Source organism: Cohnella sp. GCM10012308 (assembly GCF_042649185.1).
In the GTDB taxonomy this organism is placed as follows: Bacteria; Bacillota; Bacilli; order Paenibacillales; family Paenibacillaceae; genus Cohnella.
In genome coordinates this window covers 1-57671 of sequence record NZ_JBHRYU010000044.1, presented here as the reverse complement: position 1 = coordinate 57671, position 57671 = coordinate 1, and the positions used below count along the sequence as shown (strand labels likewise).

Annotated in this window: 34 protein-coding genes (1 of these 34 running past the window's edge); 28 read left to right on the top strand and 6 right to left on the bottom strand. The window is 59.8% G+C overall.

All coding sequences use genetic code 11. The features are described 5' to 3' along the window. The 5 genes from ACFOTD_RS31170 to ACFOTD_RS31150 form a co-directional block, all read left to right on the top strand. Positions 1–349, top strand: the 3' end of a protein-coding gene (locus tag ACFOTD_RS31170) for an ABC transporter permease (protein ID WP_378123853.1). 554 nt of this gene lie to the left of the window's left edge; the window shows 349 of its 903 coding nt (coding positions 555–903); its start codon lies off the left edge, out of view; its stop codon occupies positions 347–349. An 11-nt stretch (positions 350–360) separates the two neighbouring features. After that, positions 361–1269, top strand: a complete 909-nt coding sequence (locus tag ACFOTD_RS31165) for a carbohydrate ABC transporter permease (protein WP_378123852.1) — start codon at positions 361–363, stop codon at positions 1267–1269. Positions 1270–1345: 76 nt separating this feature from the next. After that, complete coding sequence (locus ACFOTD_RS31160) at positions 1346–2953, top strand: ABC transporter substrate-binding protein (protein WP_378123851.1); 1608 nt, start codon at positions 1346–1348, stop codon at positions 2951–2953. A gap of 98 nt (positions 2954–3051) precedes the next feature. Next, the gene (locus ACFOTD_RS31155) at positions 3052–8835 is read left to right on the top strand and encodes a stalk domain-containing protein (protein ID WP_378123850.1); all 5784 of its coding nucleotides are present in this window, start codon (positions 3052–3054) and stop codon (positions 8833–8835) included. A 96-nt stretch (positions 8836–8931) separates the two neighbouring features. Continuing rightward, positions 8932–11643 carry a beta-mannosidase gene (locus ACFOTD_RS31150; RefSeq protein ID WP_378123849.1) on the top strand — a complete coding sequence of 904 codons (2712 nt, stop codon included), beginning with the start codon at positions 8932–8934 and terminating at the stop codon, positions 11641–11643. Between the two features lie 451 nt (positions 11644–12094). Here ACFOTD_RS31150 and ACFOTD_RS31145 read toward each other — a convergent pair whose 3' ends face one another. From ACFOTD_RS31145 to ACFOTD_RS31130, 4 genes are read right to left on the bottom strand one after another with little or no spacing between them, the layout of a single operon-like run. Beyond that, complete coding sequence (locus ACFOTD_RS31145) at positions 12095–13297, bottom strand: acyltransferase (protein ID WP_378123847.1); 1203 nt, start codon at positions 13295–13297, stop codon at positions 12095–12097. Beyond that, positions 13287–14159, bottom strand: coding sequence for a D-alanyl-D-alanine carboxypeptidase family protein (locus ACFOTD_RS31140; protein ID WP_378123846.1), 873 nt, complete (start codon positions 14157–14159; stop codon positions 13287–13289). Before ACFOTD_RS31140 ends, ACFOTD_RS31145 begins: the two co-directional genes overlap by 11 nt. Further along, a complete protein-coding gene (gene alr / locus ACFOTD_RS31135) occupies positions 14108–15283 on the bottom strand; it encodes an alanine racemase (protein WP_378123845.1) in 1176 nt (391 codons plus the stop codon). Before alr ends, ACFOTD_RS31140 begins: the two co-directional genes overlap by 52 nt. Next, entirely contained in the window at positions 15277–16365 is a 1089-nt protein-coding gene (locus ACFOTD_RS31130) for a D-alanine--D-alanine ligase family protein (protein WP_378123844.1), read from the bottom strand. Before ACFOTD_RS31130 ends, alr begins: the two co-directional genes overlap by 7 nt. A gap of 260 nt (positions 16366–16625) precedes the next feature. On the opposite strand from ACFOTD_RS31130, the gene ACFOTD_RS31125 reads away from it, so the two are divergent. The 11 genes from ACFOTD_RS31125 to ACFOTD_RS31075 all read left to right on the top strand — a co-directional run bounded on the left by ACFOTD_RS31125 (position 16626) and on the right by ACFOTD_RS31075 (position 29699). Beyond that, a complete protein-coding gene (locus tag ACFOTD_RS31125; protein ID WP_378123843.1) occupies positions 16626–17789 on the top strand; it encodes an iron-containing alcohol dehydrogenase in 1164 nt (387 codons plus the stop codon). 11 nt (positions 17790–17800) lie between these two features. Next, on the top strand, positions 17801–18640 hold the full coding sequence (gene hisJ / locus ACFOTD_RS31120) for a histidinol-phosphatase HisJ (protein WP_378123841.1): 840 nt from the start codon (positions 17801–17803) through the stop codon (positions 18638–18640). A gap of 569 nt (positions 18641–19209) precedes the next feature. Next, entirely contained in the window at positions 19210–19512 is a 303-nt protein-coding gene (locus tag ACFOTD_RS31115; protein ID WP_378123840.1) for a cupredoxin domain-containing protein, read from the top strand. A gap of 55 nt (positions 19513–19567) precedes the next feature. After that, positions 19568–20518 (top strand): DNA-binding transcriptional repressor DeoR, encoded by a 951-nt coding sequence (locus ACFOTD_RS31110; protein WP_378123839.1) that lies wholly within the window; start codon positions 19568–19570, stop codon positions 20516–20518. A gap of 20 nt (positions 20519–20538) precedes the next feature. Continuing rightward, positions 20539–21249, top strand: a complete 711-nt coding sequence (gene deoC / locus ACFOTD_RS31105; protein WP_378123838.1) for a deoxyribose-phosphate aldolase — start codon at positions 20539–20541, stop codon at positions 21247–21249. A gap of 204 nt (positions 21250–21453) precedes the next feature. Continuing rightward, positions 21454–22485 (top strand): Rpn family recombination-promoting nuclease/putative transposase, encoded by a 1032-nt coding sequence (locus tag ACFOTD_RS31100; RefSeq protein ID WP_378123837.1) that lies wholly within the window; start codon positions 21454–21456, stop codon positions 22483–22485. A 529-nt stretch (positions 22486–23014) separates the two neighbouring features. Next, positions 23015–24811 carry a sensor histidine kinase gene (locus tag ACFOTD_RS31095; RefSeq protein ID WP_378123835.1) on the top strand — a complete coding sequence of 599 codons (1797 nt, stop codon included), beginning with the start codon at positions 23015–23017 and terminating at the stop codon, positions 24809–24811. Positions 24812–24824: 13 nt separating this feature from the next. Then, entirely contained in the window at positions 24825–26141 is a 1317-nt protein-coding gene (locus tag ACFOTD_RS31090; RefSeq protein WP_378123834.1) for a response regulator, read from the top strand. Positions 26142–26234: 93 nt separating this feature from the next. Continuing rightward, positions 26235–27158, top strand: a complete 924-nt coding sequence (locus ACFOTD_RS31085) for a carbohydrate ABC transporter permease (protein WP_378123833.1) — start codon at positions 26235–26237, stop codon at positions 27156–27158. Further along, entirely contained in the window at positions 27155–28024 is an 870-nt protein-coding gene (locus ACFOTD_RS31080; RefSeq protein WP_378123831.1) for a carbohydrate ABC transporter permease, read from the top strand. The genes ACFOTD_RS31085 and ACFOTD_RS31080 overlap by 4 nt, the downstream gene beginning before the upstream one ends. Positions 28025–28235: 211 nt before the next feature. Next, entirely contained in the window at positions 28236–29699 is a 1464-nt protein-coding gene (locus ACFOTD_RS31075) for an ABC transporter substrate-binding protein (protein ID WP_378123830.1), read from the top strand. 762 nt (positions 29700–30461) lie between these two features. Here ACFOTD_RS31075 and ACFOTD_RS31070 read toward each other — a convergent pair. Then, positions 30462–31151: a hypothetical protein gene (locus ACFOTD_RS31070; protein ID WP_378123829.1), complete on the bottom strand. Its 690-nt coding sequence runs from the start codon at positions 31149–31151 to the stop codon at positions 30462–30464. A 681-nt stretch (positions 31152–31832) separates the two neighbouring features. Between ACFOTD_RS31070 and ACFOTD_RS31065 the strand changes: the two genes are divergently transcribed. From ACFOTD_RS31065 to ACFOTD_RS31030, 8 genes are all read left to right on the top strand, one after another. After that, on the top strand, positions 31833–34286 hold the full coding sequence (locus tag ACFOTD_RS31065; RefSeq protein WP_378123828.1) for a glycoside hydrolase family 31 protein: 2454 nt from the start codon (positions 31833–31835) through the stop codon (positions 34284–34286). Between the two features lie 413 nt (positions 34287–34699). Beyond that, positions 34700–35383, top strand: coding sequence for a GntR family transcriptional regulator (locus ACFOTD_RS31060; protein WP_378123827.1), 684 nt, complete (start codon positions 34700–34702; stop codon positions 35381–35383). 298 nt (positions 35384–35681) lie between these two features. Next, positions 35682–36071 (top strand): RidA family protein, encoded by a 390-nt coding sequence (locus tag ACFOTD_RS31055; protein ID WP_378123826.1) that lies wholly within the window; start codon positions 35682–35684, stop codon positions 36069–36071. Continuing rightward, positions 36047–36811 carry an MBL fold metallo-hydrolase gene (locus ACFOTD_RS31050; RefSeq protein WP_378123825.1) on the top strand — a complete coding sequence of 255 codons (765 nt, stop codon included), beginning with the start codon at positions 36047–36049 and terminating at the stop codon, positions 36809–36811. The genes ACFOTD_RS31055 and ACFOTD_RS31050 overlap by 25 nt, the downstream gene beginning before the upstream one ends. 19 nt (positions 36812–36830) lie before the next feature. After that, complete coding sequence (locus ACFOTD_RS31045) at positions 36831–37853, top strand: Gfo/Idh/MocA family protein (RefSeq protein ID WP_378123824.1); 1023 nt, start codon at positions 36831–36833, stop codon at positions 37851–37853. Positions 37854–37877: 24 nt separating this feature from the next. Beyond that, a complete protein-coding gene (locus tag ACFOTD_RS31040; RefSeq protein ID WP_378123823.1) occupies positions 37878–38753 on the top strand; it encodes a fumarylacetoacetate hydrolase family protein in 876 nt (291 codons plus the stop codon). A gap of 7 nt (positions 38754–38760) precedes the next feature. Then, a complete protein-coding gene (locus tag ACFOTD_RS31035; protein WP_378123822.1) occupies positions 38761–41463 on the top strand; it encodes a beta-N-acetylhexosaminidase family protein in 2703 nt (900 codons plus the stop codon). A 151-nt stretch (positions 41464–41614) separates the two neighbouring features. Then, on the top strand, positions 41615–43090 hold the full coding sequence (locus ACFOTD_RS31030; RefSeq protein ID WP_378123821.1) for a stalk domain-containing protein: 1476 nt from the start codon (positions 41615–41617) through the stop codon (positions 43088–43090). A 72-nt stretch (positions 43091–43162) separates the two neighbouring features. Here the strand turns inward: ACFOTD_RS31030 and ACFOTD_RS31025 are convergent, their stop codons facing one another. Further along, complete coding sequence (locus tag ACFOTD_RS31025; RefSeq protein ID WP_378123820.1) at positions 43163–44407, bottom strand: TraB/GumN family protein; 1245 nt, start codon at positions 44405–44407, stop codon at positions 43163–43165. A gap of 259 nt (positions 44408–44666) precedes the next feature. On the opposite strand from ACFOTD_RS31025, the gene ypfJ reads away from it, so the two are divergent. From ypfJ to ACFOTD_RS31005, 4 genes are all read left to right on the top strand, one after another. Further along, entirely contained in the window at positions 44667–45497 is an 831-nt protein-coding gene (gene ypfJ / locus ACFOTD_RS31020) for a KPN_02809 family neutral zinc metallopeptidase (protein ID WP_378123819.1), read from the top strand. A 730-nt stretch (positions 45498–46227) separates the two neighbouring features. Further along, entirely contained in the window at positions 46228–52983 is a 6756-nt protein-coding gene (locus ACFOTD_RS31015; RefSeq protein ID WP_378123817.1) for an S-layer homology domain-containing protein, read from the top strand. Between the two features lie 213 nt (positions 52984–53196). Further along, on the top strand, positions 53197–56994 hold the full coding sequence (locus ACFOTD_RS31010; protein WP_378123816.1) for a glycosyltransferase family 39 protein: 3798 nt from the start codon (positions 53197–53199) through the stop codon (positions 56992–56994). Positions 56995–57010: 16 nt separating this feature from the next. Next, positions 57011–57253, top strand: a complete 243-nt coding sequence (locus ACFOTD_RS31005; RefSeq protein ID WP_378123815.1) for a cysteine-rich CWC family protein — start codon at positions 57011–57013, stop codon at positions 57251–57253. The last annotated feature ends 418 nt before the right edge of the window (positions 57254–57671 follow it).

Genomic DNA, 57671 nt, shown 5'->3' with positions numbered 1-57671 from the left:
TTCGGAGTATTACGACGCGGCCAAAATCGACGGGGCGAGCAAGTTCCGGCAGGCGATCTCGATCTCGGTGCCGATGATCAAGCCGATCGTCATCATGATGGTTATCCTGCAAATCGGCAGCATCTGCTACAGCGACTTCGGGCTGTTCTACAACGTGACGCTCAATTCGTCCCTGCTCTACAAGACGACGGATGTCATCGATACATTCGTTTACCGGTCGCTGATCGACATGGGCGACATCGGGATGGCATCGGCAGCGGGCTTTTTCCAATCGATCGTCGGCTTCTGCCTCGTGCTCACGACCAATTACATCGTCAAAAAAATCAATCCGGAAAATTCTCTTTTTTAAGGAGTGCAGCCATGAACGGTTCCGTAACGGCCCTCAAGCGGAGTCAACCGACCGCCGGGAAAATGTTTATTCATCTCGTCTTTATCCTGTTGTGCGTGGCCAGCCTGTTTCCGTTCCTCGTCATCATCGGCACGTCGTTTCAGAGCGAGAACGACATCGTCAAGTTCGGTTATTCCGTCATTCCGAAAAACTTCACGTTTGACGCTTACCGGGTCATCCTGCACGAGCCCAAGGTGCTGTTCCAATCTTATTTCGTCACGATCGCGACGACCGTCATCGGCTCGATCGTCGGGATGTGGGTCACGACGACGTACGCCTACGCCATCTCGCGCAAGGACTACCGCTTTCGGTCGTTTCTCGCCTTCTTTATCTTTTTTACGATGCTGTTCCACGGCGGAATGGTGCCTTCGTACATTTTGATGGTCAAGTGGCTGGGACTGAAGAACAACATTCTCGCGCTCATCTTGCCCTATCTGATCAGCGGCTGGTTCGTGCTGTTGATGAAAGGCTTCCTCCAGACCATACCGGAGGCGGTCATCGAATCGGCGAAAATCGACGGCGCCGGCGAGCTGCGCATCTTCGCGCAGATCGTCATCCCGATATCCAAGCCGGCCTTGGCGACACTGGGCTTGTTCTTCGCCCTCCAATATTGGAACGACTGGTGGCTGACGCTGCTCTACGTCGAGCATGACAACCTGATGAAGCTGCAATATTTGCTCATTCGCGTACTGAAAAACATGGAGTATTTGAACTCGGCGGAAGCCATTCAATACGGGCTGGTCAAACCGGGCATGCTCGTGCCCTCCTTAAGCGCCAGAATGGCGATGTGCATTTTGGCCGCCGGGCCGATGTTGCTCGTATTTCCGCTCTTTCAGAAATATTTCGTGCAGGGCTTGACGGTAGGCTCGGTCAAAGGGTGATAATTACAGCCGTAGGAAAGAAGATGCTGCGGCTGCTGATTATAAATGATAGGCATAGACAAGGGAGGCAATCCGAGTGAGTCCGACAATGGGGAAGAAGGCAAGATGGCTTGGAACGGGTACGTCCGCCATGCTGGCGGCGGCCATGATCGTAAGCGGTTGCAGCAGTTCGAAGGAAGAGGGCTCTTCGAGTCCGTCCGCAAGCTCCGGCGCCAGTGAGAGCGCGAGTCCCAGCGCCAGTCCGAGCGCCAGCGCGCCAGCTTCGCAGCCGGCGGACACCGGAGGCGATACCAAGGACTTCGTCAAGCTCAGCTGGTACATGCCGAAGCCGATCGACAATATGAAGGATCAAGCCGACGTCGAAGCGGAAGCGAACAAGGTCATCAAGGAGAAGCTGAACGCCGAGCTTCATCTTAATCTGATCGACAATGCGGGCTGGGAAGATAAGATGAAGCTGATCTCCGCGGCGGGCGAGCCTTACGACATCGTATTTTCCACGTTTTCCTCCAATCGCATCAGCGACAATGTCCAAAAGGGCGCTTTCCTGCCCCTGGATGAGCTGCTGCAAAAGTACGGCCAAAACATCCTGGCGAAGGTCGACCCCCGCGCATGGAAAGCAGTGACCTACAAAGGGAAGATCATGGCCATTCCCGCGCAGACGCCGTATGCGCCAGCCGGCGCGCACGTTTTCAAGAAGGATATGGTGGAGAAGTACAAATTCGACTACAAGAGCGTCAAGAGCATCAAGGACCTGGAGCCGTTCCTGGTCGAGATCAAGAAAAACGAGCCGAACATGATTCCGCTCCTGGCCACGGCCAACGGTACCGCGGCGGGCGTCAGCTTGTACGATTATACGACGATCACGCCCGGCATCTCCTATAGCGAGAAGGACGGGAAGATCGTCAAGATCTTGGACGTGCCTGAGAACAAGGAGAACTACAAGACGATCAACGATTTCTACAAAAAGGGTTATATCGCCAAGGATGCGGCCATCAAGACGGACTATCTGGCTGAAGCCAAGTCGGGCAAGTACGCAGTCATGCGCGATTCTGGCGGTTACACGGAGGACGGCTCGAAGTCGACGGCGACGTACGGCTTCCCGACGGTGGAGACGCTGGCCGGCTATCCGACGATCTCGACCAACTCGATGACGTCTGCCGCGACGGCGATCAGCGCCACCTCCAAGAACCCTGAGCGGGCTATGATGCTGCTCAACGAGATCTGGGGCGACAAGTACTTGCTGAATACGCTGGCCTACGGCGTCGAGGGCAAAAACTATACGGTCAAGTCCGGCACCGTGAAGGACGACAATCCAACGATCGAAGCGACCACGGGCGCGGAACAGACTTGGGCGATCTGGCACAACTGGCTTGGGCCGCTGTGGGATCAATGGGATTCGAACTGGAACTCCACCGCCGCGCTCCAGGCGATGAAGCAGAACAACGACAACGGCAAGGCGTCGGGCATCCTCGGCTTCATCTTCAACTCGGAGCCCGTCAAGACGGAGATCGCCCAGGTGAGCGCCATCCAGAAGGAATCCAATCCGATCCTGACGACCGGCTCGATGCCTGACTTCGAGAAGTATTATACCGATCTGCAGCAGCGTCTGAACGAGGCGGGCATGGACAAGATCATGGCCGAGGCGCAAAAGCAATTCGATGCATGGAAGGCGGAAAACAGCTAAACGGAACGGTTCGGCAAGGCGGCCCTGCTTCGAGCAAGTCGGGCCGCCTTTTTTATAAGCGCCTGCTTCTAATCGAATGCAAAGGGGAATCGATGTTGATGAATCCATGGAGAAACGGATGGATGGCTTTCAGCGCGACACTGTTTGTATGCGTTTTCTTATTTGCGGCTGCACCTCGTTCCGCTTCGGCGAATAGCGCGCCGGAAGGGGCCGCTTATCTGGTGGACGAGGATTTTGCGTTTCTGTCCAACCTGGTGCCGGGGGAGAGCCAGCCGTCCGGCTGGGACGTCCGCGCCGCGGGCGGCGCGCTGACGAGCATCTATAACAACACGTTAAAAATCAGCGATGCCAGTACCAAGCTCCCCGTATCGATGAGCCGCAAGTTCCCGGCCCAGAGCGAAGGGACGCTGACGATGGAATTTCGATTCAAGCCGTTTAGCGTCATGGGCGGCTTGCATTGGCAGCTGCTCGGCGACGATACGCCCGGCGTGAGCATCGCGACCAGCGCCAGCGGGAGCAATCTCGTGCTGGAGACGTCGGGAGGCGCTGCGGTAACCTTGCAGGCGTATTCGGCCAATGTCGAATATGGGATCAAGGTCATTGCGAATCTGTCCACGCAAAAGGCGGATGTCTACGTCAACGGCATCCTGCGGGCGAATGCCCAAAATTTCGCGAACACGGTGTCCGCGCTGAACCGTTTCCAGCTGACGACGGGCGTCGCTTCTACAGGCGACTTCTACTTTACGCCGCTTCATATTTATAAAGGCTATGCCGTCAACGAAAGGCTGCTGTCGGTCATGCCGGCATCGGGCAATCTGCCCCAGGATTGGACGGCCGCCCTTAACGGAGGCACGATCCAGGTCGCCGAGATGCTCAGCGCCCCGAAGCCGGACATCAACAGTCTGAAGATCGACGCGTCCGCCTCGACCGGCAGCATGTCGCTGGCGAAGAGCTTCGCCGCCATCTCGGGCGATCTGACCGCGGAATACAAGATTTTTATCCCGGTAAAGACCGACGGTCTCACGGCCGAATTGAGAAGCGGCAGTACGACGGCGCTCAAGCTGTTCACCGCAGGCGGGAAGCTGGTTTATGAAGACACGGCCGGACAGCCCGTAGAGATTTACAAAGACTACAAGGCTAACCTATGGTATCGCCTTAAAGTGGTCCTGAAGCCGGGCGCGCACAAGGCCGACCTCTACGTCAACGGCAAGCTGCAAAAAGCGAACGTCGATATCGCTTCCGGGATCGCTTCCGTCGACGGCATCCGGTTCTCCACCTCCGCCGCGAACAAAGGACTGATGTGGCTCGACGATATCCTCGTCTATGCGAATACGCCGGAGCCTGCGGATTATGTGCCCGCGCCCGCGTCGACAGTCCTGAGCACAAGCAGCCCGCTCGTCGGCGTGCAGAGCTGCCCCATGTGGCGGGAAGGGCATCATCTGGGCTGGGACGTGATCAATCCGTTCCCGGACCGCACGCCGTATCTGGGCTTCTATGACGAAGGCAATCCGGAGACGGCGGACTGGGAGATCAAGTGGATGCTCGAGCACGGCATCGACTTCCAGATGTCCTGCTGGTTCAGGCCGATCGGGGGAGAGGGCGCGCCGATCAAGGACTCCTACCTGTCCGATGCGCTGGACGACGGCTACTTTAATGCCAAGTACAGCAATCTGGCGCACTTTGCCATCATGTGGGAGAACCTTAACTCGGCAGCGAAGGATATCGCCGATTTCCGCGACAATCTGGTTCCCTACTGGATCGAATATTACTTTAAGGACCCCCGGTACTTGAAGGTTGACGAAAAACCGGTGTTCACCATCTACAACTACGATCAATTCGTCAAGCTGGCAGGCGGCACCAAAGAGCTGGCAAAGGATTTGATGGATGATCTGCGGGACGCGGCGCGCGATGCCGGCGTCGGCGAGCTAACCATCCTGAACGTGTATAACGGCACGAGCGCTCAGGATCTGCAAAACCGCAAGGACGCGGGTTTCGACGGCGTCTACGCCTATTCGTGGGGCTCCTTCGGCGGGCATCCCGAATTTCAGAAGCTCAAGCTGACGCTGGAAAACAACGCCGGCGTGATGGACGTCATTCCGGGCCTCAGCATGGGCAGAGACGATACCGCCTGGGGGCTGAGCTCCGGGTATTATGCGACCCCGGCCGAATTCAAGTCGCTGGCGCAGTGGACAAAGGACACCTATATTCCGTCGCTGTCGGCGGGCAATCTGGGCAAGAAGCTCGTCATGCTGGACAACTGGAACGAATACGGGGAGGGCCATTTCATCATGCCGGCAGGGCTCGCGGGCTTCGGCTACGTGGATGCGATCCGCGATGTTTTCTCGGGCGTCAGCACCCATACGGATGCCGTGCCGACCGCAACGCAGAAGGCGCGGATCAACGTCCTGTATCCGGAAGGGCGCGTCGTGCAGAACCGCACCTTGACGCCTCCGGCGATATCGAGCAATTCGGTCGCCTCGTGGGAGTTCAACACGCCGGGCGACAGCGAGGGCTGGAGCGTGCTGAAGCAGATCGACGCGGTGAGCGTCGCGGGCGGCACCTTCACCGGCACCACGAATAACACCGACCCGGGCATCATCTCGGCGGACCATCTGGGGATTAAGGCGGAGGACGCGCCTTATCTCAAGATCCGGATGAAGAACAGCGCCAACGATATCGACGGCCGCGTATTTTTCACGACGGAGCTGGACGGCGACTGGAACGAGACGAAGGCGATGGGCTTCTACGTAATCCCGCAAGATGACGGGTACACGGATTATTACGTGGAAATGTGGCGGAACAAGAGCTGGACCGGCAATATCCGGCAGATCCGGATCGATCCGATCTCGGCAATCGGCACGATCAGCATCGACTACATCCGGGCGGTCGCCGACGATTCGACGGCCATCAAGCTGTACATCGACGGCAAACGGAAAAACTTCAGCCAGCCGGCGCTCGTGCAGGACGGCGTCGTCATGGTGCCGATCAAGGACATCTGGCTGCAGCTCGGCGTCCGGTCCGAGTGGGACGCGGCGAATCAGAAGTTCATCGCCGTCAAGGGCGGCAGCGTCTACGAATTAACGGTCGGCAGTACGACGGCGCTCAAGGACAATCAGTCCATCACGCTCGAACATGCGCCGGTGAAGCTGGCAAACGGGACGGTACTCGCGCCGCTCTCGTACCTCAAGCAAGCCTTCGGGGCGACCTTGAAGTGGGACGCGGCCGCGCAGAAAATCCAGATCTATCCGGCAGGCGTCGTCTGGGACTTTGAATTCGGAGACGGTTGGACGGCGAACGGGAGCATCGCCGGCGAGCAGGCGCTGGGCGGCCGATTCAGCGGTACGTCCCTCGGCGTATCCGGCGGTGTAGAGCCTGCGGTCGAATCGCCGGATCAGTTGGGGCTGGACGCGTCCACGATCAAGCGGGTCCGCGTGCAGCTCGGCAACCAGACGACCGGCTCACAGGCGAAGCTCTATTATACGACGGATGCCGATCCCGTATGGAATGCGGCCAAGTCGTTCTCGACCTATATCCTGCCAAGCGATTCGACCCTCCGCGAGTACGTGTTCGATACGACTTCCGCGGCCGCCTGGACAGGGACGATCAAGCAAATCCGGGTCGTGCCTACGCTGTCGGCCGGCAGCTTCAGCATCGATTCCGTGCAGCTGGATACGGCAACCTCGCTGCCGACGCTGGGCGCCAATCTGGTCGCGGATCCCGGCATGGAAGGCAGCACGATCCAGGCACGCGTGCAGAACGGCGCGCTGGGACTGGACGTCACGCAATCCCACAGCGGCCATCAGTCGCTCAAGGTCGTCAAGGACGGCCGTTACGGCAGCGCGTCCTTCCCGATCGCCGTCACGCAAGGCCAGGAATACCATTATTCGGTCTGGGCGAAGCTCGCGAAGGCGCCGACGCTCGCCGAGCAGCTGCGGCTTTGCTTGCAATATACGGTTGACGGCAATGTCAAACAGATGATCATTTACACCAGTGCCGGGCTCTCCGCGGATCAATGGACGCAGCTGCAGGGCAACTACACGATCGCGGAGACCAGTCCCATTTCCAATGTGCTGCTTTACTTTTATACGGAGATCGACGGCACCAATCACGACTACTATCTCGACGATGTCGAAGCTAGGCTCGTGACGTACTCATCCAGTCCGGCATGGACCTATGCGACGGGACTGAGTATCAACCCGACCATGACGATGAACATGGGCGAGACGAAGACGCTCGTACCGACGTTCCAGCCCTCGAGCAGCGTCAATAACCAAGCGCTGATCTGGAACTCCGACAATCCGGACGTGGCCGTCGTGGACATCAGCGGCACGGTGTTCGCGAAGAAGACGGGAATCGCGAATATTACGGCCAAGGCCATCGACGGCGGATTCACGGCGACGACGGCGGTGACGGTGGCGCTCGGTTCCGGGCAGCCCGCCGGCGCGGTGCTGGGAAGCAATCTCATTCTCAACCCCGACATGGAGGGAGCCGCGATTCCTTCGGGTTATTACGGCTCCAGCGCCAGCGTGGCCTTGACGACATCGGAGCATCGCCTGGGGACGCAGTCTTTGCAGGTGACGAAGCTGAACGACAACAGATTCGCGTCGTTCTTCATGCCAACATCGATCGAACAGGGGAAGACGTATTATTATTCGGCCTGGGCCAAACTGGCAACCGCACCCGCGCAGCCGGCGCTGTTCAGGATCTGCCTGCAATACAAGCTGGACGGTGTCGTTAAGCAGAGATATATATTCACCAGCGCGCCGCTGCTCAGAGCAGGCTGGACACAGGCATCGGGCTTCTACAAAATCGAGGAGACGGGAGTCGTAACGGATGTCCGGGTGTACCTGTATACGGAACAAAGCGGTCCGGTGCAAACCTTCTACGTCGACGATATAGAGGTTCGTCCGGTCATAGCAGACAGTACCCCGCCGGTCACGACGGCAGCGCTGAATCCATCGGCGCCGGACGGTCCCGGCGGCGCATATAACGGCCCGGTTACGCTGACGTTGACAGCTGCGGACAGCGTGTCCAGCGTCGCGCAGACCGTATACAGCGTCGATAACGGAACGACTTGGACCCCGTACACGGCGCCGCTGGCGTTCGGCAAACAGGGCTCGTATACGATTCTTTACAAATCGACCGACCTGGCGGGCAATGCCGAGACGCAGCAGAGCGTAAGCTTCAGCCTGGCCGCCACGGTGACCACGGTCTCCTTGCAGGATAGCGCGGGACAGCCGCTCGTCGGCGGCATCGTCAAATATTACGACGGCAGCTGGAAGGACCTGGGGACGACGGACGCCTCGGGGCAGGCGACGAAGGCGCTGCCGGAGCGGAGCTATATTTTCTCCGTGACCTATCTGGGCACGACCAAGCAGCTGACGCAAAATACGGCAACGGGTCCCGCGTCCGTCGTCTTCCAGACGTTAAAGGCGAAAGTTCAGCTGAAGGACAGCCAGGGCAATCCGCTGAACGGCGCCGTCGCGAAGGTGTATGCCGGAGGCAGCTGGCAGTCGATCGGTACGACTGCAGGCGGCGAAGCGACGAAGGAGCTGCTGCCGGGCTCGTATACGTTCGGCATTACCTATGACGGCGTGTACAAGGAAAAGAGCCAGAACGTCGGCGACGATCCGGCCGTGGTATTCCAGACGGCGAGCGTCCTCATCCAACTGAAGGATGCCGGCGGCAACCCGGTGAACGGCGGCACGGCCAAGGTGTATGCGGGCGGCAGCTGGCGGACGATCGGCAGCACGGCGGGCGGCGAGATCCGCGTGGAACTGCTGCCTGGCTCGTATACGTTCGGCATGACGTACGGGACGGCGCTCGCGAACATCGTGAAGGACATCGGGACGGATCCGACCGTCGTGTTCCAAATGCCTTAATCGTATAAGAACGCAAGAGGATGCTCCCGCCGGACCCTGGCCATGCTTCTCGGTCCGCGTCGGAGAGCATCCTCTTTTTAGAGAGGAAGATTGCAAATGAGAAGATCGATTGCGCTGACAGGCCTGTGGCAACTGGAAGGCGAAGGCATAGACCTTAGGGGGAAGGAAGCGAGAATCGCGATCGACGCGCAGGTTCCCGGTCATGTGCACCAGGATCTGCTCGCGGCGGGTCTGATCGCGGATCCGGGTTACCGCAAGCAGGCGGACGATTGCCAGTGGGTGGAGCATTGGCGATGGACGTACCGCCGGACGTTCGAGCTCGGGCGATTGGACCCGGGACGTCCCCTGCTGGAATTCGAAGGGCTGGATACGTACGCGGAAATCGAGGTGAACGGCGTCCGGCTCGCCCGGACCGACAATATGTTCGTCCGCTACCGCTTCGACGTGTCGGGGCTGCTTCGGGAGGGGACGAACGAGCTGACCGTGCGGTTCCGGACGGTCGCCGAGGGACTCGCCGGCAAGTCGTACGCCGGTCTCGGCGCAGCCTTCACGAACGAGCGGCTGTTCGTGCGCCGCATGCAATGCACGTTCGGCTGGGATTGGGTGGGGCGACTCGTCAGCTACGGCATATGGCGGCCTGTCCGTCTCGTATTCGAAGACATCGCGGCGATCGACGACCTTTTTGTGTACACGCAGGCATTGGACGCGCGAGGCGCGTCCCTGGCAGTCGCGGTCGAGACGAGCAGCCGCACCGAAGAGCCGCTGCGGCTGTCGCTTGCGATCGCGGATGCAGCCGGCGGGATCGTCTGGCAGGCCGAGCGGCGGCTGAACGGCGGCAAGCTGGAGCTGACGGCCGACTTGGCGGAGCCGGCGCTGTGGTGGCCGGCAGGATACGGCGGCCAGCCGCTGTATACGCTCGTCGCGAAGCTGTACGGCAAGTCGGGACTGCTCGACGAGCGCTCGCGCGCGTTCGGGATCCGGACGGTGCGCATCGAGCAGCTCGAAGACCGGGCGGGAAGCGCAGAGGAGGGGATGACCGCGAGGATTCGCTCGGAAGGAACGACAGGGAATGCGTTCGCCGACAATCCGGACGGCACGGTCTGGGAGGCGAACGGCGAGCGCCCGGGCAGCGGCTTCCGGCTGCTGGTCAACGGCGTTTCCGTCTTTTGCAAAGGGGCCAACTGGGTGCCTTGCGATCCCTTCCCCTCGCGCGTTTCGGACTCGCGCTACGAGCACCTGCTCCGGCTCGCCCGCGATGCCGGCATGACGATGCTTCGCTGCTGGGGCGGCGGCATATACGAGCCGGAGCCGTTCTGGGACTGGTGCGACCGGCTCGGGATCGTCGTTGTTCAGGACTTCATGATGGCCTGCGGGACATATCCCGAGTCGGACCGGGAGTGGACGGCATCGCTGACCGCCGAGACCGAGGGCGCGATTCGCGCGCTGCGGAATCACCCGAGTCTCGTCTGGTGGAACGGGGACAACGAGAACGGCATGTTTGCGGGCGAAGAGGACCGGGATTACCCGGGACGGGCCATCGCCGAACGGATTACGGGCCGGCTGTGCGCGGCGCAGGATCCGTCCAGGCCGTTTCAGCCCACGAGTCCTTACGGCGGCAGCACCAACAACTCGTTCACGATCGGCACCGCGCATTATACGGGCGCGCTGTTCGAGATGTTCGACGTGTTCCGCAACACGGATTTACGCGATTATCGCTCCTACTTTGCCGGCCTGTTGAGTCGATTCTGTCCGGAGTTTCCGATGTTCGGCACGCCTGAGGTTCATTCGCTGCGGCGGATGATGAGCGGCGAGGATCTGGCCGATCCGTCGTACGGCATGCTCGAATACCACACGAAGAATCACCCGGGGCTGAAGGACTTCTCGCTCTTCCGTGCGCTCGCGACGCTGGCCGACAAGCTTGCGCCGCCCGCCGCGTCGACCGTCGAGCAGATCCGGCGCATGTCGTTCGTCCAGCACGAGCTTACCCGGCTGACCGTGGAGGCGTACAGGCGCAACCGGCATTACGCGGGCGGCATTCTGTTCTGGATGTTCAACGATTGCTGGCCGGCAAGCGGCTGGAGCCTGGTCGATTACTACGGGTACCCGAAGGGCGGATACTATGGGTTTCAAAAGGCGGCACGGCCGGTGATCGCATCGCTTGAAAAAAACGAGGCGGCCGGAACGTACGATTGTTGGGTGTGCAGCGACAAGCCCGAGGAAATCCGGGGAACGGGGACGCTGCGCGTGCTGAAGCTTGACGGCTCGGCTGGAGACGCTGAGGTCTGGTCCAGGACGTTCGACTTCGCTGTGGAGGCGGGCGCTTCGGCTGTCGCTGCGGGGATTCCGGCTGCGCAACTGGATGGGCTGCTCGATCATCGCCACGTGCTGGTCATGGATATTGACGGCGGCTTCGGCAGCGATCGCTGCATCTATTTCGCCGGGCTTCCGGCGGAGATGAGGCTTGCGCCTTCCGGTTTGCGGATCGAGTCTCGTTCAGGCGGGCCCGAGGCCGGCAGCGTGACCGTCGCGGCGGACCGCTATGCCAAAGCCGTGCTCCTGCATGGCGCGTTCGCGTTTTCGGACAATTACTTCGATCTGCTGCCGGGAGAGCGCAGGACGATCGAATATCGCAGCTTGGCTGCGGCGCCACGTGCTGGAGCCGGGGGCGATCAGGCAAGCGATAGGGGAGTCGGTTCGGCAATTGGTTTGGGAGTCTACCCGCCAAGCGGTTCGGGAGTCGACCCGAGAAACGACTCGGGAAACGACTCGGGAATCGAACCGGCAATCGAGCTGATCGGCTGGAACTGACCGGGCTTTTTGACTGATGGAAAAGTCCGCCCCGCAGATCTGATTTTATGATTGATGAATGCATACGAGAGATCAGCAGAATGGTGCAAACGGAAACTGCGCGCGTTCGGAGGGCTGGAGCCTTCCGGATGTTGCGTGGGGGCATGAACTGCATTTGTACATCTATTTTCTGCCGAACGGCGACGCTGGATAAAATTAATGCAAATGTGCAGCTAAATTCGAAACATGTGCGGGTAATCTCGTTGATCCGGGGAATTAGATGCATTTTTGCATTTGTCCTCACCGAAAGGGTCGACATAGGCGGATTTAGATGTATATTTGCAGTTACCGGGGCGAAAGAGCGACGCGGAAGACGCTTAGGCGAACAAATCGGTCGGAACTTTTCTCAGATGAGCTATGAATCGGAGCCTTGGCCGGAAGTTCGGGCCATCCTCCAAATCCAAAAAGACTGTCAGGAAGATCCAGATACTTCCTGACAGTCTTTTTGAGCTGTCGGCCTCCAAACAGCAGGCAGGCTCGCCTTTAGAGCGGGCAGGCGAACCGCGGCGGCAGCCATTGCGATGGACAACACGCAAACCGCGGCGAAGTGAATGAGGCTGTTACCGATCAGCCACGGCTGCAGTCCCGCCGCTTTGGCCGCGCCGCGTACGAGCACGATGGCGATGGGATGCAGGACGTAGATCCATGCCCGGCCCTCCCGCAGACCGCGCTTCGCCGGGCCCTTGTGAGGGAGCGCCCACAGGAACAGGAAGTAAACGGCCGGCACCGCGAAGACATACATGCTGTCATGCCGCGGAATCGAACTGTCGTGCAGCCACGATGCCTCAGCCAGCATGGCGGACAAGGAGATTGCAAATAAAACGGCGTTCATGACCGGGCGTCTCGCCGTCTGCGGCCGCCTGGCGACGAACGCGCCTAGCGCCAGATAGATCGGCGCGAAAAACAGCCCGTTGCGCGTATAATCGAACGCCTGGAACGTTCCTTTATACCATTCGGTTAGGACGTCGCTGCCCGTTATGAAGCCGTAGTAGCTGTCTCCAAATAGTCCGAAGGCATACAGCGCGCAGGCGATAGCCATGACGACAGCTGGATTCAGCACGCGGTACAGTCCATGCAGCATCGCGATGCCGATCATCAGCGCCGGCAAGTACCAGAGGTGATAGAACGTGCCGTCGAAGGCCAGATCCCGCAGCAGAGAAAAAGCGCTGATGGACGAAGAGAAGTAACCGTTGTATACATTGAGCGGCAAGTAAAGAAGGATGGCGATGGCGTATAATCTGGCGATGCTGCCCAGATAATGGCGCAGATGGCGCCGGTCGGCGAGCGGGTCGCTCGTGAGCTTGCGGAAGTAGAAGAAGCCGGAGGCGATGAAAAAGATGGGAACGGCGATTCGGGTGAGGGCGTTGTCGGCTAAAAAGTCGGCTGTTGGGCCGAAAAGGGCAAGCGGGCTTGTATGATTGGCGACGACGAGCAGGGCGGCGATAAACTTCAGCCAGGATAAGCCGCGGTAGTCCGTTTTAGACGAAATAGCTGAACTTGTTAGTTTAGCTGATTCCGCTGATTTAGCCGATCTGTCCGATCCGTCCGATCCGTCTGATCCAGCTGATCCATCTGATCTACCTGATCCAGCAGGTTTAGTTAATCTAGCGGTCAACGGACCGCCGCCTTTTACCGCTGAAAGCCGTCACGATTATGCCGCAGTCGTTGTCGCCGGACAGACGATAATAATCGCATTCCGGGATCGGCACCTCGATAGCGCTGCCGCCGGCAGGAACGTAATAGATCTCGATACGCCGGCGCCCGTCCTCGATGACAAGCCGTTCGCCTTCGAACGAAGAGCGGCGCAGCCGTTCCACGTACTGCTCCAGACACAGATCCTCCCGCTCCATGATCTCGGCATGCGGCTCTCCGACATAGCGGAAATGCCACGGCTCGCAGGCAATGCCGGTAATGTCTTCCTTGCCCGCGCGGTAACGCTGGATGAAGCCGTACTGCGCGGCGAGCCGCTTGAAGGCAAGGCAGACGCCGCTGTCGGGGAAGTCGGGCGCGATGAAGTCGAGCTCGACGTCGCCCGCCAAGCCGACGTCCACGGCGAGTCCGGTCTGATGCTCGCTGCAGCCGGGCCAGGCGACATAAGCGGCCGTGTACTGCGGGCCGTTATCCCGAAGCGACGATTCGTATATCTCCGTCTGTTCGTCCGCCGTCCGGTACCCGCTGACCGCCAAGATGTCCGCCGCGCCGCGGCAAGCCGCCAGCAGCTCGTTCAGACGAGCGAGCGCCGTCTCTTCCAATCGGATTCCAGGCGAGCGAGCGCGCATCGCGGGATAGATATGAAGATCAGAGAGCCTGTCCTCAAGAATCGGCTCGCGAACCGGATGCTGCCGGTTAACGAGAAGGAGATGTCCTTCGAAGATGGCCGAGTCGTCCACGCGTATCAAACGACGATTCTGATCCATCGGCTCGTTCAGATGACGGTCGGCTCCCGCCGCTGCGGTTGACCATATGCGTTGTTCCATGGATGAGGAACCTCCTTCGCGCTTGCGTATATTTTGGCGACGCGCGCCGTCAGCGCGGTCGTGATCTCTTGCGCCGGGCCATCGATATGAGCGGCCAGCTCGGCGAACGAAATCCGCTCGCTCCCCTGGCGCCCGATCAGCGTCACCCGGTCGCCCGGCGCGCAGGGCCCGGGCAGCCGGAGCATCAGCTGATCCATGGAAATCTTGCCTACGATCTCGGCGCGTTGTCCGCGCACCAAAGCCGAGGCGCCTCGCATCCGCTGCGACCAGCCGTCCGCGTAGCCGATCGGGACCGTGCCGATCCATTCGTCGGCGTCGGCGCGGTAGGCGTTGTCGTAGCCGATATATTCGCCCCGGCGGACGCGTTTGACCTGCATGAGCGAGCTGTGCAGGCTGAGCGCAGGCGCCAGATCGACCGGCGGCGTAAGATGCGCCGGATAAAACCCGTACATCGCGGCGCCGATCCGTACCATGTCGAGCGCGAGCCCCGGGAAACGCAGCGCCGCGGCGCTGCCGGCGCAATGATAGTGACGAATGGCGATGCCGCTCGCTTTGCTGCGGTCCATGAACGCCGCGAATCGGCGGGCTTGCCCTTCGAGGAAAGCCGTGTCCGCCTGTCCCGCCGTCGCGAAGTGCGTATAGAAGCCGTCGACGTCGATATCCGGAGCGGCGAGCCAAGGGACGAGCGCATCCCATTCCGCCGCCGTCCGGAAGCCGATCCGGCCGAGCCCGGTGTCCGCCTTGACGTGAACGCGCAGCTTGCGGCCGGCAAGCGAAGGCGTATGCCTTCGCAGCTCGCGGAACCACTCCGCATCCGTAACCGTTAGCATGAGGTCCTGCGTCAGCGCAAGCTCGACCTGCTCCGGTCGGATCGGCGTGAGAATCAGGATCGGAAGCTTCACGCCTCCGGCTCGCAGCCGCAGCCCCTCCTCTAGAAAGGCCACCCCCAAATAATCCGCTCCCGCCCGTCTTGCGGCTTCGGCTGTCTCGTCGTCGCCGTGGCCGTATCCGTTCGCCTTGACGACGGCCATCAGCTTGACTCCTGGGGGCAGCGTGCTGCGGATGGCGCGCAAGTTGTCCGCGATTCTGCCCGGGTCGATCTCCGCCCAAGTCTCCCTCAGCATGTGGTATGCCTCTCGTATCGGAGCGACTGCCTGGCCTCGTGGCGGTCGAACGCATAGGCGATCAGCCGGTCGATAAGCTGCGCATACGTCGTACCGTCCGTCCGTTCCCACATGACGGGGTACATGCTGGCGGACGTAAAGCCGGGCAGCGCGTTGATTTCGTTCAGATACAGCAGCCCGTCCCGATCCAGGAAAAAATCCACGCGGGCGAGACCTGTGCAGCCGTGTACCAGGTAAGCCTGCAGCGCCAGCGACCGGACTTGTCCGGTCAGCGCTTCGCTCAACTCTGCCGGAATCGACATGCGCAGCCGCGGGTCCGAATATTTGGACGCAAAGTCGAAAAAGCGATGGTCGTGGATGAACTCCCCCGGCAGCGAGGCGATCGGGGTTTCGTTTCCAATCACCGCGACCTGGATCTCCCGTCCGATCAGCTCGCGTTCGACGACCAGCTTCGCGTCGTATTGCAAGGCCTCTGCGATGCCGGCGGTAAGCTCGCTCCGAGTTTCGCAGCGGCTGATGCCGATGCTCGAGCCAAGCGAGGACGGCTTGACGTAGCAAGGATAGCCGATTCCTTCCTCCAGTCCGGCGAGACAGCGAGGCTCGTCCGCCAGCCAATACTCGCGCAAGACGACCTGATGCTCGACCTGACGGATGCCGGCCTGCGCGAGCATCTGCTTCGATATGGCCTTGTCCAGCGTGAGCGCCGCGGACAGCACGCCGTTGCCGACGTACGGCACGTTCAGCATTTCCAGCAGCCCTTGCAGCGTTCCGTCCTCGCCATAGGAGCCGTGAATCAGCGGCAATACGACTTTTTTGCCGGGCAGCGCCAGCTTGCGGAGCAGAACGTCGCCGATCGAAGCCGCCTCGTTGTCTTGCGTCGGCTGCGCGACCAGATGCTGCAGCTCGATCCCGGGACTGACCTGCAGATCTGGCGCGCACCAGCGGCCGTCCCTTGCGATATAGATCGGAAACAGCTCGAACTTGGATTCGTCTACCGCGCCGAGGACGGTGCGTGCCGTTTTGAGCGAGATCTCGTGCTCGACGGACTTGCCGCCATACACGACGTACAATTTGGTTTTCATCAGATGACCTCCGATTCGCGATTAGCGTCGATGTCTACAAGATTAACCGCCAACGTTTAAAAAGGTTGAAACGAAAGTTTAAGGATTGCTTAAGATTGCTTAAACCGATAATAAATCCGTTCCGAGTTCCGGGCGGTCCTAAGCGATTCTAAAGCGTTGGATTCGCGGCGGGCGCGCGCTGTATAATAAGGAGGTTGGCGCTGGCTTGACGCGTTCAGGCCGCGCCCCGAATCCAATCGCTATCGGAGGTTTGCCGCTCCATGAACAACTTTGAATTGTACAATCCCACGAAGCTGGTGTTCGGTAAGGATACGGTCTCGAAGCTGGGATCGTTGGTCGAGCCGTACGGGAAGAAAATCCTGCTCGTCTACGGCGGCGGCAGCATCAAGAAGTCGGGGCTATACGACCGCGTGCTGTCCGAACTTGCGGCGATCGGCGCGACCGTGCACGAGCTGGCGGGCGTCGAGCCCAATCCGCGCCTGTCCACGGTACATAAAGGCGTCGACATCGCGCGTACCGAGGGAATCGAGTTCATTCTGGCCGTCGGCGGCGGCAGCGTCATCGACGCGGCCAAGGCGGTGGCGGCGGGCGCAAAATATGCGGGCGATCCGTGGGACTTCACGGTCGGCAAGGCCAGGATCGAGGACGCGCTGCCGCTCGGCACGGTGCTGACGCTGGCGGCGACGGGCTCCGAGATGAACGGCAATGCCGTCATCTCCAACTGGGAGACCAAGCAGAAGCGCGGACTGGGGAGCAAGCTGGTCTATCCCCGCTTTTCCATCCTGGATCCGCAGCTGACTTACTCGGTGCCGCGCGACCAGACCGTGAACGGGATCGTCGATATTATGTCGCACGTGTTCGAGCAATACTTCACGCTGACTGACGGCGTGCCGCTTCAATCGCGCTTCGCTGAATCCGTGCTGCTGACGGTCATCGAGAACGGCGAAAAGGCGCTGGACAACGGCGAAGATTACGAGTCGCGAGCCAATCTGCTGCTGGCAGGCACATACGCGCTGAACGGCACGCTGCCTAACGGCGTCGTCACCGACTGGGCGACCCACGGCATCGAGCACGAGGTCAGCGCCATTTACGACATCGCGCACGGCGCGGGTCTCGCGATCATTTTCCCGAACTGGATGAAGTACGTGTATGAGGCCAAACCCGAGCGGTTCGCGCAATACGCCGAGCGCGTATGGGGGATCGATCCGGCCGGCAAGTCTGCAGAAGAGCTCGCGCTAGCGGGCATTCAGGCGACCCGCGATTACTTCACGCGCATCGGCGCGCCGGCTACGCTCGGCGAACTCGGCATCGGCTCCGAGCAGTTGGACCGCATGGCGGACGAAGCCGTTCAATTCGGACCGATCGGCTCCTTCAAGAAGCTCGAGAAGGCGGACGTGAAACGAATTCTCGAGATGAGTCTGTAGGAGGCCGCGGCATGGCGTTGAAGTGGGACGGACATACGCATACGAAATTTTGTTATCACGGCAGTTCTGCGGAATCCGACGCGTACCTGGACCGTGCGATCGAGCTTGGCTTTGCCAGATATACGCTGAGCGAGCATCCGCCGCTGCCGGACCGGTACGTGGACGATCCGAAGCTGATGGCGGAGCTCGCGATGCCCGAGCGCGAGCTGCCCGAATACATGGCGTACGCCGCCGCGGTCAAGGCGCGCTACGCCGATCGCATCGAGGTTGCCGTCGGTCTCGAGATGGACTACCTGCCCGACATGACGGATTATTCCGACAGGCTGCTCGCGCCTTGGCTGGGCGAGCTGGAGGATATCGTCGTGTCCGTGCACTATTTGCCGGGCAAGGGCGGCATGCGCTGCATCGACTTTACGCCCGCAGACTTCGCCGACGCGTTCCTGGGTCATTACGGCTCGATGGACAACGTCGTGGAAGCCTACTTCGATGCGGTAGAAGGGGCGATCGCCTGGGCGTCGACGCTGCCCAAGTCGATCCGCAGGCGCATCGGCCACGTCAACCTGATCCGCAAGTTCCAGCGCGAGCTGCCCCCGATGAACGAGGAGCGGGCGCGGGTGCGGCTTGAGGCGCTGCTGCCGAAGCTCAAGGCGGCCGGTCTCGGACTTGACGTTAACGTGGCGGGCTTCCGCAAACCGACCTGCGGCGAAGCGTACGTGCCGGAATGGCTCATCGCGCGCTGCATCGCCGAGGGGATCGACCTGGTATACGGCTCGGATACGCACAAGCCGGCCGAAGTCGGCGCGGACTGGGATTGGTTCGAGCGAGCCGTTGCCCAGGGCGGCGCACGTTGAGCAAGCTGGGAAGTAGAAGAAGACGCGAATCCACGTGGATTGCGTCTTTTTTTCATATCGGTTAAAACGTATAAATTTGGCGGCGGTTCGTGGGCAGGTCAGCGCACATTTGGCATTGCGGGGCTTTTCGGTGGCTTGCGACCCTCGAAACCTGCATATATACATGTATTTTATGCCGGCCAACGGTACCCTGATGAAATACCTGCAAATGCGCAGGTAAATTCAGCACGCAAGCCGGAAATTCGACCGATGGCGTAAAATAACTGCGTTTTTGCATCTAACCTGTTTAAAAGGACCGACTCCGGCCGAAAAAGATGTATATTTGCAGGCATTGGGGCAAAGGAACCGCGCTTGTGACGACTGGGCCCATTGGCACGGCTGACGGATAAATCCTTGACAGGCATGAGCCATTGACAGGCGTTCCGTAAGAATGAACGGTATCGCTATGTCGCGTAAAAGTCCAGGTCGTGTTATCCTCGGCTTGGGTAATCTAGACCTCCCGCAACGGCAAAAAGCTAGCTTGGTCGGCGGCTGCGCTAGCCGGCGCGGTCGCGGGGTGCCTGGCTATATTGGCCGCTGGACTATTCGCTGACGGGCGCATCGGCTGCCTCGCTGCCGGCTTCAATCCGCGTAATATCGATTTTCGGCCGAACGTCATGATCAAGCTCGTCGTCTCGGTAAGCGACGGCGTTGCCGCATCCGGTTTTTCTTTTGAGTCCGATGCGCTTGACTTGCGGGCTGCTTTGCATAAGGGAGACAACGTTTTTCTTCTGAAAAACCCGAAGCCGGGCACATTCAAATTCCATGCCGGAAGTCACGCGGGAACGTTTGCCGTAGGATCCGGGACGGACGAGCCTGGCATCGACGGTTGAACTGAAGGCCGGGAATGGATTATGATGGTTCCAAATCCCGGACGGAGTGTTGCGCATGAACCCAGAGACAGGCGGCGACCGACTGGCCCGCATGATCGACACGGCGAAGATGTATTATGAGTTGAATTACAGCCAGCAGGAGATCGCCGAGCGGCTCGGCATCTCGCGGCCGACTGTGTCCCGCTTTTTGCAGCAGGCGAAGGACGAGGGTTACGTCCGCATCCAGATCGTCGATCCGCGCGAGAGCAACGATTCGCTGGCGGTAGGGCTGGAGCGCAAGTTCAAGCTTCGCAAGGCGGTCATCGTGCCCGTGCCTCAATACGAGGATAATGTCGTTAAAAAGTACATCGGCGAAGCGGCCGCCGCGTATTTGCACGAAACGCTGGAGGACGGCGACACGATCGGCGTCACCTGGGGCACGACGCTCTACGAGGTCGCTTGCCGGCTGCGGGACCGGCAGCTCAAGGACGTGCGGGTCGTGCAGCTTAACGGCGGCGTCAGCCATTCGGAGACGAACACGTATGCTTACGAGATCGTCCAGCTGTTCGGCAAGGCTTTTCACACGGTGCCGTACTTTATCCATCTGCCCGCCATCGTCGATCATGCGATCGTACGCCACACGATCGAGGCGGACCGGCACATCGGCCGCATCCTGGCGCTGGGCAAGCAAGCGAATATCGCCGTCATCACCGTAGGGGCGCCGACCGACGATTCGGTGCTGATCAAGGCGAATTACTTTTCGGGGAACGATCTGGACGTAATCAGGGAACGGGGAGCCGGAGACCTGTGTTCCCGTTACATCGATCGCGAAGGCTATCTCTGCTCGGAGGAGTTGAACCAGCGGACGATCGGGATCGAGCTCGAGGATCTGAGGCACAAGGAGCGCTCGGTTCTCGTCGCGGGCGGACGCAAAAAAGCGGAGGGCATTTACGGCGCTTTGCGAGGCGAATACGCCAACGTGCTGATTACGGATCAGTATACGGCTCAATACTTGTTAGAGAGATAACTTGAAGGAGATGGACTGACATGACGACGAACCGGACGAACCGGACAAACTGGACGAACCCATCCCCCGATTCGCTGGCCGCCTATATCGACCATACCGCGCTCAAGCCGGAAACGAGCCGCGACGATATCGTTCGACTGTGCGAGGAAGCGAAGCAGCACCGGTTTGCGACCGTTTGCGTGAACCCCTATTGGGTCAAGACGGCGGCCGGCTTGCTTGCCGGATCCGGCGTAGGGATCACCACGGTCATCGGCTTTCCGTTGGGAGCGACCAGCACGTTCGCGAAAGTGGCGGAAGCCCGGGACGCGATCGCCGCGGGCGCGACCGAGATCGACATGGTGCTCAATGTTGGCGCGCTGAAGTCCGGGCTACACGAGGAAGTCGAGAAAGACATCGCGCGCGTAGCCGAGGCTTGCGAAGACGCGGCGGTGCTTAAGGTCATTCTTGAGACGGGCCTGCTGACCGACGAGGAAAAGGTCAAGGCGTGCGAGCTGTGCGTCGCGGCGGGCGCGGACTTCGTCAAGACGTCGACGGGCTTCGGACCGGGCGGCGCGACGGCGGACGATATTGCCTTGATGCGGCGCACCGTAGGACCGGATCTCGGGGTGAAGGCGTCCGGCGGCGTTCGCGATGCCAGGACGGCGCGCGCGATGATCGAGGCCGGCGCCACGCGCATCGGCGCGAGCGCCAGCGTCGCGATCGTATCGGGCGGCACGGGCGAAGGATACTGAGAAAGAGGCGTGAGGAGATAATCGGATCGAATCCGCCGAACTTTAGGATGGGGCACGGAATCACCGCTACGGGGCGGAGATTCCGTGTTTTTTTGTTTCCATTTTCCTTTTTGAATGGTAAAATTGTATGAGAACACCAGTTCTTATTTTGATTCTGGGCTGCATCCGTGTGTTCGATTCGATTCGGAAAAGGGGATGGACGGGATGCGGCAAACGGTTATACTGAAGGAAGAGAAGGAAGTTTATTCGCCTCGGACCTATGTGGATTTAAAGGCTGATTTTGCGTTCAAGCGTATGTTCGGACAACCGGACGGCGAAGCTGTGCTGGTCGCATTTTTGAATGCGCTGCTGGGCGAGAATACGGAGTCGAAGATCACCTCGGCGAGCATCTTGAATACGGATCTCGAGCGGGAGCACGAAGCGGACAAGAAGGCGGTGCTGGATTTGCTGGCGCGGACAGATCGCGGCGATCTGGCCCACGTCGAGATTCAAGTAACGGGCAATCCGCATCTGGCAAAGCGTCAGCTTTACTACTGGAGCCGAATCTACGCCAAACAGATGGAAAAAGGAAGGCCGTATTCGGATTTGCGCCGCACGATATCCATTCTGATTTCGAACGTAGACGTGCTGCCTCAGACCGAACGATATCACAGCTTGTTCGGACTTTACGAAAAGCAGGAGCATTTCCCGCTCACCGACGTAATCGAGCTGCATGTCATCGAACTGCAGAAGCTGCTTCGACGGGCCGCAAAAAGCGAAGCGGATCCATGGACCGAACCGGAGATACGATGGCTGCTGCTGCTCGGCGCGGTGCAAGGCGGAGAAGTGCAGTCGAAACTGCTGGAGGAATTGGAGGCGATCGCGATGAGCGGGGATACGGAGTTGATGGAAGCATTTGGGCGATGGGAAGACATGAGCCGCGACCCGAAGGTATGGGCCAAGTACGAGATGTGGCACAAGGCAATGATGGATGACGCAGCCTACAAGGCGGAGATGGAGCTGCTGTTAGCAGCGCAGGCGAGATGGAAATCGGAAACCGAGAGCTTGAAATCGGAAACCGAGAGCTTGAAATCGGAAACCGAGAGCTTGAAATCGGAAACCGAGAACTTGAAATCGGAAAAGGAACAAATGCATGCCCGGTTGCTAGAAACTGGCCGAACGCTGCTGCTTAACGGCATGGATGCAGCGGAGGTTGCGCAATTGACAGGCTTGTCGCTGGACGAGCTGGAAGCATAATTCGTCATGATCGTTTGTTATAGCATCATTCGAAAGGCTGCTCAGGCAGCCTTTTTGCTGTGCTGTGCCAGCGGCTATTTCTCTATATCAACCACGCATATCCGTTGCCGGACACAGGACCCGTTATTCGGCGAATTTATCGACTTACACGAAGCTCATCGGACCGTACCTCCGCTAATAAGCTCCAAACGACCGCAAACGCCCCCATTTAACACAAATAGCGTCGCCTCTGTCCGCAATGACCGCCTTATGCCCGCTTTCGACGCAAATAGCGGCTCTTCGGTCCACTGGCAACCAGCAAGGGGAAACTTACCTGATAGCGGCTCTTCGTTACTCTTCGTTCCGCCTCTAACCTCGCCCCCAAGCATAGACGTCCAGCCAAGCCACCATATACAATGGCATCAGGCCTTCTTCATGTGCGTTATTACGCAAATCGTGCGCCGTCCCACGGAGTTCTCGCAAACGCATACACGGGGACGAGGCCGATCCGCCATACTGGAGGAGCCGACTGACGACGGGGGGGCCCGCATTGAAGCTTCATCTGACAAATCCGCTGACGAGAATGAAGGTCAAGCAGCAGCTGATTCTGCTGTTTCTGCTGCTGGTCAGTCCCGTATTCGCGCTGAACTGGTATGCCAATGCGAGGGCCGAGGACATTCTCAAGCAGCATGTGACGAGCGCGTACGCGGAGTTGAACAAGCAGAATCTGGCGCTCATGAACCGCGATATGGACACGGTCAGCCGCGTGATGACGACGCTGATCCAGCATTCGCTCATTCAATCGCTGAACCCGATGAGCAGCGAGACCGCTGACCGGGTGCGGCAGTACGCCGACGCCGACAAGCTGCTCTCTTCCTATTCGATGGGGATGAACGGCGGCGAGGCCGTCTATTATTACTTATACGCCTACGATCCGAGCAACCGGTACGAATTCGCGCCCACGCCCTCCTCCAAGTTCAAGGCGGTGGGCGGCGTATACTTTTATAACGATAAGCAGAAGCCCGAATGGATCGACGAAATTCTGAGCAAGCGCGGCAAAGGCTATCTTCGCATCATGAACGATCTGGGTTCTTCCTCCAGGCCCGATACGCTCGCTTACGTGCGTGCCGTATACAGTACGAGCCAGGGCAATCAAGTCGTGGGCGTGCTGGTCGCCACGAACATCAACCGCAAGCTGGTCGAGTCGATGCGGACGGTCTCGCTGCCCGATAAGGGCGAGATTTACCTGACCGACTACGAAGACAGAGTGCTGGCGTCATCGGCCGGCCCCATCGGCGATCGGCTCGAGCTTCCGGCGGAGTTGCGTACGGGGGAAGATGTCGAGGGGCAGTCCAACGTCATTACGGACGGCTATATTTACGTGCAGAGCTATCAATATTTGACGCAGCAGAAGCTGATCTACAAGATCCCGACGCGCTCGCTGCTTCAGCAGCAGAACGAGCTGAAGTTTGTCATCCAGCTGATTTCCATCGTCTACTTCGTCTTTTGCATCGTCGTCATGGCGTATTTCTGGCGTTCTCTGCTGACCCCGCTTCAGCGTCTCGCCGTATTCACGCGGTCGTACGTGCCGGGGAAAAAGGTGCCTGCGCAGGCGGCGATCGATCGCAACGACGAGGTGGGGGTGCTCATGCACTCGGTTTACGGGATGGCAGGAAGGCTCAACTCGCTCATCGAGGACCGTTACCTGATGGAGATCAAGCAGAAGGAGTCGCAGCTGCAGCTGCTCTACCAGCAGATCAATCCGCACCTGCTTTACAATACGCTGGAGAGCATTTACTGGAAAAGCACGCTCGAGGGGCAATCCGAGTCCGGCGAGATGATCAAGGAGCTGGCGCAATTGATGCGGATCGGGCTGAGCCGCGGACGCGACCTGATCACGCTCGAGGAGGAGCTGGCGCACGCAAAGGCGTATACGAGCCTGCAGCAGAAGCGCTACGAGTACGGTTTTTCCGTAACCTGGGAGATCGACGAGCGGACGCTAGCCAATCCGATCCCGAAAATCGTCATTCAGCCGTTGATCGAAAACGCAATTCTCCATGGGGTGCGTTATATGGGCGAGGATGGAGAAATCAGGGTCATTGCGAGGCTGACCGAAGATCGCGTGGAGATCAGCGTTGAGGACAATGGCTATAAGGAAACCGACTACGAGGCGATCGGACGTATGCTCGAAGACGATAATGGGAGGGAGGGGGCTGGCTACGGCATCCGCAATGTGCAGCAGCGCATTCGCTTGCAGTTCGGCGCCGACTACGGCTTGACTTACGGGCCCCGCAAGGGCGGGGGGACGGTCGCGCGCATCGTGCTGCCGGTCCAGCACGAACAATAAAGGGGGACTCATGATGTACAACATATTGATCGTCGACGACGAACCGCTCATCTGCAAAGGTCTCGGCAACCTGCTGCAATCGTCGGGATTGAACATCAAGGAAATTTTCACGGCGGGCAGCGGTCACGAGGCGCTCGATTATTTGCGGATGGAAGATATCGATCTTCTGGTAACGGACATCCAGATGGGCGCGATGAACGGCATCGAGCTCATGCACCAGGCCAAGATCATCAAGCCATGGGTGCAGGCGATCGTCATTTCCGCGCACGAGACGTTTCAGTACGCGCAGCTTGCGATCAAGCTGGGCGCCAAAGATTACATCATCAAGCCGATTAAAAGCGAGCAATTCCTCGACTCCGTGCGCGAGGTGCTGCTTCATATGGATAAGCCGGCGCCGGCGGAGAGCGATTTGCTATCCCAGCTGCGCGAGCACTTTCGGATGGAGACGCCGGGTCAGCCGCGCACGGATCGCTTGAACGCCGTCTTGTCAGGCGCCGCGGACGTGCCCGAAGAAGCGGAACTGGGCGCGCTGGAGCTCACGGGTCCCTACTTCGCCGTCGTAAAGGTCAAGCTGGATCCCGACCGCGAGCAATCCGGCCACCGCTACGGCGAGGGCGACGAAGTGCTGCTTCAATATGCCGCGCTTAATATCGTGAACGAGCTGCTGGGCAAAGACTGGCGCTACGACGCCTTTTATACGCCGGGCCTAGAGGTCACCGTGTTGATCCAATGGGACGACGAGAGCTTCGGCGACTCCAGCGTCGACAAGATCAACCAGCTCGAGCTGATCGGACGCAGCCTGCACCACAACATTTCCAAGTATCTGAACCTGTCCTGCGTCGTCGGCATCAGCCAGATTCTCAAGGGAGCCGCCTTCCTGCCCGCGCTCGGCGAACAGGCCCGCAAGGCGATTTTGTGGAACCGCGAGCACAAGGACCATCACGTGTTTTACTACGGGGATTTCAAGTGGAGTCTGTTCGGCAAGGAGCCGACAGAGGAAGAGTGGACGGAGCAGAACAATCAGATCGTGGAAAAAGCGATGGCTTACATACAGCAAAATTTTGCGCAAAAAGGGCTGACGCTTCATGAGGTGGCACAGCGGAATCACGTCAGTCCGAACTATTTAAGCTACCTGTTCAAGAAAAACACCGGCTTCAACCTCTGGGAGTATGTCATCAAGCTCCGGATGGAGGAAAGCAAGCGTCTGCTGCAGCAGACCGATCTGCGCCGCTACGAGATCGCCGAGCGGGTGGGCTACGAATCGCCGGAACATTTTAGCAAAATATTCAAGAAATACTACGGAATCTCGCCGAGCGAGCTGAAGAAGTAAGATCACTCACGATCGCAATAGATACGCACATATTCAGCGGGAAGCCCTTTTTCTACAATAGGGAGGAGGCACACAAAGAAAGAGGGAGACCGTATGAATCAGACAACCGCCGTAGCCAGTCCGCTTGGCGCGGAAGCGACCAAGCCGCGGGGCCGATGGAGGAAGCACTTCTGGGGCTATGCCTTCGTGCTGCCGGCCGTCGTGATTTTCCTGCTGTTCCTTTGGCTGCCGATCGTCAAGGGGATCGTGTTCAGCTTCTACCACATCGACTTCGTGAAGGGCAATTCCTACGTCGGACTCGACAATTACAAGCTGATCTTCAAGGACCCGGACGTCGGGACCGCCGTGAAGAACACCTTGTACTATATGTTTTTGTGTATCGTCATCGGATTTTGGGTGCCGATCCTGTTCGCCATCTCGATCTCCGAGCTGAGGCGCTTCCAGGGCTTCGCGCGCATCGCGGCCTACCTGCCTTACGTCGTGCCGGTCGTCGTGCTCTACGGCTTGTGGCGCTGGCTGTACGATCCGGTCGGCCCGTTCAACGCGGCGCTCGAGAAGCTCGGCATTACCCCGATCAGCTTTATGACCGACAAGAGCTGGTCGATGATCTCGATTGTCATCATGGAGACGTGGCAGCAGTTCGGATCCGCGATGCTCATCTATCTTGCAGCCATCCTCAGCATTCCCCGAGACTGGTACGAGGCTGCCGAGATCGACGGAGCGGGCGTCTGGCGGCGCATCTGGCATATCACGCTGCCGGCGATCCGCAACCAGATCGGCCTGCTGCTCCTGCTGCAGCTGATCGGCACCTCCCAGGGCTACCAGTCCCAGCTCGCCATGCTCGACGGAGGTCCGAACAACGCCACGCTGACCTATGCGCTCTACATCGTCAAGTATGCGTTCAACAGCTTTAATTACGGCGTCGCTTCCGCCCTCGGGGTACTTATGTTCCTTGTCCTCGGCGTGCTGGCCGTCATCCAGCACCGGCTGTCCGCCAGAGGAGGGAATGCGGCATGAAAAACGTCGAGCGCGGCATCGTCTCCAGCTACGATATGAAAAAGCCGCTGAACAAAGCGGTTTACATCCTGATGTGCGTCGTCGTGGCGATCATGTGCGTCAGCATGCTGTATCCGATCGCGACGGCCTTGTTCAACGGACTCAAGGCTAACGTCGAAGTGAACTCATTTCCGCCGCATTTCCTGCCGCAAGAATGGCATTTCGACAATTACAAGAAGGGCTGGAGCTTTATCGACCTCCCGCTTTATTTGAGAAATACGATGCTCATCTTCGTCGGCAACATGGTCGTCACGGTCGTCGTCATCGGCTTCGCGGCGTTCAGCCTGTCGCGGCTGGATTGGCCGTACCGAAAGGCCGTCTACTACTTCTTCCTGGCGACGCTGTTCATCCCGCCGACGACGTACATCATTCCTAACTTCATCAACCTGCGCGATCTTCACTTGATGAACACGTTTTGGGCATTCTGGCTGCCCGCCGGCGCCAATGCTTTTTACCTGCTGCTGCTCAAAAGCTTTTTCGACGGCATCAACCAGGAGCTGTTCGAGGCGTTCCGCGTCGACGGCGCATCAGAGCCCCGCGTCTTCTGGCAGCTGGCCTTCCCGCTGTCCGTGCCGATCTTCGCGACGCTGGCCATCTTCGTTTTCGCCACGTCCTGGAACGACTGGTTCTGGCCGAGCATGGTCATGGGGGGAGAGCATTACCCGCTCGCGACCGCGATCAAGAAGTTCGTCATCGACGCGCGGCGGCTCGACCTGAACATCCGATTCGCCATCCTGACGATGATTATGATTCCGCCGATCGTGATCTTCCTGGTCTTCCAGCGCTTCATCGTGCGCGGTCTGCATCTGGGCGGGGTCAAAGGGTAACTGGCTGACAGGTACCGGGTTAACGAGTCGAAAAGGATGCGTTTATACGGAAAGTGTGCGGTTCTACGGTTCTGGAATGTGCGATATTACGCAACTCGCCGGATCGTAAACCTGCACACGATCGAAGTAGGAATGCACATCGCCCTGATGCAAACGCCTCCATTATGATGAGCGTGTAACCATTTTATACCTATCGAAAAGGGGAGTTACCATGCGCAAGACTTCAATAACCCTGGCCACGCTGGCCGCCTCGGCACTGCTGCTGTCCGCCTGCGGCGGCAATAACAACAACAATGCTTCAAGTTCCTCGTCCGCCGCGCCGGCTTCTTCCTCGGCCGCGCCGTCGGCCGACGCCAGCGGCACCGCGAGCGCCGCGCCAGCCGACGACCTTACGCAAAAGAAAGTGACGATCAGCATCTACTATCCGACGCCGGACCTCGTGGAGAAGCGCGCGCTCGAAGACGACAAGATCAAGCGTTTCAACGAAGTGTACCCGAACGTCACGATCGTCAAGAGCGACTGGCAGTACAACCCCAACGAGATCGGCATGAAAATGGGAGCGGGCGAAGCGCCGACGCTGTTCAACACGTACGCTACGGAGGGCAAATTCCTGGCCGAGAAGGGCTGGGCGGCGGACATTACGGACCTGTTCAACGCCTATCAGTATAAGGACCAGATGAACCCGATCCTGCAGGATCAGTTCATTCTCGGCGACAAAGTATACGGCATCGCGCAGCAGGGCTACGTGACCGGCACCGTCGTCAACAAAAAGCTGCTCGACGACAAGGGCGTGGCCGTCCCGTCCTACGACTGGACATGGGATGACATGCTGAAGACGGCGCAGGCCGTCGCCGATCCGGCCAAGGGCATCGCGGGAATCGCGCCGATGGGCAAGGGCAACGAGGCCGGCTGGAACTGGACCAACTTCCTGTTCGAAGCGGGCGGCGAGATCCAGAACGTCGCGGACGGCAAGGTCACTTCGGCGTTCAATAGCGACGCTGGCGTCAAAGCGATGGACTTCTACAACAAGCTGGCATGGGAAGCCAAGGCGATTCCGAAGGATTGGGCGCTCGGATGGGGCGACGCCGTAGGCGCGTTCGCGCAAGGACGCTCGGCCATGGTCATCGCCGGTCCGGACGGTCCCGTCGACCAGGCGCTGAACCAAGGCGGCATGAAGCCGGAAGACGTGCTCGTGTACCCGATGCCGGCAGCCCAAGCAGGCGGCAAGCACACCGGCGTACTCGGCGGAGACTTCCTCGTCATCAACCCGAACGCCACCAAGGACGAGCAGGCGATCGCGTTCCAATACGCCGTGTTCGACTACTTCTCCGACAAGGGTCTCGCTTCCGCCGAAGAGAACATCCAGGCGCGCAAGAAGGACAACAAGTACTTCATACCGCCGGTCATCCAGTACTTCAAGGACGACTCCGAGTACGGCAAGAAGGTCCGCGACGTATACGCCAAGTACGACAACGTCTACCAATACAACGCCGACTCCCAGGCGCTGCTCGACGGCAAGCCGGAAGCGCAGTACAACACGCAGGACTACTACGCGACGATGACCAACGTCATCCAGGAAGTGTTCTCCAAGAAAGGCACCGACGTCAAAGGCCAACTCGACGCCGCTGCCAAGACGATGCAATCCAAGTTCTACGACGCCATTAAAGCTGAATAGTCAATGAGACAACACGCCGCGCGGGCAGATGCCCGCGCGGTGTTTTCTTGCAGCTACTCAAAATACGGCTTTACCGTGAGTGGCAGAAGTAATCTCGGCTAGGAACAAATGAATAAGCTCGTTCCGGCGCTCTCCCGCCGAAGTCTCGGTCAGGAACAAACAAGCTAGCGCGCACCGGCGCTCCGTCGCTGAAGTCTCGATCAGGAACAAACTAGCTAGCTCGTTCCGGTGCTTCGCCGCGGAAGTCTCGGTCAGGAACAAACAAGCTAGCTCACGCCCGGGCTTCGCCGCGGAAGTCTCGGTCAGGAACAAACAAGCTAGCTCGCGCCCGGGCTTCGCTGCAGAAGTCTCGGTCAGGAACAAACTAGCAAGGTCGCACCGGCGCTCTCCCGCCGAAGTCTCGGTTAGGAACAATCCTGCTAGCTCGCAACAGCTCTTCGCCGCGGAAGTCTTGGTCAGAAACAAACTTGCTAGCTCGCAACAGCGCTTCGCCGCGGAAGTCTCGGTCAGGAACAAACAAGCTAGCTCGCGCCCAGGCTTCGCTGCAGAAGTCTCGGTCAGGAACAAACAAGCTAGCTCGTGCCGACGCTCTCCCGCCGAAGTCTCGGTCAGCAACAAACCACCCATCTTGCGCCGTAATACCCGTCTTTGAAGTTCTAGTTAGGAACAAACTAACTAGCTCGCGCCGGCGCTTCGCCGTCGAAGTCTCGGTTAGGAAAAAAATAACCTGCTACGACGTTGTCCCACCAGTCGAATTTCTGGTCAAATCTGATTTTTATACAATCGCGGCAGCACAGCGTAACTTGTTATCCGCCCGCTGGGCGAGCGGTTTGATTTAATGAGTCCTTTGGCGTCCAATGCTTGCAATCCTATAAAGGCTGCTTGATGGCCTATTTTGAGCGCGGACATGACCTCACTGATTTTGATCGTGCTTCTCTGCTTGCCGCACCAGTGCAGAATGGCACGTTCATGCAGGCTTATTTCCGCAGGAGGTGCTCCAGCGTTGCCGTATCCCCAAGTCGCCATCGCTATTAATAATGTTTGCTGACAGCGTTTAGGTCTCTCCAACATATCGTCTCTACTAAATCGAAGAATGTGCCAGCCGTCGATGAGGAGGAGATTTTGCCGTTCAAGATTATCCGCGAACCGATATCGGTTAACATCTCTGTAATGAGTTCCGTAAGCGTCTGATTCCACGAACATTCCCCTATATGCGCCAGGCGGTACGTAGGCATTGTCAACGAATCGAATGATTCCGTTGTAGTCAGACACTTCGTATTCGGGATGAATATAATCGAGATTGCCCACGGCCGGCCACCATACGCTCTCAAGCGCCAACTTTTCATTGTATCTGTTGATGTCCTTCAATCTCCTTTTTCTCTCGCCTTTGCTGTTACGAATTGCTCTTGCCATCATTTCTTGGTAAGCCGCCTCGAACAAACGATCTGCCATAATTAATGCCTCCCTCGGTAACAAAATAAAAAAGCCGCCCGTCCGAATGTATTCGGAGCAGACGGCCTGTGCTTCAGGCTGACAATTTGATTGCTGATGTTCTTAGCTTACATGACTTTTCCGGAGTAGGCAAGATAAGGATTTTAATCGAGGCTTGGCGTGCAAAAGGATGAAGTCGTTTTTGTTGCTGTCCGGAACATCTGCAGTTGAGAGGAGCGGCGGGATGCCGAATTAGTTAGTTTCTAACCGAGACTTCTGCGACAGAGAGGCATGGAGAGCGTGCTGGTTAGTTCCTGACCGAGACTTATGAGGCTGATTACGCGGCAAAGAGTCGAGTTAGTTTCTAACCGAGACTTCTACGACAGAGAGGCATGGAGAGCGTGCTGGTTAGTTCCTGACCGAGACTTATGAGGCAGATTACGCGGCAAAGAGTCGAGTTAGTTTCTAACCGAGACTTCTACGACAGAGAGATACGGAGAGCGGTCTGGTTAGTTCTTTTCCGGGACTTCTGCGGTTGTATGGCAGCGTGCCGCAAGCGCACAAGGGATCAGCAGGAAAGTAAGTATGTTCAATCTCTCAATTCCGTAATCCTGCGCATACATTGCGTAGCCCCGCTTATTACGCTCCCGCACGGCGTTTGCTATCATGGAGCAATCTTAATAGGCAGAGGTGTCGCAGCGCATGTTGACTAGCGAAGAGATTCATCCCGATCATCAGGGTCCGGGCAAGGATCCGTTTAAGCACTCGCTCAGCCGGATCGGGCGACTGACCGGTGCCGCGCGGTTGGAAGACGGCGGCGTCATGCTTTACGGCGATAACGCGAATCTGGCGATCGTCCCCGTGACGGCGGGCATTTTAAGGCTCAAAGTCTTTTTCGGCGAAAACGCGCCGGATCTCGGCACGACGCCCGCCATCTTACCGTTAACCAGATCTGGAGAAATCGTATTATCCGAAGACGAGGACACATATACGATCGCTTCGCCGGGCCTGCGGGCGGTCGCCGTCAAGTCTCCTTTCGGCTTCAAAATTTATGACGGCCGCGGCGAGCAGCTGGCCAACCTGCTCGGCATCGAATGGAACGAGAAGCGAGCGCAGACGGCATTGCTTGCGATGGACGAACAATCTCACTTTTACGGCCTTGGCGAGAAGACGGGCTTCCTCGATAAAAAGGGCGAGCGCTACGAGATGTGGAACAGCGACGTATACGCGCCGCATGTGCCGGATATCGAGGCGCTTTATCAGTCGATCCCGTGGAGCATCCATTTCCGATATGGCCGTCCTGCTTATGGCGTGCTGCTCGACAACCCGGGCCGCACCGCCTTCGACATGCGTACCCGCGCGGATCGCTATCAGATCTCGGCGGAGAAGGGCGCGCTGGACCTCTATATCGTTCAGGGACCGACGCTCAAGGACGTCGTCCGCAAGCTATCGGAGCTCACCGGGCGCACGCCGCTGCCGCCGAAGTGGTCGATCGGCTATCAGCAGTCCCGCTACAGCTACATGAGCCAGGATGAAGTGCTGCAGGTGGCAAGGACCTTCAGGAAAAAGAGGATTCCCTGCGACGTGTTGTACCTGGACATTCATTATATGGACGAATACCGCGTGTTCAGCTGGGATCCTGTGGCGTTCCCCCGTCCGCTGGAGATGATGCGGGAGCTTGAGGCGCTCGGCTTCCAGCTTGTCCCGATCGTCGATCCGGGCGTGAAGAAGGACCCCTCGTATCCCGTATATCAACAGGGCATCCGCAATGGTTACTTTTGCCGCAAGCTCGAGGGCGAGATTTTTATCGGTCCGGTGTGGCCGGGGCCGAGCGCGTTTCCGGACTTCACGGACGACGGCGCAGCAGCCTGGTGGGGCGATCTTCACGTTCATTACACGAGCCACGGCATCAAAGGCATCTGGAACGATATGAACGAGCCGTCCGTCTTCAACGAGTCCAAAACGATGGATCTCGACGTCGTTCACGCCAACAACGGCGATCCCAGGACGCACGGCGAGCTGCACAATTTGTACGGCATGCTGATGTCGAAGGCGACGCAGGAAGGCATGAAGCGTCACCTTAACAGCGAGCGGCCTTTTGTGCTGACGCGCGCGGGCTACGCGGGCATTCAGCGATATGCGACCGTGTGGACTGGCGACAACCGGGCTTACTGGGAGCACCTCGCGATGAGCATTTCGATGGTGCTCAATCTGGGCTTGTCCGGCGTCGCGTTCGCGGGACCGGATATCGGCGGCTTCTCGCACCATACGACGGGCGAGCTGCTGGCGCGCTGGACGCAGGTCGGCGCGTTCACCCCGTTCTGCCGCAATCACAGCGCCATCGATACGATCCGGCAGGAGCCCTGGTTGTTCGGAGAAAAGGTGGAAGACATCTGCCGCAGCTATATCGGTCTCCGGTATCGGCTCATGCCGACGTTGTACGCATTGTTCTACGAGACCTCCGTATCGGGCTTGCCGATCGTGCGGCCGCTGCTTATGGAGTATCCGGACGACGAGACCGTCTACAACCTGTGCGACCAGTTCCTATTCGGTCCGGACCTGCTAATCGCGCCGATTCTGCGACCAGGTACGTTCTCGCGCGCGGTTTATCTGCCGGCCGGCATCTGGTACGACTATTGGACGGGCGAGCGCCATGAGGGCGGGCGCTGGATTCTCGCTGCCGCACCGCTTGCGACGATGCCGATGTACGTCCGCGCAGGCGGGATCCTTGCAGAGCAGCCGCTTGCGATGTATGCGGACGACGCCGCTGCGCAATCGGAGCCGCTCACGCTGACCGTATATGCAGGAAGAGACGGCCAATTTCGTCTGTACGAAGACGACGGAAAGACTTACGCATACGAGCAAGGGGCTTATCGGCTTCGCGAGTTCAACTGGTCGGAGCAAAAAGACACGGGCACCACGCTGCGCTGCGAGCTAGCGCACGACGGCTTGCCGCTCGTCCGCGAGGCGGAGGAGACAGGGACGGCCGAGGCTTCGCAGACACTCCGGATCGTCGTGCGGCAGATGGCTTCGGCGCCTACGGAGGCGATGGCTTCGGGCGCCTCGCTACTCGAATGGACCTACGACGCCGAAGCCCGGCAGCTTCACGCTGTCGTCGAAGGCGCGACGGGCAGCTTTAATCTGCGGTTCTTCTAAAGAAACGTGGATTCGGACAATTTGACTGGCGACACGTTCGCTCGGTCCTACGAATACGCGTTACAGAACAGGCGGTCTCCGGCATTCAAGTCGGAGACCGTTTTCCGTAAGCTCGAGGGTCTCCGGCGAAGCGCGCATCTGCTGCCCCCGCGTAGCTCGCTTAGCCATTCAGGTAACGATGGCAAAGACACGCAGCCACAACTTGCAATATATACAATCGACGATCTGCGAGGGCATGAACCGAATACTGACGCGTTCCGAGGTGATGCGCAACATCCTCGGTTTCGGTTATCTTATGAAGGGAATGCAAACACAAGGCGATGTGATATAATATATAATGTAAAATTTATATTGTAGAGAGCGGGACAAGAATGAACAATATAACGAAGCAGTCTTTTTTGGAAAAGAAGAGCATGAGCCAAGATCTAGCTACGCTCCTTAAGCAGCAAATTTTGAACGGAGAGCTTAATCCGGGAGACAGAATCGTCGAAACGAAGGTCGCCAAGGAACTGGGCATCAGTCAAACGCCGGTCCGCGAGGCCGTGCGGCTGCTATCGGGAGAGGGCATCATCAACATCGTTCCGAACCGGGGACCGATCGTAAAGGACATGGAAGAAAAGGATATTTTTGAAATTTATTCGCTTCGCGCTTCCCTGGAGGGTTTGGCGATGCGGCTGACGACGTTAAACGTGACCCAAGAGCAGCTCCGGCTTCTTGTCGATTTGTACGACGAGATGGGCGAAAAGCTAAACGATCCGGAAGTAGACTCGTTGCTGAAGGAATCGTTAAACCTCCACCAAAGCATCATTCAATTCTCGCGCCATTCCAGACTGATCCAAATTTACGATTCGATTTCTTTCCAGATCGAACTGGCCAACCGAATCATCGGGATGAAGTCGACGAAGCAAAAGGAATACGACGAGCATAAAGAGCTGATCGACGCGCTCCAAAAAGGGGATCCGGACGAGGCGGAAAAGGTAATGAGAAGGCATATTCACCGTTCCTTCAAAGAGTGCATCCAAACGCTGCAGAACAACGGTTCCGCAGATCGTACGAACACTTTGGAATTGTGGCCAGAAGAAAAAATGGATGGATAAAGCAGGGGCTTGTAGCGGCAAGTTTTTTGGCTTGTCGCTTCGCTGTTTTCGTGTTTATGTAAGCGATTCCAGAAATTCTAGAGAATTCGTTTAAATAGTTGACAGATACATATTAAATATTATATATAATTTATTATGTTTTAAACTTAACGAATGGAGGATGTTGGGTCAGGGATCGATCGCGCAGGCTCAACTCCGCGCAGGAAGGGTTTTCCGTTGCGGAAGTCGTGCAGGCGGCCGAATTCTACTATTTGCTGGCTTGCAGTTACAAGATCGAACAAGAGGAGAGCATGCGACGATGAAGAAAGAAATCATACGTACCGACAAAGCGCCGAAGCCCAGCGGCTCTTATTCGCAGGCCGTCAAGCTGGGCGACATGGTGTACGTAGCGGGCACATGTCCGTTCGATCTCGTTACCGGGAAAGTGCTGTTTCCCGGAGACATGGCGCGGCAAACGCAAATCGTGCTCGAATATATGGAACAAATTCTGTTGGCGGCGGGCACTTCGATGGAGCATGTCGTCAAAGTGACTTCCTTCATTGACGAGTTGAGCGACTTTGCGGCATATAACGAAGTTTACGCGCGGTTTTTCCAAGCGGATCCGCCCGCGCGCAGCACGGTCGAAATCGTTAAGTTTCCTCCCGGCATGCGCGTCGAGATCGAATGCATCGCCTATATCCCGTCATGATCCAAGTCGATGAAGGCATCTATCTGGTCGGCAGCGGCAAATACGGTTTTCGGCTCAGTGATCCGATGGATTGCAACGTCTACTTGCTGGACGGGGGAAACGGCAAATACGCGATGGTCGATGCCGGCGGAGGTTTGGAGCCCGGGCGGATCGCGGCGAATATCGAGCGCTTGGGCGTCTCGCCGACGCAAATCCAGGTGCTGCTGCTCACGCACGGCCATGGCGACCATGCGGCCGGCGCCGCTTATTTTCAACGGAAATACGGCATACAGGTGATGGCTTCCAAGGAAATCCTGCCCTGGATCGAACGCGGAGACCGGGAGAAGACGAGCATCGACGCAGCGGTCAGGGCGGGCGTATATCCGGCGGATTATGAATTTCCGCCTTGTCCGGTAGCCAAAGGCTTGCGGGAGAACGACGAGATCGCGATCGGCGATCTCGTGCTGAAGGCGATCGATACGCCGGGTCATGCGCGCGGGCATCTTTCCTTTCTGCTCGAACGGGACGGAAGGAAGCTGTTGTTCGGAGGCGACTCGGTATTCGCGGGCGGCAAGGTCGTCATTCAAAACGTCTGGGACTGCGTCATTTCCGAATACGCGGCAACGGTGGAAAAGCTGCACGGTCTCCGTATCGACAGTTTGTTCCCCGGGCATGGCGTCATCTTGCTGACAGAAGCATGGAGAGCCGTCGCCGAGGCGCAAGCCTGCTTCGGGCGGCTCGACGTACCGCCGAATTTATAGCGAGGAGAGGAAGAACCGGATGGAAAAAGTGAGAGTGGGGATTCTCGGTTTGGGCCGATGGGGCATGTGCCATCTGGAAGCGTTTAGCTCGCTCGGAACGGCGGAAGTCGTCGCGATATGCGACAGCTCCCCGGAACGCTTGGAGCAAGCCGGAAAGGTTTATGGAATTGCGAACATATACCAGAATGCCGATGACCTGATCCGGCGCGATGATATCGATCTTGTCAGCGTCGTCACCTTTGAAAGCCAGCATCTTGAACCAACTGTGAAAGCGTTGAAGTCGGGCAAACATGTCATCGTGGAAAAGCCGGTAACGACACGGCCGGACGAGGCGAGGGCGATGCAGGAAGCGGCCGCCGCGAGCGGCAAGCTGCTGTTCCCGGGGCACCTGCTCCGGTTCGATCCGCGCTATGCCGCGATCAAGGAAGCCTTGCAGTCCGAACAGGTCGGCGCGCCGGTGAGCATGTACATGAAGCGTTCGCGGGAGCAATTTTTGTTCCAGACGTTTCAGCGCGTGCACACCGTCTTCGAGTTAATGATCCACGATATCGATCTGGCGATCTGGTACGCCGGATGCCGGGTCAGAAGCGTGAAGGCTTACGGAAGATCCGTCCGCCATCCCGGCGTCGCCGCTCCGGAAGTGCTGTGGGCGAACCTCGAATTCGAGAACGGGACGCTGGCCGTGCTGAATAGCAGCTGGACGACGCCAGACCAGGCGGGCGTCGAGATCGCGGACGCGATCGAAGTGACCGGACGGAGCGGGACCGCCCGTTTCGAGACGAGCGACGGGGGATTGCAGTTCTGGAACGGCGCGGGAAGACTGACGCCCGATACGGACATTCATGCCAGGCTGCATGGGCAATCGGTAGGCTGCCTGCGGGAGCAGCTGACGTATATATGCCGCTGTATCGGACGGGGCGAAGAGCCAGCCGTCATTTCTTTTAGCGATGCCGTTCATGGCGTCGAAGTCGCGGACGCGATCGTTGCCTCCTGCAAGTCGGGGCGAGAAGTGTCGCTAGGCGATTCCGTCGTTCATGAATAATAGAGAAGGGGGTGCAGGCGAAAAATGAAGCTGATGACGTATGCGACAGATGAAGGATTGAGGCTGGGCGTCCGCACGGGGGACGGCGTGGCGGCCATTCCCGCGACGGGCGACTGGCCGCGGACGATGGAGGCGCTGATCGCCGGCGGCGAACAGGTCGTCGGACGGATCGAGGCGCATGTGCGCGGCGCGGTCGAGACAGGCGCCATCCTGCGCGAAGAAGACCTGACGTTCGGCCCTTGCGTGCCGAATCCGGGGAAAATCATTTGCGTCGGGTTGAATTATCGCGAGCATGCCGCGGAATCGAACATGAGCATCCCCGAATTCCCCGTGCTGTTCAACAAATTCAACAATGCCGTCGCCGCCCATGGACAGACGATTCCATTGCCCGCATACGTAAAAGAAGGCGATTACGAAGTCGAGCTGGCTATCGTAATCGGCCGGACGGCGAGCGCCGTTTCCAAAGACGAGGCGCTGGATTATGTGTTCGGGTACTGCATCGCCAACGACCTGTCGTCCAGAGATTTGCAGTTCAGGACGAATCAATGGCTGCTCGGCAAAAGCCTGGACCATTTCTGTCCGATCGGCCCCTACCTGGTGACGGCCGACGAGGCGGGGAATCCGAATGATCTCGAACTGAGCTGCAGCATGAACGGCGAAGTCCGGCAGCGTTCCAATACTTCGGACATGATCTTTTATTGCGACGAGCTGGTCAGTTACATTAGCGAATACATGACGCTTAGCCCGGGCGACATCATTCTTACGGGAACGCCCCAAGGCGTCATTTTCGGCTACCCGCCGGAGAAGCGCGAGTGGCTGAAGGACGGGGACGAGCTCGTGCTTGCGATCGACAAGCTGGGCAGGCTGGAAAATCGGATGCGCGCCAAAACGGGGGAGTGAGGCTGCAATGATGCTGGAGCTGCGGACGGACCCGGATCGGCAGGCGCTTCCGATTCCTCATTTTCCTACGCGCATGCAGGCCGTCGTCTGGCGGAACTGGGGTTTGGTTCCGATTAAGCGGCTGGCCTCGGCCCTAGGAGCTTCCGAAAAGCAAATCAAGGAAGTCGCTTCCGGGCTGGGACTCGAAGTGTCGGCGACGGGAAACGAAGAGATATGGCTCAAGAGAGGCTACATTACGATCATTCGCGCCAATTGGCATCTGCTGCCGTTCGGACAGCTGCTCGAGCTGCTCGGCTGGACGGAGGCGCAGCTGGTTTTTACGCTGAAGGAGGACGATTTCCTCTGGATCAAGCTGGGCAGCTTCAAGCCGTGGACGGAGCCGGTCCGATACCGGCCATTGACTGCGGAGGAACAGGAGCGGACGCGGCAAATCCGGGAAACGGTCGCCGGGCTGCCGGATTTGCAGCGGGCCGGAACGGAATCGGGAACAGGAACGGCGTCGGGATCAGGAACGTCGTCAGGAACAGGATCAGCACCGGGAGCAATGTTTGAAAAACCGTTCGCCTTTCTCGATTACGGTCGAAAGCCGGATATGCGGCATCGCGCTCAGCTTCGGGGACCCTCTCCAGGGGAGGTCCGGCTGGATATTCCTTGGACGATCGAGGCGCCGGACGGAACCTCCATTCTCGATTCGGCATTGGAGCGGTTCGCGGAGAGGCATGAACGGATATGGGGAACGAAATGGATCGTTCAGAAGCCTTTCGCGCGCATCATGTCCGGAGAAACTTCGCAACCGGTGATGCGAATCGAGATCGCGGCGGATGCTTCCCTTCGCTCGGAGGATCACGAGGTTATCGTGGGGACGGACCTGATCACGATCCGGGGGGCGGCGGAGACCGGCATCATGCGGGGACTGCAATGGATTGCCGGGCAGACCGGTCAGGGAAAGGTTCCTTATCTCATGGCGGGAACGTACGCAAGGACGACCAAGTTCGATCTGCGCATCATCTATTCGTACAGCGCGGTGTACGGAGACCCGCTCCTGACGCCGGAATCGGACCCTTACCCGGAAGACTTGCTGGAACGGCTGTCCGAGGCGGGCGTCAACGGCATTTGGTTGCAGAGCGTACTATATAATTTCGTCCCCCTCGACGGCCTGCCGGAGGGGATGTCCGCGGACTGGGAGAAGCGGATCGCCGGCTTGCGTCTTCTGGCAGCGCGTGCGGCCAAGTACAGTATTGGCGTTTTCTTGTACTGCAACGAACCGCGTTCGATGCCCGTCGCTTTTTTTGCCGACAAACCCGATTGGCAGGGACATACCGAGGACGGCTCCGCGACGATGTGCACGTCCCATCCCGGGGTGCAGGCCCTATTGCGCGACGGAATCTCCCGGCTTTTCCGCGAAGCTCCCGAATTGGCCGGATTGTTCACGATTACGATGTCGGAAAATTGGACGCATTGCTATTCCCGCGCGGTGAACGGCGTCACCAATTGCCCTCGCTGCGCGCTGCGGAGGCCGGGCGAGGTGGCGGCGGAAGTCAACGGCATCATTGCCGAAGGCGCATTCCGGGTCAAGCCCGAGGCGCGCATTCTTTGCTGGACATGGGGGTGGGCGCCTAGCTGGGGATGGACGGAAAAAGAGATCGAATCCGCCATCGAAAAGCTTCCGGATAACGTCATCGTAATGGCCACGAGCGAGGAAGCGATTCCGACGAACGTAGCCGGCGTTCGGGGGCAGGTCGCAGACTATTCGATGTCCGTCGTCGGTCCCGGCGATAAGTCGCTGCGTAGCTGGCAAGCGGCGCAGGCCCGGGGGCTGCGCACGGCGGCGAAGGTCCAATTCAACAATACGTGGGAATGCTCGGCCGTGCCTTTCCTGCCCGTGTTTCAACTGATCGAGGAGCATCTGGACCGCTTGAGCGAATCCGGCGTTACGAGCTTGATGCTGAGCTGGACGTTGGGAGGCTATCCCTCCCTGAATCTTGCGCTCGCGGCCGACTATTACTGGGAATCCGGATCGCTTGCCAAGCCGAGTATCCGACAAAGAATGGAAGACAGGTTCGGGAGCGCGGCGGGACGGGCGATCGCCGACGCCTCGGCGGCCTTAAGCGGCGCGTTCCGGCAGTTCCCCTTCGATCTGGCCGTGCTGTATTTCGCGCCGCAAAACTTCGGGCCGGCCAACCTGCTGCACTTAGACCCGACCGGATTCGAAGCGACGATGATCGGCAATCCTTACGACGATCTTAAGAGTTGGCGGGGCATTTATCCGGCGGCCCGATTCGCCGGCCAATTCAAGAAACTGGCGAGCGGCTGGAAGAAAGGACTGCGCATGCTGCAAGCGGCGGAGAAGAAGCTGTCTCCCGGTTCGGAGCGGGCGTTCGAGGAATTGACGACTGCGGCGTCGGCAGCCTATCTTCATTTTTACAGCGCTTTTTTGCAAATTGCTTTTGTGAGAACGCGCGATAAATATGTCGCCGCGAGAAGCCCGTCCGTTCGACTGAAGGCTTGCCGCAGACTGATCGACATCGCACGCGAGGAAGCCGGCAACGCCAGGCAGCTGTACGACCTTGTCGGCCGGGACTCCCGGATCGGATTCGAAGCCAGCAATCATTACTATTATACGGCTCAGGATTTACGGGAAAAAACGTTGAATTGCCGGCATGTGATCGAAGAGCTTCACCGGATTGAAAGACAGATAGCCGCTCCGTAAAGCGTGTCTGCTATCGTCTGCTGCTGCCCGCCGCTTCCCGCTGCCGCCCGCCGCCGAAACGCGGCGGGCGTTTTTTACATTCCAGGAAACCTTTATACCCTGCCCGGCGTCTAATCAAGAGTGATCCTCATCGACGAAAGGATGTATGCAATTGCCTATTTTAAATAAAGGACTGATGGCGCTGCTCACGGCCGCGCTGCTGCTGCCGGCCGGCGCGTCCGCGGCGAGCCCGGGCAGGACCGTAGCCGCAACCGCCGCAGCATCGGCGTCCGAGGTCCGCACCGTCGCTTCGACGGCTTTTGTCCAAGTCGTCGCCGGCGAATATTATTCGACCGCCCTGCGCGCTGACGGCACGGTATGGGCTTGGGGACGGACGCTGTTCGGCGAGCTCGGCGTCCTGGAGTCCCGCGTCACGAGCGAGATCGACAGACCTGTCCGGCTCTCGGGATTGCCGGCGATCGCCGCGATCTCGACGAACGGCGTCGGCACGCAGGCAGGCGTCGCGACGGACGGAACGGTCTGGGAGTGGGGAACGAGAGGCGCGGTACAGGGCGGCACGACGCTGCCGACGAAGATTCCCGGCCTGCAGGACGTGAAGGCGGCCGTTCCGGGATTCGCTCTCAAGAAGGACGGCACGCTGTGGAGATGGACCTACGTGCCGCAGGCAGGGGACAAGCCCAAGATCGTCGTTACGCAGATTGCGGGCGCTTATCGCTTCTCGGGCATGATCGCCAAGGGCGATCTCGTCTATGCGATCGACGGCGCAGGCGCCGTCTGGGGCTTCGGGTCGATCCGGAAGCTCGACGGCAGCGGGCTCGCGTTCTTGCCCCCCGCGCGTCTTGCAGGCTTTCCGGCGATGAAGCAGCTGTCCGCCTACCAGGATCGCCTCGTCGGCGTCGATACTTCGGGCCGGGCGTGGCAGGCGCAGTTGGACTTTGAAGCGCTGTACCAGCAGGCCAACCCCGGGCCGATGAAGATCAAGGGCAAGCCGGCGCGGATCGCGACCTCGCTGAAGGCCGAGGAGGCGGAGATCGCGAACTTCGACGCCGTACTGATCCGAACGGCCGGCGGCGACGTATGGTCGACGAACAAATGGCTGACCGGCACGGTCGGCAAGATCGGCGGCTGGTCCGGCATTCGCGAGATTGCGGCAGGCTATCATCACGGCCTCGGGATCGATGCCCAGGGCAGATTGTGGGGCGTCGGCGGGAACCAATGGTACGAAGCGGGATCGGCAAACGTGAACGACGCGCGGATGCTGTACAGGCCCGCGCCCGTGCTGCCGGCGATCGGCATGCTGGTCGACGGCAAGCCGCTCTCGACGGCTTATCCCGCAGTCATGACGGAAGAGCGGCTCCTGGTCCCGCTCAAGGATACCTTGAAGGCGCTCGGCGGCACGCTGAAGGTCAACGCGGACGCATCCTTCGAGCTGACCGTCGGCCGTTCCACGGCCGTTATCAGCCAACGTTCGCCGGAGGCCGAGGTGGATGGAGCGAAGATCATGCTGCCTCTGCAGCCGTATACGCGGCATGGTGCCGTCATGGTGCCGGCCGCCTTGCTGAAGCAAATGGGCGTAACGGTCGCCTGGGATTCCAAGCTCGCGGAGCTGAGCATGAATTTGCCGTAAGCGGCTAATAAATACGCATAAAACAGGGACCGGGCGTTTGCCCGGTCCCTGTTTTATGCGTATGGCCTTCGGTTAGAGCTTCGTGACCGTATAACCGTCGTTTTTCAGCCGCGTGATGATGCCGTCGTCGCCAAGCATATGAAGGGCGCCGACGATGATCATACGGGTGACGTTCTGGTCGTCGTTCAGGTAGGCTTCGATCTTGCTGGACATCGTCAGGTTGCGGTCCAGGACCAGCGCTTTGTAATATTCCTGGTCTTCGGCGGAAGCCTTGATGAGGGCGAGAAGCGCAGTCTCGTCACCTGTCACCCACATGCGCGTGAGGGCATCCATCCCGCTGTTGCTGCTGGCGCTATAAGCGTTAATCGCTTCCTGGAGCTGCTCTTCCTGCAGCGTCGGGGAGAAGCGATCGAACAAAGCCAACTGGCTCTCGGCCGATTCCAGCGGTACGATCAGCTTATTGTCCGAGACGGCTTTCCCCATGAAGTAAGCGTCAATGCCGAGGTTGGCCTGGTATTCCTCCGACGCGGTCGGAATCGATTGGGCGACGACCCAGGGCTCGTATTGATCGAACGTATTTGTCGGCATATCGTTCGCCTTGAGAATGTCGACGAGCGCCTGATACGTTTCCGGGGATACGTGATCCTTGAGCGTCGTTCCATCCTTGTACATGCCATTGTCCGCAATCAGCTTTTCGATCGATTCATCGTCGGTCTTGGTCAGATCGACTTCCACGCCCAGATACTGAGACGCCTTGTACGCGGCTTCGATCTCGGCGCGCAGCGGATACATCTGCGCTTGCGCGACGTGGATGGAGCCAAGCAGGTAGACCGTGTTGCCGTTTTTCTCGGCCTTCCACAGGAAGCCCGTGCTTCCGCCAGGCTGTCCCAGGGGCGTCAGGGAGACTGCGTTATTTTTCGCGTCCCAGGTCACCTTGTAGCCGATCGCTTCGGCGACGAAGCGCAGCGGGACATAAGTCGTACCGCGAACGATGCGAGGCGCTACGTCGAGCGTCACGACTACGCCATTAACGACCGCGGTGCGATTGCCCGCTTGGAGCGCGAAGGACAACCCGCTTTTCGTTCCCATGACCGACTGACTTTTGGCATCCCAGTTCAAAGCGACGCCCAGCTTTTCAAGCAGCGGGCGCATCGGTACGAGCGTCGTACCGTTTTCCACCATCGGATCGCCTTGCTTGAACTGCACGGCCGAGCCGTCCATCCAGACGCTGACAGGCTTGGCTGCGGCCGAAGCCGCGCCGGAGAACACGCTTACTGCCAGGATGAGAGAAAGAAATAGAGCTCCGATCTTTTTCAACTTCACAACACTCCTGTCCGTCTGATTAGGTCGTACGACCCGTTTTAAATGATAAAACTTTAATCCTACCAGAATGTATACAAAATTAGGAAGAATGAAACATAAGAGATTTGACCTCGTTCCAGGGACATGGTGCGGATTCTCAGTTGCGAAAGGCAGGTTCGCCGGGTATAGACGTATAAGCGGTCAGCAATGGCTTTCGAGACAGACACGCGATCTACACGAAATAGAAGACCGATAAAGGCGGGAGGAACCCAATATGCAATGGCAGGGAAGAAGGGGCAGCGCAAACGTAGAGGATCGGCGCGGGATGAGCGGCGGAGGCAAGCTGGTTGGCGGCGGCATCGGCGGGATCATCGTGCTGGTGATCGCGCTGCTGTTCGGCGGCGGGGACATCGGCAGCATCTTAAACAATATGACGGGCACGACGACGAGCTCCGTCAGCGATACGCCTTACCAGGGCAGCCAGGAGGAAGACGAGCTGGCTCAGTTCGTGTCGGTGGTGCTCGCGGATACGGAGGACGTTTGGTCGCAGCTTTTTGCGGAAAAAGGGCTCACGTACGAAGACCCGAAGCTGGTGCTTTACAACGGCAGCGTGCAATCCGAGTGCGGCACGGCGGGCTCTTCCGTCGGCCCCTTCTATTGTCCGGGCGACCACAAGCTGTATATCGATCTCAGCTTCTATGACGAGCTGAAGACAAAGTTCCAGGCGCCTGGCGACTTCGCCATGGCTTACGTCATCGCCCACGAGGTCGGACATCACGTGCAGACGCTGCTCGGCACGACGAACATGGGCGCCAAGCAGAGCAACGCCCAATCCGTGCGGACCGAGCTGCAGGCGGACTACTATGCTGGCGTGTGGGCGCATCATGCGCAGGATATGAACGTGCTGGACCAGGGAGACTTGGAAGAGGCCATCACGGCGGCCAGCGCGGTCGGCGACGATACGCTGCAGAAGAAGGCGCAAGGCTACGTCGTGCCGGAGAGCTTCACGCACGGCACGTCCGAGCAGCGGATGCGGTGGTTTAAGAAGGGCTTCGACAGCGGCACGATCGAGGGCGGGGATACGTTTAGCGCTAAAAATCTGTAGGCTGCCACGGTTGGCAGGAAGTTTGATCGAGGGCTGCCGGGGAATTCCTAGCGGCCCTCTTGTGATTCCTTGCGGATTCGGGCGGCGGCAAATCGAGGACAGGTAAGCGCGCTATAGACGTGCTCAAGCTTTTCGGAAGTTTGGCGGGGCGGTCGTAAAAACCTGCATGTATACATGTATTTTCTGTCGAGATGTGACGCTGAACGAAATGCCTGCAAATATGCAGGCAAATGCAAAGCATAAGCCAGAAATCCGGCTGATGAAGGGAAATGCCTGCACATTTGCATTTATTTTGTTCGAGAGGGCTGGAATTGGCGGAAAAAGATGTATATTTGCAGGAATTGCAGCGAAGGTAAGGCGCGGGTGATGGTACTCGGGTGAATGTACTCGGGTGAAGGTATGTGGGTGCTGGTAAGCAAGCGATGGTAAGCGGATGGCGGTACGCGGGCAGTGGTATGCGGGTGGCGAGACATGTGCGACGATAAACGGAGCGCCCAAGCGCGTCAATGTGCGGGAGATAGACGGTTTTTTCGGTTAATGGTGTGCCAAAGTCGATCTATGTGCCGAAGATGAGAATTTTAGCTTTACAAACGCTCTCCCGATCGAGCGACAGCGCCCGATCTCCAACTTCGTAATTTTGCGCCTAGAACGCCCATAAACGCACATCGTCATGGAATCGTTTTCATTTTACGATGAGAAGGATTCCATATTATGGGGAGGCCACCAGACCATGTCCAGTTGGAGAAAATGGCTTGCGGCGTGCATGACGGCGCTGCTGATGCTGACATCGATGCCGGCGTTCGCGGCGGAGAACGCGCAGCAGGAGCCGCAGCGCATGCAGGAAGCGGATGCGGGGGGCGCTGGCGTCACTGCGCCGGCCTACATACGCATCAAGAATAAATGGCAGAGCAATTACCTGTACGAGGGCTCGGACGGTACCGTGCGCTACGGGCGGACGGCGCTGGACGACGCCTCGTCGCAGTGGCGGCTCGAGCCGGTGGCCGGCGGGACGCGCATCCAGAACCGCGCCACCGGCCACTATATCACGATCGCCGAGACGGCGAAGCGCAGGGATGCGCTCGTCGCGCGCGAGATCGGAGTCAGCACGGCCGACGATCAATGGCTCATCGAGGACGCGAGCCGGCCGGGCTACAAGGTGATCAAGAGCGCGACAGCCGATGCAAGCGCGAACCTGGTCATCCACGAGGAGGACCAGCTAGGTTATGCCGAAGTCAGCAATGACATCAATATTACGTTCGAGAGCCCGCAATGGATGTTCGAGCCGGCGGAGACGCTGCAGCCGGTGCTCATCGCGAACGAGTTTCGGGCGGGACAGTTCCTCTACGAGACGGCCAATCCGGAGGATGGGCGCACGAGCAATGTAGTCGCCTTCGGCAAGATCGATCCGACGGATCCGAAGGCGCACTGGTACGTGGAGGTCGAGTCGGGCCAAGCCGGAGCGGCGCAGACCGTGCGCCTCCGCAACCGGGCGACGGGCGACTATATCGAGCAGTTCGACGCGGACAATTATTGGCGCAGAATCGAGACGGCCCCGGCGTCCGCGGCAGAGGCGCAGCGCTGGACGATCGCCCCCGCCGCGGCGGAGAACGGCGATCCCGCACCGGGATACGTCTCCATCGTAAGCGCGGGACATCCCGCTTTTGTGCTCAATACGCAGTTCGAGGATACGTACGCGAGGTCCAACGATTGGTCGAACGCGGGGCGAACCAACGCGCATTGGAAAATCACGCCCGCCTACGACGTCAAGCCTGTCCGCATCGTGAATTACACGGCGGCGGACGCAGGCACGGACTATCTCTATGAAGGCGACGGCGGCCTGCTGAATCATGGCGCGCTGGCGGCCGGCGGGGAGAACGACCCGGCTTACCAATGGATCGTCGAGGACCAGGACGGCAAGAAGCGTATCCGCAATGCGGCGACGGGAAGCTATCTGGCGTCCGGCGACCCGCTCGCGGTGAGCGCTGCCGGGTCGGTGACATCGGCAGTTTATCAATGGCAGCTCGCGCCTTCCGATATGTACGACGACTACGTGAACATCGCCGCCGGGGACGGCTCCGGCCTGTTGCTGCTTCAGGACGGCGTTCTGCGCACGGGCGCGTCCGATCCGGACGCCGACGCCGCGCAGTGGCTGCTTGAGGATCCGGCGGCGCGGACGGACGGGTCGCCGCAGTACGTGCGCATTCAGAACGAGTGGAAGCCTTATGTCTGGTACGAGGACGATCGCGGAGATTTGAAGTACGGCAATCCGCGCACGGACGGACGGGACCAATGGCTGATCGAGAAATATCAAGGCCGCAAGCGGATCCAGAACCGCGCCACCGGCCATTATGTCAACCTGCAGAGCATGACCGACGGCCATATCCGCGTCACCGACGTTTCGGATAACTGGACGAGCGCCATCTGGGTCGTCGAATCGCTCGCAGGCGGCTCCAAGCTGATCTATAACGTGGCGGACCGGGTGAAAAACCAGGAGGTTCAGAAGCTGGTCAACCTGCAAAACCTGAACAAGTATGCGGAGTACGCCGAGATCAACCGGAACTGGGGCAGTCCGCACTGGGCGCTGATTCCGGCGGACGACGCCGGACCGTCGCACCTGCGTTTTACGAACAAGCAAGGACAATCGCTCTACGAGGAAACGGAAGGCGATGCGGCAGGCAAGGTGCGCTACGACGATCTGCCGGCCTCCGACATGCGCGCCGTATGGTACGTCGAGGATGCGGGCGGCGGGGCCAAGCGTCTGAAGAACGTGAATACCGGCCACTACATCGCGATGGAAAACATGGCGGGACACGAATCGGAGGATGCGCCGAATCTGCCGCTCGGCACGGAAGCGGTCGTGTACGAGTCGTGGGGCAGCGCCAAATGGTATCTGGAGGCTGCGTCCAAAAGCGGGTATACCGCGATCCGCAGCGGCTGGGCCGGCCATTATATTTACGCGGACGGCACAGGGGGCACGAAGGTGAGCAAGACCGTCAAGTCGGGCGGCGGAGACTTCGCGGACGACGCGCTGTTCAAGGCGGAGCCCGTCGAGCTGAAGCCCGAGCTGCCCGAAGGCTACATCCGCATACAGAATGAAGCGAACGGTCGATACCTTTATGAAAACCGCGGCGGCGTCGTCCTGTACGGCAGCCTTGCCGAGAACAACGGGTACGGCCATTGGCGGCTCGTCCAGCAGGATGGCGCGACCCGGATCGAGAACCGGGCGACCGGCCACCTCATGACGCTGACACCGGATTACCGGTACATCGAGAGTCTGCCGGCCTCGGACGCCTCGGATCCGGCTGCGGACTGGTCGATCGAGGCTTCGGCTTCGTCAACCGGGCATTGGCTGATCCGCAATCTGGCCGCCGGCTACGACGATGAATATGTCCATACGGACAACGCCGCAGGTTATGCGGAACGCGGGCTCGTGCCGGTTTCATTCGGAACAGCGAGGTGGAGCTTCGCGGCGGCGCCGGCAGAATACGAGACGCCGGAAGATGGAGGCGCGGCGAATACGGACACGGCGACGCCGATCTTCGACGATAGCGCCTACACGCGGATCGGCAGCGGGGGCGTCTGGCTCGCGGACCGCGATGGAACGATCGCGCTTGCCAATGAGAACGGAGCGGCTGCGCAGTGGCTGCTCCAAGACTTCAACGGCCGCAAGCTGCTCAAAAACCGGGCAAGCGGACGGCTGCTGGCGCTGGACAAAGCGGGGCAGCCGATCGCTGCGGCCGAAGTCACGCGCGGACAGGCGACCTCGCAGTGGGAGGTAGTCGAGACGCAGGGGCTGCTGGAGCTTCGGAGCGCGGCCGATCGCGCAGGCTTGCTCCTGCATGCCGAAGTAGCCGCCGAATACGGCAACGCCGCGGACGCCGCGCAAGGGCGCTGGAACTACGAACGCTTGCCGGGCGATGTCATCTATGAAGCAGAAAATGCATTCATGGGCGGCGATGTCGCGACACGGCAAGACCTGTCCGGCTATACAGGGGACGGATATGCATCCGGATGGGCTGCGGGCACGGAGAGCGCTAATGGCGCAACCGGCACCGGCACTAGCGATCCGGACGGCGCGCACGCCAAGCTGACCTTTACCGTTAACGCGCAGGCTGCAGGAGACTACGACGCGGTCGTCCGTTACGCTGCGCCGGGCGCATCCGTCTCGTCGACGCTCGGCGTCGCCGTCAACGGACTCTCGACCAGCGCGCTCAGTCTCCCGCCGACCGGCGCAGGCTGGTCGACGGCGACACTGCGCCTGACGCTGCGCCAAGGGCTGAACACGATCGCGCTGCAGCCGATGGACGCAGGTGCGGTTGCCGGTCAGACGGCCTCCCTTGCCGTTGACTCGCTTACCCTGAAGAACAGCGTTGCGCCGGCATACCGAGGCGCCACGGCACCTTACGCGACCTACGAGGCGGAGGACGCCGAGACGAACGGCGAGCTGCTTCGCGCCTCTCGCTCGTATTACGATCCCGCCTCCGAAGCTTCCGGCCGCCAGGCCGTGAAGCTGAGCGAGACCGGCGACTATGTCGCGTTCACGCTGGCGCATCCGGCCAACTCGATCGTGCTGCGCTATTCGATTCCCGACAGCGCGGACGGCGCGGGCCGTACGGAGACGCTAGGGCTGTACGTCAACGGCCAGTTCCGGCAGAAGCTGACGCTGACGTCCAAGTACGCCTGGGAATACGGCAGCTATCCGTGGTCCAACGATCCGACGCAAGGCAGCGGGCACCGCTTTTTCGACGAAGCGCATGCGCTGATCGGCGACGTGCCTGCGGGCGCAAAGATCTCTCTTAAGAAGGATGCCGACAGCACTGCCGCTTTTTACACGATCGATCTGGCGGACTTCGAGCAGGCGGCGGCTGCGCTGCGAATGCCCGAGGGCTTCCTGTCCGTGGACGATTACGGCGCGGCGCCGGACGACGGCATCGACGACACCGCGGCCTTCAAGCGGGCGATGGATGCCGCGAAAACCGAAGGCAAGGGCGTCTGGTTCCCTGCCGGCGAGTACGGGCTGCGGGACGGCTTGCTCGACCTGGACCGCATCCAGATCCGGGGCGCGGGCATGTGGCACACGCAGTTGACGGGCGCCAAGTTCGTCGGCAAAGGAGACGATATCGGCGTCTACGATCTGCTCATCGACGGGGATATCAACGTGCGCGACGACGAGGCGATCACCAATGCGTTCCACGGCGGCTTCGGTCCGGGCTCCGTGCTGCAGAACGTCTGGATCGAGCATACGAAGGCGGGTCTGTGGCTCACCAAGGTGAAGGACGGCGAATCGTATACGCACGGCTTGCATATGGTCGGACTGCGCATGCGCAACCTGATGGCGGACGGCATCAACTTCAGCGTCGGCACGACGGACAGCATGCTCGAGCAGAGCGACGTGCGCTACCCGGGCGACGACGGCATCGCGATGTGGTCGACCGACGGCCTTTCGAGCGTTAATAACACGGCGCGCTTCAATACGGTGAGCCTGCCGTGGCTCGCCAACAATATCGCCGTTTTCGGCGGCACGGACAACCGGATTCAGGATAACGTAGCCAAGGATACGATCGCCAACGGCTCGGGCATTACGGTGTCCACGCGTTTCAACCCGCTCCCGTTTGCAGGTACGACGGTCGTCGAGCGCAATACGCTGATCCGCACGGGCAGCTACGATACGGGCCTGCAAACCAATCTTGGCGCATTCTGGCTGTTCGCCGACACGAAAAACATGACCGGCGACATCGCCATACGCGACAACGCGGCGCTGGACAGCACGTACGCAGGCGTTGTGGTCAACGGAACGCAGGACGTTTCGGGCGGCAGGCTGCGGCTGCAAAACCTCGTGCTCGACGGCGCCGGCACCGTCGGCGTACAGGTTGCGCCGACCGTCGCAGGCGCGGCAGAGATCGACAACGTCATCGTTCGCGGCGCGAAAATCGCGGACGTCTCGAACGCCTCGGCGGGCTTCGCTCTTCGCGAGGTCAACGAGGGCTTCGCATCCGCGGCCAAACCGTTCGCGGCGACGGCCGAGGGCGGTTCGCTGAACGGCTTTGCGCTGACCGCAGGCGCATCGCTGACGATCAAGGTGAACGATGCCGCAGGCAAGGTTGTGACGCAGCAATCGACGTTTGCGACGGAGCAAGCCTCTTTCGCGGCCGTAGATGCCGCGGGCGTACTGAAGGGCATCGCGGCGGGCGAGACGCGTCTGCGCGTCGCCTATAACGGAGCCGAGCGGACGTATACGGTAAAAGTCGCGTCCGCGCAGGTCGTTAACCCGCCGGCTACCGAAGGGGACGGCAACGGCGGAGCTGCCGGCAGCGCGCTCGACGCCGCGGCTGCGGCTAACGACGCCAAGCTGAAGGCGGCGTCAGGCCAAGCGATCGCGATATCCGCGGCGGCGGACGGCACCGCGCCGTTTACCGTGCAAGCGCTGCTCGCGGCTGCCGATAACCAACCGGACGCCGTCCTGACGATTGCAAGCGGCGATAGCACTTACCGGTTCCCGCTGTCGCTGGCCGCCAAGCTCATCAAGGCGCGCGGTTACGATCAGGACCCGAAGGCATTGTGGATTTTCGAGATCAAGCCGCTCGAAGACAAATCCCTGGCACCGCTCCGGGAGGCGGCGAAGCATCAGAATCTCGAGCTGGTCGCGGCGCCGGTCGAATTCGCCATAACGCTCCTCAGCGGCGCCAAGACCGAGACGATCGCGGACTTCGGCGGCATCTACGTCGACCGCACATTAAAGACGGCTAATCGTCTTGACGAAGCCTCTGTCACGGCGGTCGTTTACCGGCAGGACGAAGACGGGACGGGAGCGTTCGTCTACGTGCCGGCACTGTTCGAGGCGAGCGAGGACGGCGGCACGATCGTCACGATCCGCAGCCCCGGCAACAGCGTGTACGCCGTCGTGTCGCATACCGCTGCGTTCGCTGATCTGGCGAATCATTGGGCCAAGCAGGAAATTGAGCGGATGGCGTCGAAACTAATCGTCAAAGGCGTTGGAGGCGATGCGTTCGGACCTGCGCGCAGCATCACGCGGGCCGAATTCGCGGCGCTGCTTGTCCGGGGGCTCGGCCTCCGGGATCCGGGAGGCGATACCGGCTTCCAAGACGTGGCCGGCATCGCCTGGTACGCTGCAGAGGTGCGCACGGCGGCCAGCTACGGTCTCGTCCGCGGCTTCGAGGACGGCAGCTTCCGTCCGCAGGCGACGGTCACCCGCGAAGAGATCGCGGTCATGGCGGCGCAAGCGCTGAAGCTGGCCGGCGCGTCCTCCATGACGGACGAGGAAGCGAATGCGCCCGCAACGTTTGCGGATGCGGACGACGTCCATGCCTGGGCGGCAGACGCAGTGCGGACCGCATCTTCGTTAGGCATCCTAAAAGGATTGCCGGACGGACGCTTCGCGCCGCGTTCCACAGCGACGCGGGCGGAAGCCGTAGCGATGCTCAGCCGCACGCTGCAGGCAGCGGGGCTGACGAGCGCAGCCGATTAACCGGCGCGTCATGATGCGTCAACGCTGGGCGTACCGTAACAAAAACAGGAATCGCATCGTCAATAGGTTTTGAACACGGAAATGCGCGTCTTCGCTCCGAAGCGGAGATGCGCATTTCTTGCCGGTTAGCGGCCGGCGGCGTCTTCGGAGGCTGCCGCTGCCGTCCGGGCGCCGCGCCGCTGCGCGAGAACACAGGGATCGTCGGGGGGAAGCATGAGGAGAACGATAGGGGTATGGATGCTGGCGCTGATGATCGGTATGCTGGGCTGCGTAAGCGGGTTTGCCGCCGCATACGCCGAAGAAGCCGCGGCGCTGATCCGCAACGGCGGCGCCGAGAGCTCGGCTGGCGGGACAGGTCTGCCCGAAGGCTGGGCGCAAGACGTATATACGTCGGATGCTGGCGGCGCTGCGGTCAGCACGCTGACGGTCGGACAGGACGGCGGCCATAGCGGGCAAGCCTATTTGAGCGTCTCCAGCGCGAGCGAGAACGACGCGCGCTGGATCCAGGAGGTAGCGGTCGAGGCCGATACGGTCTACAGGCTGTCCGGCTGGATTCGGGTCGCGGGCGGGATCGCCGAGCGAACCGGCGGCAACCTCTCCGTACTCGGCATCGCGGCTCCATTCCCGTCGGTCGGCGATTCCCAGGGCGAATGGCGCCAGGTCGAATGGTACGGCAAGACAGGCGCCGGCCAGACGAGCGTCACCGTCGCGGCCCGCCTCGGCAGCTACGGCAGCCTGAACAGCGGCAAGGCGGACTTCGACGATATCGCGCTCGAAAAGCTGGCGGAAGCTCCGGCAGGCGCCGTCGTCATTCCGTTGTGGCCTGAAGCCTACGCAGGAGCGGCGGCTTCAGGCGGTGACGGCACAGGAGGCGGGCGCGGCACGTATACGTCCATGATGTTTTTGCTGGCCGCCGCTTACGCGGCCTTGGCTTGGGCGGTCGTCTCCTACTTGCGCCGCGCGGGAGACGCGCGTCTGCCAGACGGGAGCAAGGAGCGTACGGGCAAAGGCGTCGCGCTGCTGCTTTTCGCTGGCGCCTTGCTTATCCGCGCGGTCTGCGCGCCGCTCATGCAGGGGCACCCGATCGACGCCCTCGACTTTTATTTCTGGGCGAACCATGTTTACGAAGCGGGCCTTCACGGCTTTTATACGGCAGACATCTTCGTGGACTATCCTCCTGGCTATATCTATGTGCTCTACGTCGTCGGCCTGCTGCAGAAGCTGATGCATATCGGCTATCCGTCCGCCGGTTCGGCGCTGTTGCTCAAGCTGCCGTCGATCGCGGCCGATCTCGCGTCCTCGTACGTCCTGCTGCGCATCGCGCGTCCGCGTTTCGGCGCAGCCGCGGGCGCCGCGATCGCTTCTCTTTACCTGTTCAACCCGATGGTATTCCACAACTCGGTCGTATGGGGCCAGATCGACTCGTTCCTCGCGCTGTTCATCCTGCTCGCCGTCTGGGCGATCGCGGCAGGCAAGCTTCCCTATGCGACGGCAGCCGTCGCCGCCGCCGTGCTGATCAAGCCGCAGGCGATCGTCGCCATTCCGGTGCTGCTGCTCGCGCTGGCCGTTCGGCGCAGCCGTAAGGCCTGGGGCGAGTCGCTGCTGTACGGCGCAGCCGTCTTTATCCTGCTCGTACTGCCGTTCTCCATCCATCAATCCCCGGACTGGATCGTCGAGCGCTACAAGGCGATGTTCGACAGCTACCCCTACGCCACGCTGAACGCGGCCAACCTGTACGGCCTGCTCGGCTTGAACGGCGTCAAAGTAACTGCTGCGATGGCGTTCTGGAGCAACCTGTCGGTCGTGCTCATCGTCGCTTATGTCGTCTGGCTGGCCTGGCGGCATCGCAAGCTTCAGGCTGCGCCGCGCTGGACGTACCTGGCTTACTTGACCTTCCTGCTCGTGTTCGTCCTCAAGACCAGCATGCACGAGCGTTACGGTTACCCGGCCGTCGCGCTTGCGCTGCTCACGTATATCCTGCTCAAGGACCGCCGCTTGCTGTGGATGTTCCTCGGCCTTACGTTCACGCATTTCGCGGACGCGGCTTACGTGCTCTACTTCGGATTGGATAAAAACTATTACTTATCCGGCACGGACGGCTTTTTCCGCTTCCTGTCGCTCGTCAACCTGGCGATCTCGGCCTACGCCGTCTACGTTGGCTGGACGCTGGACAAGGGCAAGGCGCTGGCAGCCACGCAGGCTGCAACAGCCGACTCCACTAGAGGCGGCAAAGGCGGCGTTTCGTCCAAAGCGGCGTCAGCCCAAACCACGTCGTCCAAATCGACGCCCGCCAAACCTGCGTTCGTGACCGCCATATCGGCATCCGACGCCAAGTTTTCCCGGCTCGATCGCTTGCTCGTCGTCGGCTTGACGCTCGTTTACGGCATCCTCGCGCTCGTGAACCTCGGCTCGATGCGCGCGCCCGAGTCCGGTTGGACGCCCGCCGCGCCGGCCAGCGCCATCGTGTACGACTTCGGCGAGCCGCAGGCGGTCGCCTCGGTCATCTGGTTCGGCGGTACACGCGACGAGGGGCGCGCGGAGGACAGCACGATCGAGCTGTCGCAATCGGCGGACGGCAGCAACTGGACGAGCGCCCTGTCGTTCATGCTGAACGGCGGCTCCGTCTTCCAATGGAAGGAGCAGCCTGTCGCCATCAACCAGCGGTATGTGCGCGTCTCGGCATCGAATCCGGGCTGGACGCTGTACGAGCTGTCCTTCCGCGACGCGGAGGGCGGCACCTTGACGCCGGCCAAGACGAGCGAAGGCGGCGACGCGCTGCTCGACGAGCCGGGCGACGTGCCCAAGAAGCCGTCTTATCTCAACAGCATGTATTTCGACGAGATCTATCACGGCCGCACGGCTTACGAGTTCCTGCACCATATCGAGCCTTACGAGACGACGCACCCGCCGCTCGGCAAAGGTCTGATGGCGCTCGGCGTCTCCTTGTTCGGCATGAACCCTTTCGGCTGGCGGATTGTGGGCACGCTGCTCGGCATCGCGATGATTCCGCTCATGTATTTGCTTGCCAAGCGGATGTTCGGGCGCACCGAGCTTGCCTTCGCGGCTGCGTTCCTGCTGACGTTCGACTTCATGCACTTCACGCAGACGCGCATCGCGACGGTCGACGTCTACGGCGTTTTCTTCATTCTGCTCATGTATCTTTACATGTACAAGTATTACGAACGGGCTCTTGCGGGAGAAAGCTTCCGCCGCGTCGCCGTGCCGCTCGCGCTGGCGGGCCTGTTCTTCGGACTCGGGGCAGCGAGCAAATGGATCGATATTTACGCGGGGGGCGGACTTGCGGTGTTGTTCGCGATCACGCTGTGGCGGCGCCGGGCGGAGCGTGCGTTCCTGCTGCGCACCGTGCTGTGGTGCGTGCCGTTTTTCCTGGTCGTGCCCGCGCTGATCTATACGGCGAGCTACATTCCGTTTTTCCTCGTACCCGGTCCGGGGCACGGCTTTCACGACATGCTGACCTACCAGAAGTTCATGTATAACTACCATGCGCATCTGGTGGCGACCCATCCGTTCGCGTCGAGCTGGTGGGAGTGGCCGTTGATGATCAAGCCGATCTGGTATTACGGCGGCGCAGTCGCGGCGGACCAGGTGTCGAGCATCGTGGCGATGGGCAATCCTGCCGTATGGTGGATCGGCATCCCGGCCGTCGCAGGCGCGATTTTCCTGCTCTTGAGGGGCCGGGCCCGCGATCCGCGGCTTGTCTTTCTGCTGATCGGGCTAGCCGCAGAGTATCTCCCGTGGGTCGGGGTGTCCCGCCTGACCTTTATCTATCATTTTTTCGCAAGCGTACCGTTTATCATTCTTCTGATCGTTTATTTATTGAAGGAAGGCAGGGAGAGCGTGCGGCTGACGCGGGGCCACGTCTACGGCTACCTTGGCGCGGCGCTGCTGCTGTTCGTCCTGTTCTATCCGATCCTGTCCGGCATGACGGTGGACAAATCCTATGTCGCTCACGCGCTCCGTTGGTTCAATTCCTGGATTTTTAACGGCTGAGAAGGAGCGGAATCGAATGACGACCGACAAAACGAATGCCACGGGCGGAGCTGCGGGACGGATATCGGCGGAAAGCGCGAATCGCGACCGCTGCCCGCTCTGCGGCGGACCGAACGGCTGCGCGATCGAGGAGGGCCGGCCTGCCGAGTCTTGCTGGTGCATGCGCAGGGCGATCGGCAAGGACGTTCTGGCAAGCGTGCCGACGTCGCTTCGGGGACGCTCCTGCATCTGTCCGGCTTGCGCCGCGGGCGGCAAATAAAAAAAAGGTGTCCGGCCCTGAGGGCGCGGACACCTTTTTTTATCAAACCTCGCTGCCGGCCTGCTGCGACCCATTCCTCCGCGTACTGGCGCTTTATGGATGTTTGACGAGCCAAATGCCTGCATGTGTACAGGTATTCTCGACCGACTCGCAGCACATGTTGAAATACCTGCAAAAGTGCAGGCAAATGCAAAGCACAAGCCGGAAACCCGGTTGATGGCGGAATATGCCTGCGTATTTGCATCTTTTCTGACCAGGCGGTGCAATCTCGGCAAAAATAGCTGTATATTCGGTTACTACTTAGGCCCCCCCCTCGGCGGGGGGATTTTTTGTTTTTTTCTAACCTAGAAGGGATTTAAGCATACCCATCGAGAATTAGTAGTTAAACCCAAACGAGGATTGTGAAGAGATGGAATTT

Excerpts from the sequence above, each read along its gene's own strand:
- ACFOTD_RS31040 (WP_378123823.1), top strand. The coding sequence starts at position 37,878 with ATGAAGCTGATGACGTATGCGACAGATGAAGGATTGAGGCTGGGCGTC.
- ACFOTD_RS31085 (WP_378123833.1), top strand. The coding sequence starts at position 26,235 with ATGAATCAGACAACCGCCGTAGCCAGTCCGCTTGGCGCGGAAGCGACC.
- ACFOTD_RS31140 (WP_378123846.1), bottom strand. The coding sequence starts at position 14,159 with ATGGAACAACGCATATGGTCAACCGCAGCGGCGGGAGCCGACCGTCAT.
- ACFOTD_RS31055 (WP_378123826.1), top strand. The coding sequence starts at position 35,682 with ATGAAGAAAGAAATCATACGTACCGACAAAGCGCCGAAGCCCAGCGGC.
- hisJ (WP_378123841.1), top strand. The coding sequence starts at position 17,801 with ATGGCGTTGAAGTGGGACGGACATACGCATACGAAATTTTGTTATCAC.
- ACFOTD_RS31005 (WP_378123815.1), top strand. The coding sequence starts at position 57,011 with ATGACGACCGACAAAACGAATGCCACGGGCGGAGCTGCGGGACGGATA.
- ACFOTD_RS31155 (WP_378123850.1), top strand. The coding sequence starts at position 3,052 with ATGAATCCATGGAGAAACGGATGGATGGCTTTCAGCGCGACACTGTTT.
- ACFOTD_RS31130 (WP_378123844.1), bottom strand. The coding sequence starts at position 16,365 with ATGAAAACCAAATTGTACGTCGTGTATGGCGGCAAGTCCGTCGAGCAC.
- ACFOTD_RS31050 (WP_378123825.1), top strand. The coding sequence starts at position 36,047 with ATGCATCGCCTATATCCCGTCATGATCCAAGTCGATGAAGGCATCTAT.
- alr (WP_378123845.1), bottom strand. The coding sequence starts at position 15,283 with ATGCTGAGGGAGACTTGGGCGGAGATCGACCCGGGCAGAATCGCGGAC.
- ACFOTD_RS31125 (WP_378123843.1), top strand. The coding sequence starts at position 16,626 with ATGAACAACTTTGAATTGTACAATCCCACGAAGCTGGTGTTCGGTAAG.
- ACFOTD_RS31110 (WP_378123839.1), top strand. The coding sequence starts at position 19,568 with ATGAACCCAGAGACAGGCGGCGACCGACTGGCCCGCATGATCGACACG.
- ACFOTD_RS31150 (WP_378123849.1), top strand. The coding sequence starts at position 8,932 with ATGAGAAGATCGATTGCGCTGACAGGCCTGTGGCAACTGGAAGGCGAA.
- ACFOTD_RS31065 (WP_378123828.1), top strand. The coding sequence starts at position 31,833 with ATGTTGACTAGCGAAGAGATTCATCCCGATCATCAGGGTCCGGGCAAG.
- ACFOTD_RS31045 (WP_378123824.1), top strand. The coding sequence starts at position 36,831 with ATGGAAAAAGTGAGAGTGGGGATTCTCGGTTTGGGCCGATGGGGCATG.
- ACFOTD_RS31010 (WP_378123816.1), top strand. The coding sequence starts at position 53,197 with ATGAGGAGAACGATAGGGGTATGGATGCTGGCGCTGATGATCGGTATG.
- deoC (WP_378123838.1), top strand. The coding sequence starts at position 20,539 with ATGACGACGAACCGGACGAACCGGACAAACTGGACGAACCCATCCCCC.
- ACFOTD_RS31015 (WP_378123817.1), top strand. The coding sequence starts at position 46,228 with ATGTCCAGTTGGAGAAAATGGCTTGCGGCGTGCATGACGGCGCTGCTG.
- ACFOTD_RS31060 (WP_378123827.1), top strand. The coding sequence starts at position 34,700 with ATGAGCCAAGATCTAGCTACGCTCCTTAAGCAGCAAATTTTGAACGGA.
- ACFOTD_RS31075 (WP_378123830.1), top strand. The coding sequence starts at position 28,236 with ATGCGCAAGACTTCAATAACCCTGGCCACGCTGGCCGCCTCGGCACTG.
- ACFOTD_RS31080 (WP_378123831.1), top strand. The coding sequence starts at position 27,155 with ATGAAAAACGTCGAGCGCGGCATCGTCTCCAGCTACGATATGAAAAAG.
- ACFOTD_RS31165 (WP_378123852.1), top strand. The coding sequence starts at position 361 with ATGAACGGTTCCGTAACGGCCCTCAAGCGGAGTCAACCGACCGCCGGG.
- ypfJ (WP_378123819.1), top strand. The coding sequence starts at position 44,667 with ATGCAATGGCAGGGAAGAAGGGGCAGCGCAAACGTAGAGGATCGGCGC.
- ACFOTD_RS31100 (WP_378123837.1), top strand. The coding sequence starts at position 21,454 with ATGCGGCAAACGGTTATACTGAAGGAAGAGAAGGAAGTTTATTCGCCT.
- ACFOTD_RS31070 (WP_378123829.1), bottom strand. The coding sequence starts at position 31,151 with ATGGCAGATCGTTTGTTCGAGGCGGCTTACCAAGAAATGATGGCAAGA.
- ACFOTD_RS31090 (WP_378123834.1), top strand. The coding sequence starts at position 24,825 with ATGTACAACATATTGATCGTCGACGACGAACCGCTCATCTGCAAAGGT.
- ACFOTD_RS31035 (WP_378123822.1), top strand. The coding sequence starts at position 38,761 with ATGATGCTGGAGCTGCGGACGGACCCGGATCGGCAGGCGCTTCCGATT.